This window comes from Nitrosomonas sp., assembly GCF_020852615.1.
Lineage (GTDB): Bacteria > Pseudomonadota > Gammaproteobacteria > Burkholderiales > Nitrosomonadaceae > Nitrosomonas.
In genome coordinates this window covers 1-57,671 of record NZ_JADZAJ010000015.1, presented here as the reverse complement: position 1 = coordinate 57,671, position 57,671 = coordinate 1, and the positions used below count along the sequence as shown (strand labels likewise).

General features: G+C 49.7%; 50 protein-coding genes, 1 tRNA gene and 1 CRISPR repeat array. Of the genes, 37 read left to right on the top strand and 14 right to left on the bottom strand.

The features are described 5' to 3' along the window. Positions 1-144 precede the first annotated feature (144 nt). Positions 145-489 (bottom strand): BolA/IbaG family iron-sulfur metabolism protein, encoded by a 345-nt coding sequence (locus tag IT527_RS03010; protein WP_292966408.1) that lies wholly within the window; start codon positions 487-489, stop codon positions 145-147. Positions 490-742: 253 nt separating this feature from the next. On the opposite strand from IT527_RS03010, the gene IT527_RS03005 reads away from it, so the two are divergent. After that, the gene (locus tag IT527_RS03005; protein ID WP_292966406.1) at positions 743-1,519 is read left to right on the top strand and encodes a PEP-CTERM sorting domain-containing protein; all 777 of its coding nucleotides are present in this window, start codon (positions 743-745) and stop codon (positions 1,517-1,519) included. A gap of 222 nt (positions 1,520-1,741) precedes the next feature. On the opposite strand, the gene rimO is transcribed toward IT527_RS03005, so the two are convergent. Together rimO and IT527_RS02995 are read right to left on the bottom strand one after the other, a co-directional pair. Then, positions 1,742-3,097, bottom strand: a complete 1,356-nt coding sequence (rimO, locus tag IT527_RS03000; RefSeq protein ID WP_292966405.1) for a 30S ribosomal protein S12 methylthiotransferase RimO — start codon at positions 3,095-3,097, stop codon at positions 1,742-1,744. A 159-nt stretch (positions 3,098-3,256) separates the two neighbouring features. After that, entirely contained in the window at positions 3,257-3,523 is a 267-nt protein-coding gene (locus tag IT527_RS02995; RefSeq protein ID WP_292966403.1) for a hypothetical protein, read from the bottom strand. 468 nt (positions 3,524-3,991) lie between these two features. Here IT527_RS02995 and IT527_RS02990 point away from each other — a divergent pair, with 468 nt between their 5' ends. Continuing rightward, positions 3,992-5,167, top strand: coding sequence for a type III PLP-dependent enzyme (locus tag IT527_RS02990; RefSeq protein WP_292966401.1), 1,176 nt, complete (start codon positions 3,992-3,994; stop codon positions 5,165-5,167). 142 nt (positions 5,168-5,309) lie between these two features. Here IT527_RS02990 and fghA read toward each other — a convergent pair whose 3' ends face one another. Both fghA and IT527_RS02980 read right to left on the bottom strand, forming a co-directional pair. Further along, positions 5,310-6,164: an S-formylglutathione hydrolase gene (fghA, locus tag IT527_RS02985; protein WP_292966398.1), complete on the bottom strand. Its 855-nt coding sequence runs from the start codon at positions 6,162-6,164 to the stop codon at positions 5,310-5,312. 5 nt (positions 6,165-6,169) lie between these two features. Beyond that, on the bottom strand, positions 6,170-7,276 hold the full coding sequence (locus IT527_RS02980) for an S-(hydroxymethyl)glutathione dehydrogenase/class III alcohol dehydrogenase (protein ID WP_292966359.1): 1,107 nt from the start codon (positions 7,274-7,276) through the stop codon (positions 6,170-6,172). Between the two features lie 215 nt (positions 7,277-7,491). On the opposite strand from IT527_RS02980, the gene ftsH reads away from it, so the two are divergent. Further along, the gene (gene ftsH, locus IT527_RS02975; protein WP_292966357.1) at positions 7,492-9,345 is read left to right on the top strand and encodes an ATP-dependent zinc metalloprotease FtsH; all 1,854 of its coding nucleotides are present in this window, start codon (positions 7,492-7,494) and stop codon (positions 9,343-9,345) included. Here ftsH and IT527_RS02970 read toward each other — a convergent pair. Further along, positions 9,334-9,849: a DUF3293 domain-containing protein gene (locus IT527_RS02970; RefSeq protein WP_292966354.1), complete on the bottom strand. Its 516-nt coding sequence runs from the start codon at positions 9,847-9,849 to the stop codon at positions 9,334-9,336. The genes ftsH and IT527_RS02970 overlap by 12 nt on opposite strands. Positions 9,850-9,862: 13 nt before the next feature. On the opposite strand from IT527_RS02970, the gene IT527_RS02965 reads away from it, so the two are divergent. Together IT527_RS02965 and IT527_RS02960 are read left to right on the top strand one after the other, a co-directional pair. Then, positions 9,863-10,582: a cytochrome c4 gene (locus IT527_RS02965; RefSeq protein WP_292966352.1), complete on the top strand. Its 720-nt coding sequence runs from the start codon at positions 9,863-9,865 to the stop codon at positions 10,580-10,582. Further along, the gene (locus tag IT527_RS02960) at positions 10,579-11,856 is read left to right on the top strand and encodes a cytochrome c (RefSeq protein ID WP_292966349.1); all 1,278 of its coding nucleotides are present in this window, start codon (positions 10,579-10,581) and stop codon (positions 11,854-11,856) included. The genes IT527_RS02965 and IT527_RS02960 overlap by 4 nt, the downstream gene beginning before the upstream one ends. A 151-nt stretch (positions 11,857-12,007) precedes the next feature. Here the strand turns inward: IT527_RS02960 and IT527_RS02955 are convergent, their stop codons facing one another. Then, entirely contained in the window at positions 12,008-12,541 is a 534-nt protein-coding gene (locus tag IT527_RS02955; protein WP_292966346.1) for a protein tyrosine phosphatase family protein, read from the bottom strand. A 215-nt stretch (positions 12,542-12,756) separates the two neighbouring features. Between IT527_RS02955 and ribD the strand changes: the two genes are divergently transcribed. From ribD to IT527_RS02935, 4 genes are all read left to right on the top strand, one after another. Further along, entirely contained in the window at positions 12,757-13,818 is a 1,062-nt protein-coding gene (gene ribD, locus IT527_RS02950) for a bifunctional diaminohydroxyphosphoribosylaminopyrimidine deaminase/5-amino-6-(5-phosphoribosylamino)uracil reductase RibD (RefSeq protein ID WP_292966343.1), read from the top strand. 118 nt (positions 13,819-13,936) lie between these two features. Next, positions 13,937-15,163 carry a TIGR04063 family PEP-CTERM/XrtA system glycosyltransferase gene (locus IT527_RS02945; protein WP_292966340.1) on the top strand — a complete coding sequence of 409 codons (1,227 nt, stop codon included), beginning with the start codon at positions 13,937-13,939 and terminating at the stop codon, positions 15,161-15,163. Between the two features lie 67 nt (positions 15,164-15,230). Beyond that, on the top strand, positions 15,231-16,340 hold the full coding sequence (locus IT527_RS02940) for a glycosyltransferase family 4 protein (RefSeq protein WP_292966337.1): 1,110 nt from the start codon (positions 15,231-15,233) through the stop codon (positions 16,338-16,340). Continuing rightward, complete coding sequence (locus IT527_RS02935; protein WP_292966335.1) at positions 16,330-17,721, top strand: phenylacetate--CoA ligase family protein; 1,392 nt, start codon at positions 16,330-16,332, stop codon at positions 17,719-17,721. The genes IT527_RS02940 and IT527_RS02935 overlap by 11 nt, the downstream gene beginning before the upstream one ends. A 1-nt stretch (position 17,722) precedes the next feature. On the opposite strand, the gene IT527_RS02930 is transcribed toward IT527_RS02935, so the two are convergent. Continuing rightward, on the bottom strand, positions 17,723-18,346 hold the full coding sequence (locus IT527_RS02930; protein ID WP_292966333.1) for an exopolysaccharide biosynthesis protein: 624 nt from the start codon (positions 18,344-18,346) through the stop codon (positions 17,723-17,725). 274 nt (positions 18,347-18,620) lie between these two features. Here IT527_RS02930 and IT527_RS02925 point away from each other — a divergent pair, with 274 nt between their 5' ends. From IT527_RS02925 to IT527_RS02885, 9 genes are all read left to right on the top strand, one after another. Beyond that, entirely contained in the window at positions 18,621-19,109 is a 489-nt protein-coding gene (locus IT527_RS02925) for a hypothetical protein (protein WP_292966330.1), read from the top strand. A gap of 91 nt (positions 19,110-19,200) precedes the next feature. Beyond that, on the top strand, positions 19,201-20,352 hold the full coding sequence (locus IT527_RS02920; RefSeq protein WP_292966327.1) for an N-acetyltransferase: 1,152 nt from the start codon (positions 19,201-19,203) through the stop codon (positions 20,350-20,352). A gap of 57 nt (positions 20,353-20,409) precedes the next feature. Then, a complete protein-coding gene (locus IT527_RS02915; protein ID WP_292966324.1) occupies positions 20,410-21,225 on the top strand; it encodes a nucleotidyltransferase family protein in 816 nt (271 codons plus the stop codon). Between the two features lie 18 nt (positions 21,226-21,243). Further along, positions 21,244-22,326, top strand: a complete 1,083-nt coding sequence (gene lptF / locus IT527_RS02910; protein WP_292966321.1) for an LPS export ABC transporter permease LptF — start codon at positions 21,244-21,246, stop codon at positions 22,324-22,326. Continuing rightward, positions 22,323-23,390, top strand: a complete 1,068-nt coding sequence (gene lptG, locus IT527_RS02905) for an LPS export ABC transporter permease LptG (protein WP_292966319.1) — start codon at positions 22,323-22,325, stop codon at positions 23,388-23,390. Before lptF ends, lptG begins: the two co-directional genes overlap by 4 nt. A 7-nt stretch (positions 23,391-23,397) precedes the next feature. Further along, positions 23,398-24,642, top strand: coding sequence for a CDP-alcohol phosphatidyltransferase family protein (locus IT527_RS02900; RefSeq protein WP_292966317.1), 1,245 nt, complete (start codon positions 23,398-23,400; stop codon positions 24,640-24,642). Then, positions 24,639-25,607 carry a diacylglycerol kinase family protein gene (locus tag IT527_RS02895; RefSeq protein WP_292966315.1) on the top strand — a complete coding sequence of 323 codons (969 nt, stop codon included), beginning with the start codon at positions 24,639-24,641 and terminating at the stop codon, positions 25,605-25,607. The genes IT527_RS02900 and IT527_RS02895 overlap by 4 nt, the downstream gene beginning before the upstream one ends. A 10-nt stretch (positions 25,608-25,617) precedes the next feature. Beyond that, entirely contained in the window at positions 25,618-26,583 is a 966-nt protein-coding gene (locus IT527_RS02890; protein WP_292966313.1) for a hypothetical protein, read from the top strand. A gap of 53 nt (positions 26,584-26,636) precedes the next feature. Beyond that, positions 26,637-27,284, top strand: a complete 648-nt coding sequence (locus IT527_RS02885) for a DUF2959 domain-containing protein (RefSeq protein ID WP_292966311.1) — start codon at positions 26,637-26,639, stop codon at positions 27,282-27,284. 9 nt (positions 27,285-27,293) lie between these two features. Here IT527_RS02885 and IT527_RS02880 read toward each other — a convergent pair whose 3' ends face one another. After that, positions 27,294-27,740: a DUF721 domain-containing protein gene (locus tag IT527_RS02880; RefSeq protein WP_292966308.1), complete on the bottom strand. Its 447-nt coding sequence runs from the start codon at positions 27,738-27,740 to the stop codon at positions 27,294-27,296. 435 nt (positions 27,741-28,175) lie between these two features. On the opposite strand from IT527_RS02880, the gene secA reads away from it, so the two are divergent. The 8 genes from secA (at position 28,176) to IT527_RS02840 (ending at position 35,617) form a co-directional block, all read left to right on the top strand. After that, complete coding sequence (gene secA, locus IT527_RS02875) at positions 28,176-30,905, top strand: preprotein translocase subunit SecA (RefSeq protein ID WP_292966305.1); 2,730 nt, start codon at positions 28,176-28,178, stop codon at positions 30,903-30,905. Between the two features lie 169 nt (positions 30,906-31,074). Then, positions 31,075-31,680 carry a ubiquinol-cytochrome c reductase iron-sulfur subunit gene (petA, locus tag IT527_RS02870; protein ID WP_292966302.1) on the top strand — a complete coding sequence of 202 codons (606 nt, stop codon included), beginning with the start codon at positions 31,075-31,077 and terminating at the stop codon, positions 31,678-31,680. A gap of 1 nt (position 31,681) precedes the next feature. Beyond that, positions 31,682-32,929: a cytochrome bc complex cytochrome b subunit gene (locus tag IT527_RS02865; RefSeq protein WP_292966300.1), complete on the top strand. Its 1,248-nt coding sequence runs from the start codon at positions 31,682-31,684 to the stop codon at positions 32,927-32,929. Further along, positions 32,926-33,630 carry a cytochrome c1 gene (locus IT527_RS02860; RefSeq protein WP_292966298.1) on the top strand — a complete coding sequence of 235 codons (705 nt, stop codon included), beginning with the start codon at positions 32,926-32,928 and terminating at the stop codon, positions 33,628-33,630. Before IT527_RS02865 ends, IT527_RS02860 begins: the two co-directional genes overlap by 4 nt. A gap of 48 nt (positions 33,631-33,678) precedes the next feature. Beyond that, the gene (locus IT527_RS02855; protein WP_292966295.1) at positions 33,679-34,278 is read left to right on the top strand and encodes a glutathione S-transferase N-terminal domain-containing protein; all 600 of its coding nucleotides are present in this window, start codon (positions 33,679-33,681) and stop codon (positions 34,276-34,278) included. Next, a complete protein-coding gene (locus IT527_RS02850) occupies positions 34,275-34,715 on the top strand; it encodes a ClpXP protease specificity-enhancing factor SspB (RefSeq protein ID WP_292966293.1) in 441 nt (146 codons plus the stop codon). Before IT527_RS02855 ends, IT527_RS02850 begins: the two co-directional genes overlap by 4 nt. Before the next feature lie 20 nt (positions 34,716-34,735). Beyond that, positions 34,736-34,811, top strand: a tRNA-Thr gene (locus IT527_RS02845). A gap of 281 nt (positions 34,812-35,092) precedes the next feature. Continuing rightward, on the top strand, positions 35,093-35,617 hold the full coding sequence (locus tag IT527_RS02840) for a cytochrome P460 family protein (protein WP_292966290.1): 525 nt from the start codon (positions 35,093-35,095) through the stop codon (positions 35,615-35,617). A 4-nt stretch (positions 35,618-35,621) separates the two neighbouring features. Here the strand turns inward: IT527_RS02840 and IT527_RS02835 are convergent, their stop codons facing one another. The 5 genes from IT527_RS02835 to IT527_RS02815 are packed head-to-tail and all read right to left on the bottom strand — an operon-like array spanning position 35,622 to position 40,441. After that, positions 35,622-36,821, bottom strand: a complete 1,200-nt coding sequence (locus tag IT527_RS02835) for an ABC transporter permease (RefSeq protein ID WP_292966287.1) — start codon at positions 36,819-36,821, stop codon at positions 35,622-35,624. Between the two features lie 8 nt (positions 36,822-36,829). Continuing rightward, positions 36,830-38,032 (bottom strand): ABC transporter permease, encoded by a 1,203-nt coding sequence (locus IT527_RS02830; protein ID WP_292966285.1) that lies wholly within the window; start codon positions 38,030-38,032, stop codon positions 36,830-36,832. After that, positions 38,029-38,709: an ABC transporter ATP-binding protein gene (locus IT527_RS02825; RefSeq protein ID WP_292966282.1), complete on the bottom strand. Its 681-nt coding sequence runs from the start codon at positions 38,707-38,709 to the stop codon at positions 38,029-38,031. The genes IT527_RS02830 and IT527_RS02825 overlap by 4 nt, the downstream gene beginning before the upstream one ends. Next, entirely contained in the window at positions 38,706-39,860 is a 1,155-nt protein-coding gene (locus tag IT527_RS02820; RefSeq protein WP_292966279.1) for an efflux RND transporter periplasmic adaptor subunit, read from the bottom strand. The genes IT527_RS02825 and IT527_RS02820 overlap by 4 nt, the downstream gene beginning before the upstream one ends. A gap of 14 nt (positions 39,861-39,874) precedes the next feature. Next, positions 39,875-40,441 (bottom strand): DUF2062 domain-containing protein, encoded by a 567-nt coding sequence (locus IT527_RS02815; RefSeq protein ID WP_292966276.1) that lies wholly within the window; start codon positions 40,439-40,441, stop codon positions 39,875-39,877. 140 nt (positions 40,442-40,581) lie between these two features. Between IT527_RS02815 and IT527_RS02810 the strand changes: the two genes are divergently transcribed. The 11 genes from IT527_RS02810 (at position 40,582) to cas2 (ending at position 55,959) form a co-directional block, all read left to right on the top strand. Next, the gene (locus tag IT527_RS02810) at positions 40,582-42,249 is read left to right on the top strand and encodes a DNA mismatch repair protein MutS (RefSeq protein WP_292966273.1); all 1,668 of its coding nucleotides are present in this window, start codon (positions 40,582-40,584) and stop codon (positions 42,247-42,249) included. Positions 42,250-42,380: 131 nt separating this feature from the next. Next, the gene (locus IT527_RS02805; RefSeq protein WP_292966270.1) at positions 42,381-43,490 is read left to right on the top strand and encodes a 3-deoxy-7-phosphoheptulonate synthase; all 1,110 of its coding nucleotides are present in this window, start codon (positions 42,381-42,383) and stop codon (positions 43,488-43,490) included. A 26-nt stretch (positions 43,491-43,516) separates the two neighbouring features. Then, positions 43,517-43,996: a hotdog fold thioesterase gene (locus IT527_RS02800; RefSeq protein WP_292966267.1), complete on the top strand. Its 480-nt coding sequence runs from the start codon at positions 43,517-43,519 to the stop codon at positions 43,994-43,996. A gap of 4 nt (positions 43,997-44,000) precedes the next feature. Next, complete coding sequence (hrpA, locus tag IT527_RS02795; protein WP_292966264.1) at positions 44,001-47,744, top strand: ATP-dependent RNA helicase HrpA; 3,744 nt, start codon at positions 44,001-44,003, stop codon at positions 47,742-47,744. Between the two features lie 720 nt (positions 47,745-48,464). Beyond that, positions 48,465-50,708, top strand: a complete 2,244-nt coding sequence (locus IT527_RS02790) for a CRISPR-associated endonuclease Cas3'' (RefSeq protein WP_292966262.1) — start codon at positions 48,465-48,467, stop codon at positions 50,706-50,708. A 13-nt stretch (positions 50,709-50,721) separates the two neighbouring features. Then, complete coding sequence (gene cas5c / locus IT527_RS02785) at positions 50,722-51,387, top strand: type I-C CRISPR-associated protein Cas5c (protein ID WP_363278045.1); 666 nt, start codon at positions 50,722-50,724, stop codon at positions 51,385-51,387. Beyond that, positions 51,384-53,096, top strand: coding sequence for a type I-C CRISPR-associated protein Cas8c/Csd1 (gene cas8c / locus IT527_RS02780; RefSeq protein ID WP_292966256.1), 1,713 nt, complete (start codon positions 51,384-51,386; stop codon positions 53,094-53,096). The genes cas5c and cas8c overlap by 4 nt, the downstream gene beginning before the upstream one ends. Before the next feature lie 2 nt (positions 53,097-53,098). Continuing rightward, positions 53,099-53,980: a type I-C CRISPR-associated protein Cas7/Csd2 gene (gene cas7c, locus IT527_RS02775; RefSeq protein ID WP_292966466.1), complete on the top strand. Its 882-nt coding sequence runs from the start codon at positions 53,099-53,101 to the stop codon at positions 53,978-53,980. A 5-nt stretch (positions 53,981-53,985) separates the two neighbouring features. Further along, on the top strand, positions 53,986-54,615 hold the full coding sequence (gene cas4, locus IT527_RS02770) for a CRISPR-associated protein Cas4 (protein WP_292966254.1): 630 nt from the start codon (positions 53,986-53,988) through the stop codon (positions 54,613-54,615). A 16-nt stretch (positions 54,616-54,631) separates the two neighbouring features. Next, positions 54,632-55,666, top strand: a complete 1,035-nt coding sequence (cas1c, locus tag IT527_RS02765; RefSeq protein WP_292966251.1) for a type I-C CRISPR-associated endonuclease Cas1c — start codon at positions 54,632-54,634, stop codon at positions 55,664-55,666. 2 nt (positions 55,667-55,668) lie between these two features. Continuing rightward, positions 55,669-55,959, top strand: a complete 291-nt coding sequence (gene cas2, locus IT527_RS02760) for a CRISPR-associated endonuclease Cas2 (RefSeq protein WP_292966248.1) — start codon at positions 55,669-55,671, stop codon at positions 55,957-55,959. A 180-nt stretch (positions 55,960-56,139) separates the two neighbouring features. Then, a CRISPR array of direct repeats spans positions 56,140-57,611; the repeat unit is 37 nt; unit sequence GTAGCGCCCGGTCACCAGACCGGGCGAGGATTGAAAC. Positions 57,612-57,671 lie beyond the last annotated feature (60 nt).

Below are 57,671 nucleotides of genomic sequence, written 5' to 3'. Positions count from 1 at the left end.
ACCGCGATATTTCATTTATGGCTTGCAGCAAGGTGGAAACCGTCTGTTTATTTCTGCCGTAAAACCAGCCCGCCGTAAAATCGGGATGCGAAAAAAATCAATAATTTTTGCATAGTGAATGCCCCAGAATTTTCCTGAAAAAAGTCAGCATACTTTTTTTGCACCGGCACGTATCTCGCCGGGGGAGCCACCCAGGCAGGGCGGGGAGGTATGTGCCGTTTCATTACGTTCCCGCCATTCCGCGGGGGTGAGCGTATGCAGCGCCAGCGCGTGAATGGAGCGGACGATTTCATCTGTCAGTGTGGTATTAACCAGCCGGTGACGCGCCACCAGGGGTTTGCCACTAAACACATCCGAGACAATTGTCACTTTGAAATGGGATTCCGATCCTGCCGGCACATTGTGACGGTAGCTCTCGTTGATCACTTCCAGAAACTGCGGTTGCAATGATTGCAGCCTGCTTTCAATCTTGTTTTTCATGTCCGGCATGGTAACGCAACCTCCTGTATCAAGCCTGTAATTCAAGTTGTGTGTTCTGGCTGTGATTTGTACCCGAAGACCAGGCTCAATGCACCTAAAACCTGTTGGGTTTTTTTACACTCCCTTAAGCAAGATTATAAACCTGTTTTTTATCTGTCTGTTTATTAATGATATTTAATCTCTGGCATGTTTAATGCTCAATAGAAGGTGAAGATGCCTGGAATGACCGGGTATCACATAAGAACCAATAAGGAGAAATACGGTGAAGTTATTTTTAGAGCATAAACAATTTGGCTGGGGTATCCGGAAAACGGCTGTTTTAACTGCTGCAATTGCTTCCCTTGGTTTCGCTTCAGCAAGCTGGGCTGTTAATATCGAATTGAATTATCAGGGTTTTGTTAATGGATCCAAATCGGGAAACATAACAACACCGCTTAACGGTGGAGTGGGTGCCGGTGAGTTTAAGTTTAATGTGCTATCTGGAGGAGGGGGTGAGTGGAATAATTCTTTGCAAGCTTTTTGTATTGATATAAACCACTGGCTGGTAACTGGCCGGAACGTGACTTATGACATTGCTCCAGCAAATCTGACCGGTTTACAGCTCTCCCAGGTTAGCTGGCTGTTTGATAATCACTTTAATGATTTGGGTACAAATAAAAATGATGCGGCTTTCCAGCTAACTCTATGGGAAATTTTCTTTGAAGGGGATAATTTACGGAATCTGTCAGACGGGACATTTAAAGCCACAACAGATTTTGATGGTGCCCGGGCTTTAGCGGATACCTGGCTGACTGGTTCAAATGGAAAACCTGGTATAGCTTCAATACCCAACAATTATGTGAGTGATACGTGGGAATTTTACAAGTTGACCCCGGTGAGTCCGATGAATAATCAGGCGTTGTTAACCTGGCGTGAAAAACCTCGTGATCCCCGTGAGGTCAGTGAGCCCGGCACATTGCTGTTGTTATCCCTGGGGCTGGGTGCTGTATTTTTCTGCACCCGTCGTTACAGTAATACACACTTTTCCTCTTTTGCCTGACAGATAACGAGTAAAGAAATCCACAGGGATATTTCAGGTTGCTTTACCCTGAAGTATCCCGGGTTTTTGTCACGGCGTTGTCTTTATCCTTGATTTTGTTGCAGCCCTCTGCGTTTTGTTACTTTTGTTATCGTATCGTAACTGTGAGCATAATAAAGCAGGGGGTAACGGAACGACAGGCAGTACCCCGGTTTCTGTCATGATGTTTCCGCACCGCTCGCGTCAGATTTTTTCCGCCCATAAATCGTGAATATCGGTATCGGTAACACGTACATCCGCCCAATCACCTGTTTTCAGGGCTGAGGCATTGCTGATATAAACAACGCCGTCAATTTCCGGTGCATCAGCGTAGCTTCTGGCAATGGCACCTTCTTCATCAACTGTATCTATCAGTACCCTGAGTTGCCGGCCTTTTTTCGCTGCCAGACGTTTTTCACTGATGGTTTCCTGTCGTTGCATCAGCCTTTCCAGCCGCTCCTGCTGGATTTCAGAGGGGATGTGATCCGGCAGTGCATTGGCAGCCGCACCTTTGACGGGTGAATAGGCAAATGCGCCAACCCGGTCAAGCTGCGCTTCTTCCAGAAAAGCCAGTAATTCCTCAAATTCCTGCTCGGTTTCGCCTGGAAAACCGACGATAAAGGTGCTGCGTAATGCGATATCCGGACAGATACCGCGCCACTGACGGATACGTGCCAGTACATTTTCACTGCTGGCCGGGCGTTTCATCAGCCTGAGTATGCGCTCATTGGCGTGCTGGAAAGGAATGTCCAGATAAGGCAGGAGTTTACCATCTGCCATTAGCGGGATCAGTTCGTCCACATGCGGGTAGGGATAGACGTAATGCAACCGTACCCAGACACCGAATTCTCCCAGTGCTTTTGCCAGTTCGGTAATACGGGTGCGAACCGGCCTGCCCTGCCAGAAGCCGGTGCGGTATTTGATATCCACACCGTAGGCACTGGTGTCCTGGGAGATGATCAGCAGCTCCTTGACCCCGGCTTCAACCAGACTTTGTGCTTCCTGCAGCACGCCTCCCACCGGCCGGCTGACCAGATCGCCGCGCATGCTGGGAATGATGCAGAACGTGCAGCGATGGTTGCAGCCCTCGGAAATCTTGAGATAGGCATAGTGTTTGGGTGTGAGCCTGATTCCCTGTGGTGGTACCAGATCAAGATAGGGATCGTGCGGTTTGGGCAGATGATGGTGGATAGCCGCCATGACTTCTTCAGTGGCTTGCGGGCCGGTTACTGCCAGCACGCTGGGGTGTGCCTGCCGGATGACGTCCTCTTTTGCACCGAGGCAGCCGGTCACGATTACCTTGCCATTTTCAGTCAGTGCTTCACCTATGGTTTCCAGCGATTCCGCCACGGCACTGTCAATAAAACCGCAGGTGTTGACAACGACCAGATCGGCTTCAGCATAGCTGGGCGAAATCAGATAACCCTCTGCCCGCAGACAGGTGAGGATACGTTCGGAATCCACTGTTGCCTTGGGGCAGCCAAGGGAAACAAAACCGACACGCGGAATTGCAGGGTGTTGTGGCTGTTGTGATATCGGAGAAGATGGAGCAGATGTCATTCAGGTTCTCGCAGGATTAATCGTGTGGTTACCGGGGGTACCTGAGGTTTCTCGGGAGGCTGGACAGATAGACAGAGCGGGCAGCCCGGCAGGTGTGATTGTCTGTTCGTATATTCTTTCAGTACCCTTGCCGGGCCGCCGTCCGGTGAAGTTGGTGAATTACTGCATTACCGCATTTTTTTCCGGATCAATTCTGACCTTAACTTTCTGGCCTTTGGCATCGATAATTTTTACTTCGACAATCAGTTTTCCAAGTTTCTGCTCGATTTCAACTTCGTGAATGAGCCCGGGAGTGGCTGCAGTGGCTGTGTTGATGGCAGCAATTACCTGACTGGCAGGCAGGCCTTCGTTACCGGCAAATGCGCTGTTAAAAGAAAAAAGCAGTGCGGCTGCCGTAAAAATGGCGGCTAAGGTAGTTCCTTTCATCACTATCTCCTTCTGTTATTAATGGACATGCATTGATAAACATATCAGCTCATCGGCAGAACTGACCGTTTGGGATATTAGTCTCAGCACTGAGTTATACGCAAATAATTTATTCATTTTCAGAGGTGCTTTTTATTCGAAAAAGGGGAGCAGTCACGGTGTGATAAATAGCAGAATCTGATTTTTCCGGATTAAAAAGATCATTTGCAGAACGGTCGGACGACTTATGTGGTTTTTAGTGGAAACAGACAAGTCATTATCAATATAACAGAATGATTTATAACATGTTTTTTTGATAAAAAAAATACTTGATTATGAGAAAATCAGGTCTATAATGCGTCCCTTTAGAAAATGCCGTAGCCCATAAGGAGGTCATCATGAGAAGCAAGATAAACCTGTTTGTTCTGACTGATTGGGTACATGTTCATATCCCTGAAACGTAGTTGGTAATTGCCAGGAGGCGCTCTCATGAAAAAACAGTCCACTGCAGCACATCAGCCAGTAGAAACCAGCATAATTTTTGATACCCACCCCGAGATCAGCATTGATCTCACTCTGGTGGACACCAGATTAAAACAGGGTTATCAGCAGCCCTTCCTGCTGATCGACACCAGTATCATTCGCAACAAAGCCCGACGATTCAAGGCTGCCATGCCGCGTGTACATCCCCATTACGCTGCCAAAGCCAATCCTGATCCACGTGTGCTGAAAACATTGATTGAGGAGGGGGTGGGGTTTGAAATTGCCTCAATCGCCGAGCTTGATCTGCTGATGGGGCTGGGGGTGCCGGCTGCTGAAATTTTCTACAGCAACCCCATGAAATCACGTGCTTATATTGAGTATGCTGCGGCAAAAGGGGTTGAATGGTATGTACTGGACAGCGTTGAAGAGCTGCGCAAGATCGTCAGCATCAAGCCGGATGCCAAGCTGTATCTGCGTATTGATACTCCCAATATCGGCAGTGACTGGCCGCTGGCAGGGAAGTTCGGGACACATCTGGTGGATGTCAGTGAAATCATTGATGAAGCTGTCAGACTGAAAGCAGATCTGGCCGGTGTGACTTTTCATGTGGGATCTCAATGCCGTAATCCACAAAACTGGCGAGTGGGTATTGAACGTGCCAAAACGGTGTTTGCCGGCATGCGTGAGGCCGGTCTGAAGCCACGCCTGCTGAATCTGGGAGGAGGTTATCCGGTACGCCACGTTAAACCGATTCCTTCCATTGAAATCATAGCCGGGGTTATCAACGAGGCAATTGCTGATTTACCGGAAGATATACACATCATGGCCGAACCCGGGCGTTACCTGGTATCTGATTCAGCGTGTTTTGTGTGCCGCGTGGTTGGTACTGCTACCCGTAACGGCAAACGCTGGATGTACTGGGATGCCGGGATATTCGGCGGCATCATTGAAGTCAGTGAAGGGTTGCGTTATGAAATCCTGACGCAACGCAACGGGCCTCTGGTTCCCTGGTCAGTTGCCGGTCCGACATGTGATTCCGTGGATGTGCTGATGCACGATGAGATGCTGCCTGAAGATGTTCAGGAAGATGATTTCATTTTTATTCCTAATGCCGGCGCCTATACAACATCATATGCCAGTAATTTCAACGGTTTTCCGTTACCGGAAGTCATTGTGATCTGATCTTCCGGAAAGCTGTAAGCGGGGTGGCGGCGGTTCTTGTGATTCCTGTCCTGTAGACTTGCCGCCATATCTGTGCTTGCCTGCTTACTGCACTGTTTCTGCCAGTGTTCCCGGCTTCAAACAATTATCCGTATCCCTGACTTCATTCCGTCAGCTGGCTGTGATGATGTCGCAGGTGATCTTCAATAAAGGTACTGATAAAAAAGTAGCTGTGATCGTATCCGGCATGACGGCGCAAAATAACCGGTTGTTCGGCTTGCTGACAGGCAGCTTCGAAATAGCTGGGATGTAATTGCTCGGTAAGGAAAGGATCATCCAACCCCTGATCAATTAACGGTGTTGGCAATCGATGGCCGGATTCAATCAATGCTGTTGCATCGTGTTTACGCCAGTTTTCCGGTGATTCTCCCAGATAACGGCTAAATGCTTTTTGCCCCCAGAGACAGTGAATGGGAGCGGCTATCGGTGCGAATGCCGAGACGGACTGATAAAGCCCGGGATGACGCAACGCCAGCGTCAGTGCGCCATGCCCTCCCATGGAGTGCCCGAAAATTCCGATCCGTTCAGGATCTGCCGGGAATCTGCTCAGGATAATATCGCGCAATTCTTGGGTTATATAGCTTTCCATACGAAAGTATCTTGACCAGGGCTGTTCAGTCGCATCGAGATAAAACCCTGCTCCTGTTCCAAAATCCCAGTCATCTGCTTCACCTGGAATTCCGGTATTGCGCGGACTGGTATCCATGCTGACCAGTATCAGTCCCAGTTCAGCAGCAAAGCGCTGGGCACTCGCCTTGATCATGAAGGTTTCTTCCGTACAGGTTAGCCCGGCAAGGAAAAAAAGTACCGGAAGCCGCAGTGTTTCAGCTTCTTTTGCCTGGGGAGGCTCATATACCGAAAAACGCATCGGCAGGCCGATAATTTCCGAACGGTGTTCATAATAGCCCTGAATACCGGCAAAACAGCGGTGCTGGCTTCTGATTTCCAGTTTCGTCATACCGGTCAGAAAACGACAACGGATCGAATCGACTCACCCGCTTCCATCAGCCTGAAACCTTCATTAATATCTTCCAGCTTCAGTATGTGGGTGATGAGCGGATCAATGCTGATTTTACCGTCCATATACCAGTCGACAATCCTGGGAACATCGGTACGGCCACGTGCGCCACCAAAAGCGGAGCCTTCCCATTTTCTGCCGGTAACCAGCTGGAACGGGCGCGTACTGATCTCGGCACCGGCCTTAGCCACCCCAATAATGATGCTGCGCCCCCAGCCTTTGTGGGTACACTCCAGCGCCTGTCGCATCACCGTAGTGTTGCCGATACATTCAAAGCTGTAATCAGCCCCCCCATCGGTGAGTTGTATGACCGCATCAACCACATTTTCAACCTCGTTCGGATTGATGAAATGGGTCATACCAAATTGTCGACCCAATGCCTCCCGCTCCGGATTGATGTCAATTCCAATAATCTTGCCTGCACCAATCATGCGTGCACCCTGAATAACATTCAGACCGATTCCTCCCAGTCCGAATACAGCAACATTCGCTCCTGCTTCCACTTTGGCGGTAAACAGTACCGCACCAATTCCGGTAGTCACACCACACCCGATGTAACAGGCCTTGTCAAAAGGCGCATCTTCACGGATCTTCGCCAGAGCAATTTCGGGAACAACAATAAAGTTGGAAAAAGTTGATGTCCCCATGTAATGCATAATGGGTTTACCGTTGAGCGAGAAGCGTGAAGTCCCGTCTGGCATCAGACCGCGCCCTTGTGTGGAACGGATTGCCTGGCACAGATTGGTTTTGCGTGACAGGCAGAATTTGCACTCCCGGCATTCCGGTGTGTACAGAGGGATTACATGATCTCCCGGGCGCAGCGATTTAACATCAGCCCCCACTTCCACTACGACACCGGCACCTTCATGGCCAAGAATGGCGGGAAACAGTCCTTCCGGATCCGCACCGGAAAGTGTGTAGTAATCGGTATGGCAGATGCCTGTGGCTTTGACTTCAACCAGCACTTCTCCTGCACGGGGGCCGGCCAGATCAACTTCTTCGACAGTAAGCGGCTGGCCTGCCTGCCAGGCAACTGCTGCACGTGTTTTCATCGGGACTGATCCTTTATGGGTATGTTGAAGAAAGCGGCCATTGTATGTGACTGGCGCTATCATGCAACCCGGGCCGGCAGGAAAGGGGGCCGGGAAAGTCTGTACGGTTTATTGAAATACGGTTGCCCTGTACAAAGATCTGTTTTATGTTCTCTCTTCGCCCCGCATGATCCATTGGCATGCAGGAAATAAATTCAGACGAACAGAGAGGAATCATGAATAACCAGTCGCCCACAGACAAACGAGCCCAGATCAACTTCTGGTATGTGCTGATTGCGATACTCAGCATTCTTTTTATCCAGAATCTGTACAACCAGTATACAAAAATCGAGCCAATTCCCTATAGCCGCTTCCAGACGCTGCTGGAGCAGGATAAGGTGGCTGAAGTGGCTATTACGGACAAACAGATTTTCGGTAAGCTCAAGGAATCAGCCGGTGAAAAATTCTCCGAATTCGTAACCACCCGGGTTGAGTCTGATCTGGCGGAAATACTGGATAAACACAGTGTCACTTACACCGGTGTTGTTCAGAGCACCTGGTTACGGGATCTGCTTTCCTGGATCGTGCCAATGGCAATTTTTGCCGGTATCTGGCTGTTTATTATCCGGCGGATGAATAAAGGAATAATGGGAAGTGGCCTGATGTCAATTGGTAAAAGCCGCGCCAAGGTTTATGTGGAAAAAGAAACCAAAGTGACCTTCGCCAATGTTGCCGGTGTGGATGAAGCCAAAGAGGAACTGGTCGAGGTGGTTAATTTTCTCAAAAACCCAAAGGAATACAGCCGGCTGGGGGGGCGTGCGCCCAAAGGTATCCTGCTGGTTGGCCCGCCGGGAACCGGTAAAACGCTGCTGGCTCGTGCGGTAGCAGGGGAAGCGGGTGTCCCGTTTTTCTCGATTTCCGGATCAGAATTCGTCGAGATGTTTGTCGGAGTAGGTGCAGCCAGGGTACGTGATCTGTTTGAACAGGCACGCCAGATGGCACCGGCAATCATTTTTATTGATGAGCTGGATTCACTAGGACGGGCTCGTGGTGCAGGCGGATTTGGCGGGCACGATGAAAAAGAGCAGACGTTAAATCAGTTACTGGCCGAGCTGGATGGCTTTGATCCCTCTAGCGGTATTGTTCTCCTTGCTGCCACCAATCGCCCGGAAATTCTTGATGCCGCCTTGTTGCGCGCCGGGCGTTTTGATCGTCAGGTACTGGTTGACCGGCCTGATAAAAAAGGGCGCCAGCAAATCCTTGCGGTACATATCGGTAAAATCACACTGGGTTCTGATGTGGATACCGAACAGATTGCAGCGCTGACTCCCGGTTTTACCGGTGCTGATCTGGCCAATCTGATCAACGAAGCAGCACTGCTGGCCACCCGGCGCGGTGCATCAGCTGTCGCTATGGATGATTTTAACAATGCGATCGAGCGGATTGTGGCAGGTCTGGAAAAGCGCAATCGCCTGCTCAATCCTGATGAAAGGCGGACAGTCGCCTATCATGAACTGGGTCACGCCATGGTGTCACTTGCTCTGCCAGGATCAGATGAAGTCCACAAGGTTTCAATTATTCCACGTGGAATCGGTGCGCTGGGTTATACCATTCAGCGCCCTACTGAAGATCGTTTCCTTATGACACGCAAGGAACTGGAAAACAAGATGGCAGTGTTGCTGGGAGGGCGTGCAGCGGAAGTACTGGTATTCAGCGAAATTTCCACCGGTGCTTCGGATGATCTGGCGCGTGCTACAGATATTGCCCGTGCAATGGTATTACGCTATGGCATGAGTGATGCTATTGGCAATGTAGTGTATGACCGGGAGCAGACAGCTTATTTACAGACTGGATTTCCCATGCCGCAAAGCCGTGATTACAGCGAAGAAACTGCTAACAGGATTGACCTGGCAGTACGTTCGCTGCTTGACCAGGCGCTTGAACGTGCCAGCCGGATTCTGACCAGGAATCGCGCTCTGCTTGATCAGACCGCGCAGCAGTTACTGGAAACAGAAACACTGAACCAACCTGAGTTACAGAAATTGAAGCATAACATCCTAACCGGGGAAGCGACTTCCTCAGTGCAATAGTACTAAACGGGGCATTGCGGCAGAATCAATCCAGACGATTGCATTCTGCCTGAATTCTTTCCCGATCAGTCTGGCAGCAGGCAGGTCAACGTCCAGGGCAAGCAGGCTTTCCTCTGCCGGCCATTTTCCGGTGGGATCAATCCCGGCTCCCTGGTAGATGTGGTTTGAACAGCCGGCAAGTTTTTCATACAATCTGACCATGGCGAGCTGATTCACATCAAGAGGGACGATTCGGCTCCCCGGGTTGCAGGCGGTGACGTATACCGCGTTTCGAGCACTGGTCATTTGCATCAACGCTGCCAGCGGAGCAGATGGACAGCCGATTTTCAGCGTAACCAGGGCAGAATCAATCCAGATCTGGTACCGGGTGGCAAGGTAACTGTCAATCAGTGTTTCCGGCAAATCAGAGAGAATTGAGTCTGCTTCCCGCAAAATATCCGGGTTCCGGTACTGGTGTTTAAGCTGAGACTGATCAGTGTGCTGATGGGTTTGTTTATTTTTCACGGGTTGAGTGTAAATGAAATTTATTGTATTTATTTTGTCAGTAATACTGTCCGGGCCTGCCATGGCGCAGCAACCGGCTCCTTCCGGTATACCTGATACACTGGAGCAGCGTGTAAAACCTTGTACCATCTGTCATGGAGATGAAGATCGGGCAGGGCGTGATGCCTATTACCCGCGAATTGCCGGCAAACCTGCCGGTTATCTGTTTAACCAGCTGCGTAATTTCCGGGATGGGAAACGCTATTACCAGGCTATGGCAATTCTTCTGGAAAATTTGTCGGATGAATATCTGCTCGAAATAGCGCAGTATTTTGCTTCCCTGAAATATCCTTATCCGGAACCGGCTGTGAATACACTTTCATCTGCCGAAATACAATCGATGGAAACATTGATCCATTCCGGCGATCCCGGACGAGATATTCCCGCATGCAGTGCCTGTCACGGAAAAGCACTGATGGGCGTAAAGCCGTATATTCCCAGCCTGCTTGGCTTGCCTCATGCCTATGTGGCTGCTCAGTTTGGCGGCTGGCGTAATGGCGGGATTATGCGCGGGCAAACACCGGACTGTATGTCAGAAATTGCTAAAAAACTGTCCCAGGAGGAAGTGAATGCGCTGGCGATGTGGCTGCCTGCTCAACCGGTAACAGGTGAATCTGCAGAAATGGAGGTGTTGTCTCCGGAACTTGTGCAGCGTTGTCAGACTATTTTTTCCCGTGAGGGTTTTCCCCAATGAAACAGCTAAACGAATCCGGATTTGTGCCAATAAAACAGCAGATTACAGTTTTATTATCGAGCCTGGTACTGCCTTTGTCCGTAATGGCCGCTTCACCGGCAAACAAGGCTGATACAGAACAGATTCAGCGCGGGGAATACCTTGCCCGTGCCGGTAACTGCATGGGATGCCATACTACGCGGGGGGGAAAGCCTTATGCGGGCGGACGCCAGCTGAATACACCTTTTGGCCTGTTTACCGCACCCAACATCACGCCGGACAATGAAACCGGTATTGGCAGCTGGAACGGAGAAGATTTCTGGCAGGCGCTCCATTATGGCAAAGGTAAGGATGGCAGTTATCTCTATCCTGTTTTTCCCTATACCGAATATACGAAAATTACACGCCAGGATGCTGATGCAATTTTTGCCTATCTGCGTTCACTGTCTCCGGTAGCACAGACTAATCCGCCACATAAAATCACCTCGCCTTACGATAACCAGTTTCTGCTGTTTCTCTGGCGTACCTGGTACTTCAAAGAGGGCGTGTATGAACCGGATCATTCCAGGAGTGAAGACTGGAATCGCGGTAATTATCTGGTGCAGGGACTGGGACACTGTAACGCCTGCCATACTCCCCGTAACGTATGGGGAGCAAGTAAAGAAGACAAACTGGCAGGGGGGGAAATTATGGGTACTTACTGGTATGCACCTTCCCTGATATCCCCAAAGGAAGCCGGAGTAGGGGACTGGTCAACTGATGAAATCGTCAGACTGCTTTCCACCGGGGTATCGGCGCATGCGGTAACTTCAGGCCCTATGGCAACAATTGTCAGGCAAAGCCTGCAATATCTGTCAGATGATGATTTACGTGCAGTGGCTGTTTATCTTCAGTCGCTGGGAGAAAAGCGCAGTGATGCAATACCGGGAAAAATACCCCCTATGCCGGAACGTGTACGTAGATATCTGGCGCTGGGAGAAACGGTATATGAGAAACGCTGCCAGGATTGTCATGGCAAGTCAGGAGAAGGTGTGCCGGGAGTTTACCCGTCACTGGCAGGGAATCGCAGCGTAACTATGATTTCGCCGCTCAATACGGTCCGCAGCGTGCTGTACGGCGGATTTCCGCCTGCAACAGCCGGCAATCCCCGCCCTTACGGTATGCCGTCTTTTCAGCACATCATCCGTGATCAGGAAATTGCCTGGGTGGTTTCCTACATTAGAAATGCCTGGGGTAATTTTGGCAGCCTCGTCAGTCCGGAAGATGTTGACAGCAGCCGGGGGAACGAGTTTTGAAGGCAAGTGTCTGCCGGATTAACTGAAGCAATTCCAAAGATTACGGTGACTACCGCCATGATTTTTGGAGGTATTCTGTTGCAAGTAACGTGTCCCGAACTGGAAAGCGTACCAGGTTGTGTCTGGACTGTTGCTACTCCGGGTGGCGCAGTCAACAGCCTTCTTTGGCACCCTTGCACCAAATCTTCCTGATTTTTTCTTCCATGCCGGCATTCATGCCGGCAGTACGCCCTTCTTTAAAAGCAATATCGGGAGCTATTCCTTCATTTAGCCGATAAACAGTCCACATGGCACCAGCACGGTTGCCAGTAGCACAATGAACGAGAATAGGGGGGGATGCCTGTTCCAGTGCCTGTTTGAACGCGGCTAATTGCGATTCATTTACGCCATCGCCTGAGACTGGAATATTGATGTAAGTCATTAGGGCCGCTTCAACTGCTTTTTTTTCTGCCGGCGTACCCTCCGATTCGTTACGCAGATCAATCACAGTCTGAAAACTGTGTTTAGCAAGTTCCTGGATACTATCCTGAGAAAGGGCGCCGGAAGTGGCGATATTGGGTGTGGCCCGATAGTAGCGCATCAGATTGTTAACCTGTGTGGCATAGGGGACCTGGTCTTTTACAGCAAAAACCCAGCCTGATGACAGTAAAACAATAGCAGTAATAAAAAACCTGACAAAAAGCATTTCACCCTCCGGTAGTAATTGGAATGTGTAAAAATCGTAGCATGAATAACCCGCGGGATAAAAGTGCTGAAATGAATCGCTGCCGGGATGGTAACAGGGGATTTCACAGCCGGTCGCACTGGTAATCACGGAGTTATCATGATCTTATATTGCCGACCGGCCATTTTTTATTAAGGGATTAAAGACGGGTGTTTACTGCAGCTGATCATGAATTTATGTCGTACGCGCTGCGACTGGCTGAAAAAGGGTTATTTACTACGAGTCCCAATCCACGGGTAGGTTGTGTGGTTGTTAATAACGGCAGAATTGTCGGAAAAGGCTGGCATATTCGTATGGGGGAGCCCCATGCGGAAATTTATGCGTTACAGGAGGCGGGGGTATCAGCTAAAGGTGCTACTGTTTACGTGACTCTTGAACCCTGCAATCACCATGGCAGAACGCCACCTTGTGTTGATGCCCTGATTCAGGCCCAGGTAAAAAAAGTGATTATGGCTATGGGTGACCCCAATCCGCATGTAAATGGACAGGGGGGGGACAGGTTACGTAAGGCTGGTATTGAGATACAGACAGGGCTGCTTGCCGATGAAGCTCAACAGTTAAATATCGGATTTATTACCCGCATGCACCATGGTTACCCGTGGGTACGGACTAAAATAGCCACCAGCCTTGATGGCAGAATAGCGCTGAAAAATGGCAAAAGTCAGTGGATTACCGATGAACCGGCCCGAAGAGATGGACATAAATGGCGCGCACGCTCTTGTGCAGTGCTGACCGGAATCAGTTCGGTTAAACAGGATGATCCGCAGCTGACAGTACGATATATTGAAACATCCAGACAGCCTGTGCGTATAGTTGCAGATTCCGGGCTGGAAATTCCTTTGCAGGCAAAGTTGCTGCAAAATCCTGAGACAACCTGGATTTTTACCGCGCAGGCTGACAGTGAGAAAATGCGTCAGCTGGAAGGTATGGGTGCCCGTGTTATCAGTCTGCCTGATATGACTGGAAAAGTTGATCTTAAGGCCATGCTGACAGAGCTGGGTAAATCAGGTGTCAATGAGCTGCTGGTGGAGGCTGGCCCGGTGCTGAATGGGGCATTGGCAGCAGCGGGGCTGGTGGATGAGTTTATTTTTTACTTTGCACCAAGTCTGCTGGGTAATTCGGCACAAGCGATGTTGGCTTTGCCTGAACTTGCAGACTTATCTGAAAAATATAATCTGCAGGTAACGGATTTCCGGAAAATTGGATTGGATATCCGTCTGATAGCAAGATTTCAATGAGATCAAACAGCCTGAACTCGTCGAACGGTAAAGAGAAAAAGATTTTTGCCGTTGGAGGAGACATTGATAACGCTACAATCTGGACAATTTCTGGCTGAGGGTTACTGAAAGTTAAATTATGCGGATTTTGCACATTCTGGATCATTCCATACCGTTGCACAGTGGTTATACATTTCGTACGCTGGCAATTCTGAAAGAACAGCGAGCACTGGGCTGGGAGACATTTCACGTTACCAGTGCCAAACATACCGGTTCGACGTTGCCGGAGGAGGATGTAGATGGCTGGCATTTTTACAGAACACCGGCACAGTCTGATTTTGTCAGTCATTTACCGGTTTTGAATCAGCTTTCTGTAATTAGTGGTCTGGTGCACCGGTTATCGGAAATTATACAGATTATCAGGCCGGATCTGCTGCACGCCCACTCCCCTGCACTCAACGCCATTCCAGCTCTGATGGCAGCCCGTAAGGCGGGTATACCCGTTGTTTATGAAGTTCGCGCCTTTTGGGAAGATGCGGCAGTAGATCACGGTACCAGCAGCGAATGGGGTGTGCGCTACCGTTTGACTCGTGAGCTTGAAAATTACGCACTTCGGCGTGTGGATGCAATTACCACGATATGTGAAGGTTTGCGAAATGACATGATCGGGCGAGGTGTTGTTCCGGAAAAAATTACAGTTATTCCCAATGCGGTTGATATTGAAAAATTTGTATCAAGCCGCCCCGCGAATGAATCACTTAAAGAACAGCTTGGGTTAAAAAATAAGCGTGTCCTGGGATTCATCGGCTCTTTTTATGCTTATGAAGGACTGGATATTTTGCTGCAGGCTTTGCCGATCATGCTGCCGCAGCATCCTGATTTGCGTATATTGCTGGTGGGAGGCGGGCCACAGGATAACCAGCTGCGGCAACTTGCCAGCCGGCTTGGTATTGAGGATAAGGTTATTTTTACCGGGCGTATCCCGCACGACAAAGTGCAGGATTACTATGACCTGATTGATGTACTGGTTTATCCGCGTCTTTCCATGCGTCTTACTGATCTCGTCACGCCTTTGAAACCACTGGAAGCCATGGCACAGGGCAGGGTGCTGGCTGCCTCCGACGTGGGAGGCCATCGGGAACTGATCCGTGACAGCCATAATGGTATTCTGTTCAAGTCCGGTGACCCGGGTTCATTGGCACAAAAAGTCGGGGAACTTATAAACACACCCGGTCAATGGGAAAACCTGCGCAGAGCCGGGCGAGAATTTGTTGAAACCGAACGGAATTGGCGAAAAAGTGTGGCAAGGTATCAGCCTGTTTATAACAGGCTGTCTGTGAAAAGGGAAAATGGATCTTGCAGATAAATTTATGTAATGACTTGTTTCCGGCCCGCTGCCTGGTGATTACAATGGTTATTTCCGAGAACTCAAATTGGAAGCATCCGAACTGCATATCGGCCTGATCGGGCCCTTGCCTCCGCCGTCTGGCGGTATGGCCAATCAAACCAGGCAGCTGGCCGGGCTGTTACAGCAGGAAGGGGTTGCCGTAACACTGGTACAGACCAATGCACCTTATTACCCGGCATGGACAGGAAGGGTAAAAGGGATGCGGGCAATATGCCGGTTAATTCCCTACCTGGTGCGTATCTGGCTGTCTGCAAAGAATGTCCGGCTGTTTCATGTCATGGCCAACTCCGGCTGGTCCTGGCATCTTTATGCTGCCCCCGTTATCTGGATTGCCTGGTTGCGGCAGAAGCCTGTAATCATTAATTATCGTGGTGGGGAGGCAGAAAAGTTTTTCAGCCAGTCTTTTTTCTGGGTGAGACCCAGTCTCAGGCGAGTCACGACAATTCTGGTTCCGTCCGGTTTTTTGCAGGGGGTTTTTAAAAAATTCGGATTTGATACGATAATCATTCCCAATATTATTAATCTTGAACGTTTTTTTACACAAATTGAGGTAAATACCAAAAAAAAGAGTGACCCGCATATTATCGTTACCCGTAATCTTGAGCCCATTTACGACATTATGTCTGCGATACATGCCTTTGCCATTGTCAGAGCAAACCTGCCGGCAGCCAGATTGACTATTGCCGGATCCGGTCCTGAACGCTCTGCACTGGAACATTTGGTGACGGATCTTGGGTTAAGTGGAAGTGTCCGGTTTACAGGGCGTTTGGATAATGAAATGATTTCGGCGCTTTATCAGGATGCGGATGTGATGATTAACCCGAGCCTGGTCGATAATATGCCAATTTCAATTCTGGAAGCGCTGGCAAGTGGCGTACCTGTAGTTAGTACTGATGTTGGAGGGATCCCGTTTCTGGTCACGCATGAAAAAAATGCGCTGCTGGTACCGCCTGCCAGACCAGGTGTTATGGCGGAAGCCGTATTGAGGGTGCTTAATGATCCGATTCTGGCGAACCATCTGGTTGAGGAAGGGGTGAAGCTGATACAAGAGTACGCCTGGCCCAATGTACGTGTGCGGTTGCTGGCAGCTTACCAGCAGGTATTGAATAATCACCGGCATAGAAATGAAGCTTGAAACAAGATCGGATTCCCGGGAAAAAAGTCCTGTTTTTTATACCGGATGCGTGTCGAACGTATTATTTCCGATACATGAGTATCTCAAGAAACACACCAGTGTCAGGGTGCGGAAATCCATGGAGCAGACCCAGTGGTTTTCTCCCGAAAAACTCGCACAGCTACAGCTGGAAAAGCTGCGTCAGCTGCTTATCTCTGCCAATGCGCATGTTCCGTATTATCAGAAGCTGTTTGCCGGGTTGAATTTCCATCCGGAGCAATTCAATGTACTGACTGACCTGCAGCGCCTGCCTTTTCTCGATAAGCCAACGATACGTTCACATCTGGAAGATCTTAAATCGGATCGGGCACAAGGACTGGCCCGTTTCAATACAGGGGGGTCAAGCGGGGAGCCTCTGGTATTTTTTATCGGCAGGGAACGTGTCAGTCATGACATTGCCGCAAAATGGCGAGCGACACGCTGGTGGGGCGTAGATATCGGTGATCCTGAAATTGTAGTCTGGGGATCTCCGATCGAGCTGGGAGCGCAGGATATGTTGCGCGTGTGGCGTGACCGCCTGTTTCGCAGTAAATTATTGCCGGCATTCGAGATGTCCGATCAAAAGCTTACCGATTTTCTCGCTACGATTCGTAAATTTCGCCCGAAGATGCTGTTTGGTTATCCTTCCGCTTTGTCGCACATGGCGAAATATGCTGATAAATCAGATATAACAATGCGCGGGACAGGAATCAAAGTGGCTTTTGTAACTTCCGAGCGGTTGTACGACGATCAGCGCAAGCAGATTGGCGATACGTTTGGCTGTCCGGTTGCAAACGGCTACGGAGGGCGTGATGCAGGGTTTATTGCTCATGAATGCCCGGCGGGGGGCATGCATATCACCGCTGAGGATATTATTGTTGAAATTATTGATTCTCAAGGTCACTCCCTTCCTTGTGGAGAATCCGGCGAGATTGTTGTCACTCATCTGGCAAGCGGAGATTTTCCTTTCATTCGTTATCGGACGGGTGATGTTGGTATGCTCGATGACAGGGTATGTGACTGTGGGCGGGGGTTGCCGCTGATCAGGGAAATACAGGGTCGCAGTACTGATTTTGTGGTTGCCAGCGATGGTACAGTCATGCATGGTCTGGCATTGATCTATATTTTGCGGGATAGACCGGAGATTAAGGTATTCAAAATTACCCAGGAAAATCCTGGTCTGACGCGTGTTCAGATTGTTACAGAGACTGGCTTGAGTCCGTCGCAGACCGGTCAGATCATTGACGCGTTTCAAGCCAGGCTGGGGCGGGATGTAAAGATCGAGGTGGAACAGGTATCTGAAATTCCGGCAGAGAAATCAGGTAAATTTCGCTATGTGGTCAGCAGAGTGGCGGGTATCTGAATCAGTTAGCCGGCGGCTGTACAAAGGGCATGGGCACGCCCATCCATAACAGTGCGACCACTATCAGGGCTATTCCTACTCCGGTTGTTCCCACGATCATGCCGGCGATAATGGTCAGGCCATCTTTGCCGAGTAATCCCAGTGCCATAATGAGAATTCCCAGACCGGGAAGAAAGTTGATCAGGGGGATCGGCAGTGCAATGGAAATTGAAAATATAAACGAGAAAAGCCCGATAATGCGCTCCCAGGCATGTACGCTAATGTAGGTCAGCCGCGGGTGCAGGTGGCTTTCTATTTTGCGCAGCCAGGGTGCGGCTTTTGTAATCAGTTTATCCAGTGTTCCTCTTTTTATGGCTTTTTTTGTCAGCCATTCGGGAACCCACGGCGCTTTCATGCCACACATCATTTGTACCGAGAAGATAAACAGCGGGATAGCAAAAACAGTGGTATATCCCGGTGGTGCAGGAATTGGCAGGCAGATTGGCAGGGTGGCAATGGCGAGCAGTACAGCAAAGCCACGTTCATGCAGTGAATTTTTAATCTCCCCCACACTGATCACTGCATTGGTATTCTGTACAACGATCAGTTGCAATAGCTCTGATGTATTCTTTTCCTTGTTCTCCACAACATCTCCTCAGCCGTGTTGATATAAAACCGGAAATTTCCCAGGTAACCACTATGGTTTTGACAGATTTGCAGCTCTGATTCTGAAATTGTTTGCAATTTACCATGTATTTGGCTGTTTTTACGAACCAATTTCCTGAAAATAGATGAATATGAGACATGATGCCGTTAAACATTGCGACAGTGAATGAGCTGTGGCAATATCAGTCAGTTGTGGCGAAAAACTTGATTATTTTGAACGTTGACTCTTATAAAGAGGAAAGTAGAGGGAAATTTTGGAAAATTACATTCAACCCTGGGAACAGGTATCACTTTATTTTGAGGATGTTCCTATATGGCCTATTTCATTATTGTTATTTGTTTTGTTAATCGGGGTGGGCGTCGATGTTATTAATCGGCGGCGGCGTGACGGTGCGGTAGAGTATTTTGAAGAAGCTTTTCAGGAAGAACTGGCTGGTTTATACCCTGCAGTTACCCGCTGGCCGGATGATCTGGCTGCCTACGTACAGCCGCGTTTACCTGTTTTGCGTGATGCCTTTGAAGTCCTGAGAGTCTTTCTTCCACAAAATCAGCTGCGTGAATATAACGCAGCGTGGAACAGATTTTATGAATTTGTACGCACAAATGGAATCGAGCAGGCTGCTTCCTCAGTAGCTGTTTCGCAAGAGGCTGCCGTTAGTCAGCCGGATTTACACCAGCGGCAGCAGGATTTTCATAATCTGGTTGCAGATTTGCTGGCATTTACCAAACAATTCAAAAAATAACCGGATTGCCAGGATAATTATGTACGCTGGCACTTAAAGCTCGGGAAAGTTGCTTGAATTGTTTTTTATTTGCCAGACTTAAGTAAACAGGATGTCTTCAAATTTCCAGGCAGGCAGAAAGATAGAAATTATTCCGGTTTCAGGTTTTCGTGGAATCGGGAAATTTATTGATGTTCCCTGGCAGCTGTTTGCAGATGACCCAGTTTGGGTTCCACCTCTTCGACTGGAAAGGCGGCTGCATCTCTCGCGATTTAACCCTTATTTCAAACATGCACAGTGGCAGGGATGGATTGCCTGTCAGGATAATCAGCCTGTTGGACGAATCAGTGCGCAAATCGATGAGCTGCATCGGGAGCGATACGGGACAGATACCGGGCATTTTGGCATGCTGGAATCTATTCGTGATGAAGCGGTTTTCAGTCATTTGATACAGGTTGCTGAAAGCTGGCTGATTGACCACGGTGCATATCAGATTACCGGGCCATTCAATTTTTCCATCAATCAGGAATGTGGATTGCTGGTTCAGGGCTTTGATACGCCTCCCGTTTTCATGATGCCCTATTCACCTGAATGGTATGCCGGGTTGCTGGAACAGAATGGCTACCGCCCTTGCAGAGATTTGCTGGCCTACTGGCTTAAAACAGATTTTGAGCCGCCTTCCGCCATGCAGGCGATTGATCGTAAATATCAGCATCAGATCCGGGTGAGGCCACTGCAACGCAGTCGATTCAATGAAGAAATCGAAATCATGCGAGATATTTTTAATGATGCCTGGTCGGATAACTGGGGATTCGTGCCATTTACAAAAGAGGAATTTGCTGAACTGGGCAGTTCATTGCGCTGGCTGGTGCCGGACGAGTTTATTCAGATAGCGGAAATGGATGGAGTGCCTGTGGCTTTTATGGCGGTATTGCCTAATCTGAACGAAGTACTGCCGGCATTGAATGGAAAGCTTTTTCCCTTCGGTCTGTTCAGATTAATCAGTAAACTGAAATCCGGTTTAATTACTACCGGGCGTGTTCCCCTGATGGGGGTACGCAGGCAGTTTCACAATACACTTCCTGGAATCGCACTGGCTTTCAAGGTAATTGATGCTCCCAGGAAATTTATAAAATCGCGAGGTATCGGACACGTTGAACTCTCATGGATACTGGAAGACAACCAGTCCATGCGCACGATTCTGGAAAAAATTGGTGGCAGGGAATACAAGCGCTATCGTATTTACGAAAAGACGCTGGCATGATCAGGATGCCGCTGTTGACCGGATTCATTTCAAAATTCAAGTATGGTTTTGCCTGTAATGAGCAATGATAATCAGTTTGTTGCTCTGGTACTGGCAGCCGATCGGGGGGAGCGGGATGCAGTAGCAGGGTATGCCGGTACGGTATGCAAGGCTTATGCACCTGTTGCCGGTAAGCCCATGGTTATCCGGGTACTGGATGCACTGAAAAAATCTCACAAGATAGCATCTGTTCTTTTGTGCGGTCCGCCACAATCACTGCTTTCATCTTGTGAAGCGCTCAGGCACCGTATCGATAATAAACAGGTTAAATGGGTGGAAAACAGGGATTCGCCTGCGCGCAGTGCAGCTTATGGTGCTGCACAAATTAACCCGCAACAGAAAATTTTACTGACTACGGCTGATCATGCCCTGCTGACAGCGGAAATCGTAGATTATTTTTTACAGGCTTCCAGTAACCTGGTATGTGACGTGACTGTTGGGGTTGTCCGGCATGAAGTTGTGCAAAACCGGTACGGCAGCGCCAAACGTACTGTAATACGACTGCAGGATGGTAACTACTGTGGCTGTAATTTATTTACATTCAATACGCAAGGGCGCGTACTGGTAGATTTTTGGCAGCAGGCGGAAACACTGCGTAAACGCCCCTGGAAGTTAATCAGCCGGATATTGGGCTGGCGGGCAGTATGGTCTTATTTGCTTGGGTGTTTGACGCTTGAACAGGCATTGCAGCAAATTTCCATGAAAACGGGTGTTCGGGTACGCCCGGTAATTTTGCCTTTTCCAGATGCCGGTATCGATGTTGATAAGGTGGAAGATTTGCTGCTGGTGGAATCCATCCTGGCGCAACCCGGCGCAGCCGGTCACCAGGTATAGCCTTTCCGGCCGTATTCCATGAAGATTATTGAAAGATATATCACTCGGGAATTGCTGCTCCCTTTTATCGTGGTGACGATTATTCTGATCGGGCTGTTTGTCAGTTTTAGCGTTGCGCGATTTCTCACTGGCGCTGTGTCTGAGACGCTTGGCACTATCGCCATGTTCAAGCTGGTCGGGTTAAAAACCATTATTGCACTGGAGGTGCTGGTTCCAATCGCTTTCTATGTGGCAGTCATTTATGGATTGAACCGGATGAACCGGGATCAGGAAATCAATGTATTACGTACGGCCGGATATGGAGACAACCGGATTCTCGGTACCGTTTTTGTAATTGCCCTGCCGATTGCCATTCTCAGTGGCATGCTTTCGGTTTATGCCCGCCCGTGGGCTTATGCAGAAAGCTACATCATGGATGCGCAAGCTGAAGCTGAGCTGAATACCAATCGTTTTCAGCCCGGTCGTTTTTACGGGAGTGAAAAAAGTGGCCGGGTAATCTTTATTCGAGGCAAGGATGATTCCGAAAAACGCATGGAAGGTGTTTTCCACTACATCAGAACTGCAAAAGGCAGGGAAATCATTATTTCCAGAGAAGGTTACCAGCGGTCGATGACAGCAGAACAGTGGCCGCATATCGAGCTGCGGGAAGGGCAGATCTACCGCCTCGGTTTTGATGCTGTCAGAGACAGCACAGCTCATTTTGTGAAGATGATCTATTTCAATGAAAGTGATCAGGCTCAAAATTATCGGCGTAAAGCGGCTTCTACCCGATCTTTATGGGATTCGGAGGAACCGCGTGAAACAGCCGAGTTGCAGTGGCGGCTTTCCCGGCCAGCTGCTACCATTTTGCTGGCTTTGATTGCCGTTTCTTTTACCCGCACAACACCGCGCAAGGATAAATCTGACCGAACCTTCCTGGTTGCTGCACTGATTTTTGCGGCTTACTACAACCTTAGCGGATTGGCAAAAACCTGGGTGGAGCAGGGTGTGGTTGCTGCTATGCCCGGGGTTTGGTGGGTATATATATTGTTGCTCCTGATTGTTGTGTTACGTCTGCCGGAATTAAGGCTAAGATCCTTGCTGTCTGCGGGAAAACAGTGAAGGTTTGTCATCGTTACATCGCCTTGCAGGTTTTGACAGGAATGATCATTGCTGCAGCTATCCTGTTGCCGCTGTTCAGCTTTTTTGATTTACTGGATCAGCTCGATGATGTGGGGAAGGGAACCTATGCAACCCGGGATGCTTTCCTGTATACCGCCCTGCTGATGCCCCGCAGGTTTATCCAGATTGCACCGTTTATTGCCCTGCTGGGGACAGTGGGCGCGCTTGGTGCGCTGGCAGTGAATCTGGAGCTGGTGGCAATGCGGGTGGCAGGACTTTCTCCTCTGATGATCAGTCTTGCTCCAGTCGGGATCGGGGGATTACTCATTACTGCGACAGTGGCACTGGAGTACTTTGTTGCTCCTCAACTTCAGCAGCAGGCAGCTGTATTGCGGGCAATTGCACTGGAGCAGGGCGTTGAACTGGGCAAGGGACTCGGTACCTGGACACGCAATGAGCAGAATATATTACGCATTGGCGAGATATTGCACAAAGGGCGTGCTATGGATATCGAAATCATCCATTTTGATAAGGAAGGCGTGATGACTGCTCACGCCCAGGCACAATATGCGGATATTTTTGATGATAGTGCATGGGTGCTGCATAGCGCCACCGTGCGTACATTTTCACCGGACAGTATTACCTTCAAACGGTTGCGCACACTTCAATGGCATTCATTTCTCGGTCCGAACGATATTGCGACTCTGACTAAACCGCCGGAAAGCCTGACTCCGCTGGAACTGGTAAACCATGCTGAATTCCTGAAAGCAACCGGCCAGAAGGCGGATGCTTATCTTATGGCACTCTGGCGCAAGGCGGGCGGGGCCGTTATGACGATTGCAATGATCCTGATTGCAATTCCCTTTATCTTTGGTTCTGTGCGTGAGGGACTGGGTGGAAAACTGATTCTTGCTGCGCTCCTGGGGATCAGCATTTATCTGCTTGACCAGATTATTGCCAATATCGGACTGGTATTTCAGTTGAATCCAATGGCTGTTTCAATTGCTCCCGGAATATTTCTGATTGTTGTTGCAACATATTGGCTGTTACGCCGCACTTTTTGAGACGGATATGACAAATACTTTCTTTGTTCACATTATCGGCAACAGCAAAGCCAGTTTGTGGGGAATAAGCGGGCGTGCCCGCCTTGAGCGTATGCTGGCAGCAAGCAAGGCAGCTGTGCTGGTGGAAAATGTTTCTCAAGTGGCAGAAACGGATACTGTGTTACTGCTGCGTGCGGACTACCTGTTTGACACCAGGGTGATTAATGCAATGATCACTCTGAATGAGCATAAGGTTCTGGTTACGCCTGTGGATGAGACTCCGGTTGCTATTCTGACTGATGGAAAAAATGCAGGTGTGATGTGTGAGGTGTTAAGTGAAAAACAACCTGTTCCGGATGATCTTCCACGCGGCACATTAAAAGATCTTCCTGTTCAGGTGCAGCAAAATCTGAAAAAAAAGGATCCTCCCTATGTTTTACCTATCCGGCGCTGCAATCAGGCTGAGCTGGAATCCGAATTGTTTGCCGCATCCTATAAGGGTGTAACTGATCTGGTTACCAAATGGCTGTGGCCCTGGCCAGCATTCATGGCAACACGTTTATGTGTTCGGCTGGGCCTGAAACCGAATCATGTGACACTGCTCAGCCTGGTTTTTGCTGTACTGGCAGGCGTGGCATTCTGGTATGGCGCATTTGGTGCCGGCCTGATAATGGCATGGCTGATGACTTTTCTGGATACGGTTGATGGCAAGCTGGCGCGTGTCACGCTGACATCCAGCAAGATGGGTGATGTGCTGGATCACGGGCTGGATATTATTCATCCTCCATTATGGTATCTCGCCTGGGGTGTGGGGCTGATGACAACAGACACACCGCTGAATAATCCTGAACTGCTGATCTGGCTGATGTTTATCGGCTATGTGGGTGGTCGTTTTTGTGAAGGCGCTTTCCAGTTCTGGCTGGCATCTTTCGATATTTTTATCTGGCATCAGATCGATTCATTCCATCGCCTGATTACAGCACGCCGCAACCCGAACCTGATCCTGCTGACTGCCGGCTGGATGGCAGGCAGACCGGATATTGGGTTTATTCTGGTCGTGCTATGGCATTTACTGTCGACGCTGTTTCTGCTTTACAGGCTGTTTAATGCCTGGCAAAACCGATTACGGGATGGAGAGCTTCATTCCTGGATGGAAGGGATTGATCCTGTTCAGGACAGGCAGCAGTTAGCAGTCAGGATATTTACCCGGTTGCCGCTTTCGCAGCGATATGACAAGCCTGTCCCGGAGGAGAAGGAAAGGATAATCCGGTGATAGCGTTTGTTCCGGCCAGGATTGGTTTGATCTATAACCCGCTGGGGGGCGGATTTCGCAAGCAGGCGGTACAGATACGCAATCTGCTGGCCACCTTGCCTGAAATCACGCAGATTGAAGCGACCAGTCAGACTGAGTTTGAACAGGCAGTAAGTATCGTTGTTGAGGCGAAGGTCGAATGGCTGATTGTTGTGGGCGGAGATGGCACACTGCAGGGCATAATCAGCTGTTTATTCGATCATCTGGTGCCGGAAAGCTGGCCGGAAATTACTATCATTCCGGCTGGCACAACCAATATGACAGCACTCGATCTGGGGATGAACGGCCGGATAAAGTGGTTCCTGGAAAGAATCAGGCAGTATCTGCATCAGCCCGGCAACCTGAAACGGATAGACAGGCCGGTGTTGCGTATTGAACAAACGGGCAGAAAAAATGTGTACGGGATGATGCTCGGTCTCGGCCTGATTGCGCGCGGCGTCAGGTTTTCACGCAGCCAAATCAAGCAGCTGGGAATTACCGGTAATATTTTTACCATTCTGATCGTGTTACGCTCGCTGATGGGTACATTTCTGGGGCGTCCGCAAGCTGAATGGTCTCCTGTACGGATTATTCAGAAAGATGAAACAGGTACGTTGCGTGAGAAAGTATATCTGTTTGCACTCGTCAGTGCGCTGGACAGGCTGTTACTCAACATCCATCCCTATTGGGGGCGGGAATCGGCACCATTGCATGCCACTTTTATCGAACAGCACAGCAAACGGTTCTGGCGCGCTATCTGGCCATTGGTGATGGGACGAGGGCATCATTTGAAGCAGCAGGACGGTTATACCAGCTATAACACAGCTTCAGTTGAACTGTGGCTGGATGACGAATATATCGTGGATGGTGAGCTGTATCATGCATCCAGTCAGTATGGGCCGGTAAGAATTACAGCTGATGGTCCAATCCGTTTTCGTGTTTTATGAAAAAAATTGAATGAGCAGTTCTGCTGGTTTACAAAATATCCCTGATCTTTTGGTACAGGAAATCGCCATTCAGGATGCGCAGCCTGTTCATCCGGAATTTCAGATTTTTGTTGATACATTGAAACAGCGTTTCGGAAAAGCGCTGGATGCCGTTATTTTGTATGGTTCCAGTCTGCAGGCTTCCGATCTGACCGAAGGCATAGCTGATTTTTATGTGCTGGTCAGCGATTATCAGTCTGCTTATTCTGATTGTCTGCTGGCCTGTCTGAATGCCTGGCTGCCCCCAAATGTGTTTTATCTGGAAATTCCTGCTGTAACCGGCGTAATGCGATCCAAGTATGCGGTTATTTCGACAGCAGATTTTGAACGTGGCGCCCAGTGGTTTCACCCTTATATCTGGGCACGTTTTGCACAGCCGGCCAGGTTGCTTTATGTGCGTGATGATCAGGCCGGGAAGCGTATTCATATTGCGCAGGCTGGCGCTGTGCTCAAATTTATCAGCTCGACGTTGCCAATGCTCAAACCGGGTCCCGGTAATCCGGAAATGATCTGGGCTTCCGGGTTAATGCTGACTTACGCTGCCGAGCTGCGTGCCGAGCGTGAGGCACGTGCCCGCTATCTGGCAGGGCTTAACCCGGGAATCTATAATCGGCTGACGGCAGCAGCCCTCCCTGCTCTGGGCTCGCTGCTGAGTTTGCAGGCTGACGGGCAATATCACATTAATTCAATATCACCCTATCAGAGATTACGGGCGCGAATCCATTGGTGGCTGCGGCGCTGGCAGGGGCGAGTATTGTCGATACTGCGGCTGAGTAAGGCGACGATGACGTTCCGCGACTGCCTGGATTATGCCGCCTGGAAAATTGCTCGCCATACCGGTATCAAAGTCGAGATTACGCCCATGTTGAGGCGTCATCCGATACTGTGGGGGTATAAAGTTATGTGGCAACTGCTGCGGCGTGGTGTATTGCGCTGAAGCTGATTAATAACAGCAGGATATTCTGGAAAATTTATTGGGGAATGACAGTGATGAACTATGCAGTCCGATTATTTGTGGTGATTTTTGCGGTTTCCCTGACCGCCTGTTCCACCATGTATTACAGTGGACTTGAAAAGATCGGTATTCCAAAACGGGATGTTCTGGTCCATCGGGTTGAGAAAGCAAGAGATACGCAGGAAGAAGCCAGAGAACAGTTCAAGTCCGCACTGGAACAGTTTTCTGCTGCAACCAGCTTCAAAGGGGGCGATCTTGAAGTCATTTATAAAAAATTGAACCGGGAATATGAGGCAAGTGCGGACAAGGCAAACGAAATCAGAAGCCGTATTGAAGATGTTGAGAGTGTTTCGGCAGCGCTATTCAGGGAGTGGGAGCAAGAGATTACGCAGTATTCCAATCCGGCGCTGAAGCGCAGCAGTCAGGAAAAGCTGAGTACAACCCGGTCGTATTACAGGCAGCTCATTGCTGCCATGAGAAATGCGGAATCAAGAATTCAGCCTGTATTAACAGTTTTTAATGACCAGGTGATGTATCTTAAACATAATCTTAATGCCCGGGCGATTGCCTCACTGAAAGGTGAACTGAAAACATTGCAGTTGAATGTTTCGACTTTGGTTGCGGCGATGGAGCAGTCCATCAGTGAAGCCAATGCATTTATCAGTAATATGGAGAAAAAATAGGGGACAGCTTCACTGGTTGGCAAGCAGCGCCCTGATGGATGACTGGAGCGGGGACCCTGCCGGCAACGAGCCGGATAGTTTGCTCAGATGCTCGACCGCAACCTTGCTGAGGGTACGGGAAACCTCTCCGGTATTTTTCGATTCCGGAAAATTTAACCGGGGTTGAATGGAAACCCTGACAGATTCCACTTTGATTCCGGCTTTGTTCATTTTCTGCTGAATGATTGGGGTAAGGTGGCGCAGCCGTGTGGCAATGGCGCCGCTGTCTGTATAAATAATCAGATTTCCTTCGGCAGTATGCTGTCCTGCGACACACCGGTTGCTTAACGGCGGGGGTATCATACTCAATAGCTGTTCCTGGATTCTCACCAGGTATTTGGCTCTGGAAAACAACTGGCCATACTCAGGAGATTTGTCGAGGCCAGATAAAAAATTATTCAGATTAAGGATGGACATACTGCCTTGCCTGATGTCATTAAATAAACCCTAAACAGCTGTAACCGGTTTGTGTATGGCTTCTGTCTGTTCTGTCTACTTCTGCTTACGATTTTGATTATGGTAGTATGGCCGGGTTTTGGCATCCCGGCAATCAGGTGTGTTGTCATAAACAGTCAGCTCAATTACGGAGGTGTTTGCCAATCAACAGAAAGTGCAGGCCATTGCTGTTCACTGGCGCATGTGCTCTGAACCCAAAGGCATCATGTTGTACACTCGCTTCATTACCTTATCTTCATATACACACCGGCTCGTGCCGTTAATCGCAATTTTCCGGCCAGATCATAAATTTATTTACAGGCGACTTCCAGTAATCTTCTGTTATGAAACAGATTCAACCTGGCAGATGGTTTGTAAACCATACTTTTTCATCAATAGACAAATAACTAATTTCCCATGCTGAGCAATTTACTGAAGAGTATTTTTGGTAGCCGTAATGATCGACTGGTAAAACAGTACTCGAAGATTGTCCGCGCCATCAATGAGCTGGAAGCTGTCATCTCACCCCTGTCGGATGAAGCATTACGCAATAAAACAGGTGAATTTAAACAACGTGTTGTAAATGGCGAGAAGCTGGATCAGCTGCTGCCTGAAGCTTTTGCTGTGGTTAGAGAGGCAGCGAAGCGTGTACTGGGAATGCGTCACTTCGATGTACAGCTGATTGGCGGCATGGTTCTGCATGAAGGAAAAATTGCCGAGATGCGCACAGGTGAAGGAAAGACGCTGATGGGAACCTTGCCGACCTACCTGAATGCGCTATCAGGTAAAGGGGTTCATATTGTTACGGTAAACGATTATCTGGCAAAGCGTGATGCGGAATGGATGGGACAGGTCTACCGTTTTCTGGGATTAACCGTCGGGGTCGTGCTGTCACAAATGCCCCACGAAGAAAAACAGGCTGCTTACGCTGCGGATATAACCTACGGCACGAACAATGAATATGGTTTTGATTACCTGCGTGACAATATGGTGGGGCACAGTGCCGAGCGTGTCCAGCGAGAACTCAATTTTGCCATTGTGGATGAAGTTGATTCAATCCTGATTGATGAAGCCCGGACACCGCTGATTATTTCCGGTATGGCTGAGGGTGATACTGAAATTTACAAGCGCATAGACGTGCTGATACCCAAACTGACGCGGCAGGCGGATGAAAACAGTCCTGGTGATTACAGTGTGGATGAAAAAACTCAACAGGTTCTGCTGAGCGAAGAAGGGTTCGAGCACGCTGAAAGATTACTGAGTGAGGCTGGCCTGTTGCCTGTCGGATCCAGTTTGTATGATCCGATAAATATCAGCCTGATTCATCATTTTAATGCTGGGTTACGTGCACATGTGTTGTTCAATCGTGATCAGCACTATGTGGTACAGAATGATGAGGTCATTATTGTCGATGAATTTACGGGTCGTCTCATGCCGGGGAGACGGTGGTCGGAAGGGTTGCACCAGGCTGTTGAAGCCAAAGAAAACGTCTCGATCCAGAAAGAAAACCAGACGCTGGCATCTATTACTTTCCAGAATTATTTCCGGATGTACGAAAAGCTTGCGGGTATGACCGGTACCGCTGATACAGAGGCATTTGAGTTCCAGCAAATCTATGGATTGGAAACGGTTGTGATACCGACGCATCGCCCCATGGCGCGGGATGATCGCATGGATCAGGTTTTTCGTACAACACAGGAAAAATATCAGGCAATTATTGTGGATATCAGGGACTGTTACGAGCGCGGGCAGCCTGTCCTGGTGGGCACTACTTCGATCGAAAATAATGAATTGCTTTCATCCCTCCTGACAAAGGAGAAACTGCCTCATCAGGTTCTCAATGCCAAGCAGCATGCCAGAGAAGCAGAAATTATCGTGCAGGCAGGGCGCCCTAAAATGGTAACCATCGCGACTAACATGGCGGGTAGGGGAACGGATATTGTTCTGGGAGGAAATCCCGAGCAAGAGATCAATCAGATCAGGATGGATGAAACACTTGATGAAGCAGCCCGAAATAAAAAAATTGAGGAAATTCGCCGGGCATGGCAGATCAGACATGACGAGGTAATCAGGCTGGGCGGGTTACATATTATTGGTACAGAGCGACATGAGTCACGCCGGATTGATAATCAGTTGCGCGGGCGTTCCGGACGGCAAGGAGACCCCGGTTCCAGTCGTTTTTATCTTTCGCTGGAAGATTCTCTTTTGCGTATTTTTTCTTCAGACAGGGTTGCGAATATTATGACGCGCCTCAAAATGCCGGAGGGAGAAGCAATCGAGCATCCTTGGGTTACGCGTGCAATAGAAAATGCACAAAGAAAGGTAGAAGCCCGAAATTTTGATATTCGCAAGCAACTGCTGGAATACGACGATGTGGCCAATGATCAGCGTAAGGTAATTTACCAGCAGCGCAATGAATTGCTGGATGCTGAACAGGGGGTTACAGATACAATAAGTGCTATTCGCGGAAGTGTAGTTAGCCAGCTTGTCAGTACTTATATTCCGGAACAGAGTATTGAAGAGCAATGGGATGTTGCCGGGCTGGAGAAGGCCCTGGCCAGTGAATACCACTTACAGATTCCAGTCCGGAAATGGCTGGAGGAAGATAGCGAGCTACACGAAGAAAATCTCCGTGACCGTATCATAGAATCAGTGAATACGCATTACCAGAGTAAGGTTGAGCAGATCAGCGCCCCCATTATGCACCAGTATGAGCGTATGGTGATGTTGCACAGTATAGATACTCACTGGCGGGAACATCTGGCTGCATTAGATCATTTACGCCAGGGAATCCATTTGCGTGGCTATGCCCAGGTAAATCCCAAGCAGGAATATAAAAGAGAAGCTTTTGAGCTATTCACCGCAATGCTTGAAGCAATTAAATCAGATGTGACAAAAATTCTCATGGCGGTACAGATACGAAACGAGCAACAGGTTGAATCTGTTGCAGAGACACCTGCTCCTAAAAATCTGGAATATCATCATGATGCCTATAATGAAGTAGCGGAAGAGCAGCAATCTGTTGCGGAGAATCAGGAGAATAAGCTGCAGCCTTTTGTTCGGAAGAATGAAAAAATTGGACGGAATGACCCTTGTCCTTGTGGATCGGGCAAAAAATTCAAGCAATGTCATGGCAGGTTGAACTAAAGAGATAGCTCAAGTTTGGCAATCGGGCTATCTAAGCGGATGCGGACTATGCTAAAATTCCCCCACTTGTAACGTGTGAGGTTATCGTCCCAAGAGTCAGTACTCTTGGGTGTCGTTTTTTAGTTTGTTGCTGATTGACAGGAATTTAATGAAATGGAATTGTTAGAAAATGACAGATAGTGGTGATAATGGAAAGATGAGTGGGCGACGTCGCTTTTTGCTGGCAGCAACCTCAGTCGCTGGTGTTGTTGCAGGCGCTGGTGTGGCAACACCATTCTTGCGCAGTATGATGCCAAGCGAGCGTGCCAAGGCTGCGGGAGCTCCTATAGATATAGATATCAGCAAGCTGGAGCCGGGTATGTTATTAACGGCAGAGTGGCGTGGAAAACCGGTCTGGATACTCAAGCGGACTTCAGAAATGCTCGATGATCTGAAAAAGCTGAATGACAAACTGGCCGATCCGGATTCACAGCGGGACCAACAGCCATCGTATGCACAAAACCCGACAAGATCAATTAAACCTGAGATCCTGGTCGTGCTGGGAGTCTGTACACATTTGGGATGTTCTCCGGTATATCGAAAAGACATTGCACCAGCCGATCTGGGTCCTGATTGGCTTGGTGGGTTTTTTTGTCCTTGTCACGGTTCCAAGTTTGATTTGGCCGGGCGTGTTTATAAAAATGTTCCAGCACCTTCTAATCTGGTAGTACCTCCTTATACCTATTTAAGTGATAGCCGGCTTTTGGTCGGCTCAGACAGTAAAGAGTCCGCCTAAGATGAGTAAACAGCAAAATTCAATGATGGAATGGATAGACAAACGCTTTCCTTTAACAGCGACCTGGAAGGCACACTTGTCTGAGTATTATGCGCCAAAGAATTTCAATTTTTGGTATTACTTCGGATCGCTGGCACTGCTGGTACTCGTTAATCAGTTGCTGACAGGTATTTTTCTGACCATGAGCTATAAGCCTGATGCAAGTATGGCGTTTGCATCAGTTGAATACATTATGCGTGATGTGGATCTTGGTTGGCTGATCCGGTATATGCATTCAACAGGGGCTTCCATGTTTTTTGTGGTGGTCTACCTGCATATGTTCCGTGGAATGTTATATGGGTCTTATCGCAAGCCGCGTGAGTTATTGTGGTTGATCGGTATGGCAATATTTTTTGTTTTAATGAGTTTGGCCTTTACCGGTTATATTCTTCCATGGGGGCAGATGTCTTACTGGGGGGCACAGGTGATTGTCAGTATGTTTGGTGCAATACCAGTTATAGGTGATACGCTGTCCAACTGGATTCTTGGTGATTTTATGTTGTCAGATGCAGCATTAAATCGCTTCTTTGCATATCATGTGGTGACGTTGCCGTGGTTAATTGTTGTGCTGGTATTTGTTCACATTATTGCTTTACATGAAACCGGTTCCAACAACCCGGATGGTATTGAGATCAAAGCCAATAAAAATCCTGATACAGGTATACCTGTTGATGGGATACCGTTTCATCCGTATTACACGGTTAAAGATATTTTTGGGGTGATAGGGTTCCTGATTGTATTCTGTGGAATTATTTTCTTTGCTCCTGAAATGGGCGGATATTTTCTGGAAGATAATAATTTTATTCCGGCAAACCCTTTACATACTCCTGATCATATTGCACCGGTATGGTATTTCACCCCATATTACTCAATGTTACGTGCAGTAACCGTGAACTTCCTTGGTGTAGATGCCAAATTATGGGGTGTGATATTAATGGCTGCCGCGGTAGTTATATTCTGTTTCCTGCCTTGGCTGGATCGCAGTCCGGTTAAATCAATCCGCTACAAAGGGCCATATTTTAAATTTGCCTTGACTTTATTTGTTATTAGCTTTTTCGTACTCGGCTGGTTAGGTACTAAATCTCCTACCCCTCTGTATACGTTGCTGGCACAAATCTTTACTGTAATTTATTTTGCTTTTTTCCTGCTGATGCCTTGGTACAGCAAAATAGATAAAACTAAACCAGAACCAAAGAATGTAACAAAATGAGAATGATAAAATTTTTACTGCTGGCCATATTACTGGCACCGTTTGTCGCACATTCTTCCGGTCAGGAAGTTAAATTGGACAAGGCTCCTATAGACAGGGGAGATAAGGAATCGCTGCAGCGAGGCGCGAAGAGTTTTGTGGAATATTGCCTTACTTGTCATGGCGCTAATTTCATGCGTTACAACCGCCATCGCGATATTGGATTGAGCGAGGAGGATATTCGCGCTGATCTTATTCGTACCGGACAAAAAACAGGTGACCTTATGGAAGCCGCGATGCGAAAAAAAGAAGCTGAAGGGTGGTTCGGTGTAACACCTCCTGATCTGTCTGTAATAGCACGGGCTCGTGGGGCTGATTGGTTGTATACCTATTTGCGTACTTTCTATCAGGATACTTCAACCTATAGTGGCTGGAATAACCTGATTTTTGATAAAGTTGCAATGCCTCACGTTTTACACCATTTGCAAGGATGGCAAACTCTTGATGCCGGGACTAGGAACTTGATTCTGACCAGGCCGGGTACCATGACCAAGGAAGAGTACGACAGATTTGTCGCAGATTTGGTAAATTACATGGTCTACTTGGGGGAGCCGCATGCATCTTATCGTAAAGAGCTCGGGATAACAGTGTTGTTGTTTCTGTTCGGTATGCTGGGTTTAACCTACTTACTTAAGAAAGAGTATTGGAGAGATATACATTGAGTTCTCCAAAATCAGTTTCTGTGTAATCGGTTTTATCTGACAGAAGTTATGATGACATTGTATTCAACAGCAACCTGTCCTTTCAGCCATCGTTGCAGAATTGTATTGCATGAAAAGGATATGGATTTTCAGGTAATTGATGTTGATCCCAACAACATGCCTGAAGATATTGCTGTAATTAATTCTTATAGTAAAATTCCTATTCTGATTGAAAGGGATCTCATATTGTATGAGGCAAATATTATCAATGAGTATATTGATGACCGTTTTCCTCACCCACAGTTGATGCCGGCAGAACCGGTGATGCGAGCTCGTGCAAGGCTGTTGCTTCATCGGTTTGAAAAAGAGCTTTTTTGTCATATAGAATCTCTGGAACAAGGTGATCAGAAGGCGGCAGACAAGATACGTACTGAAATTGCAAATGGGCTGACAATGATTGCTCCCATTTTCGATAAGCAGAAGTATATGCTGGGGGATGATTATTCTATGCTGGATGTTGCTATTGCTCCCTTGCTATGGCGATTGGACCACTATGGGATTAAGTTACCAAAGCAGGCGGCGCCGTTGCTGAAATATGCTGAGAGGCTTTTTAGTAGACCTTTGTTTGTTGAAGCATTAACACCATCTGAGAAATTAATGCGCAAATGAGTGGTGATATTTTAATCAAACCTTATTTGGTACGGGCAATCCATGGATGGTGTACCGATAACGGCTACAGTCCTTATGTTTCAGCACTGGAAGGTGGATGTTCAGGAATTCCTTCAGAATTCTTTCAGAATGGAAAAGTAATTCTCAATATAAGTTACCAGGCAACAACCAACTTGCTGGTTAATAATGAAGAAATTTGTTTTATCACTCGTTTTAATGGTACCTCAACCAGAGTTGAAATTGGGATTGGAGCAGTAGATGCCATATTTTCCAAGGAATCTGGTCAGGGTCTTACATTTACACCTGAGATCAATAAAACAGTAGTTGCCGGGGAGTTAGGAAGCAGTAAAGAGCACCCTGTTCTGCATGATGAACAAGCGGCTCCACCTGTTAACAGTAACCGGGATAAGTCTTCATTCTTAAGAATCGTAAAATAAGGTTCTTGTTTCCAGTTTGTGCCGGCATAGCTCAGTTGGTAGAGCAGCTGATTTGTAATCAGAAGGTCGCGAGTTCAATTCTTGCTGCCGGCACCATAAAACTGTTTAAAACAGTTGGAGTAGCATCTGTCCTTCTGTCAGAACAAATAAAGTAGACAGCTTATTCATTCCAACTGGCAATTCCAGAATACTTAAAATTCTGGCTGATATGTCTACGATCAGATTGCCGGTTCCATGATTCATAGTAGCAGTATATCTATGATACCCAACGGGGTTTGCATGTTTTCTGTGCGGATTCTGTTCTCTATACGAGAGATAAGACAACTCATATTTACTGGTAATTTGCTTGCCTGGCAATTTTAAAAAGGAGAGAAAAAATGAAATTAAGCTTCGGATTATCTGCTCTGATCGGTTTGACGTTGTCATTCCACGCTTATGGTGGCGGCAACCCGGAATTCGTCAAGTTCCCGGAAAAATATGAACAGATTTTTACAAAATACGATGTGGCTAATCGTGCCAATCAGACACAGCTGGCGAAATTCTATGCAAATAAGATTGCAGTAGAGAGTTACAAGAAAGGTGAAGAGGCTGCACCCGGTTCAGTAGTGGTAATGGAAATCTATGTACCCAAAAAAGATGCTGAAGATAAAATCCTGTCTGGTGCGGATGGTCTGTTTATCATCGATAAACTGGCTGCAGTAGCAGTTATGGAAAAGAGGAATGACTGGGACAGTGCTTACAATGCAGATGATCGCTCAGGTGGCTGGGGATTTGCCTTGTATGATCCCGCTGGTGTTGCAAAAACTAATGATTTGAATTGTGCTCAGTGCCACACTCCGCTGCAGAAACAGGACAATCTGTTTTCTTTCCAGAAACTGGTGGATTACGTAAAGAGCCACTGAAATTCTATTCAGCACGCAGCGCATCTACCGGGTTGAGTCGGGCTGCACGCATGGCAGGAATCACGCCTGCTGCCAGCCCGATACCTCCTGATAGCATGAGTGCGGTGATGACGTAGCGCCATGGGATACTGACGGGCAGTTCGCTGATCAATCCTCCCAGAAGTCCTGCAATACACGAGCCTGTCAACAGCCCGATTATTCCGCCCAGTGTGGAGAGTACTGTTGATTCCAACAGAAACAGGATACGGATACGCATGGGGCTTGCTCCCAGTGCGTTGAGCAGTCCGATCTCCGCCATTCGTTCGTTGACTGCGATATGCATCAGCGTGATCATTCCCACTGCACCGACCAGTAATGAGATACCACCCAGTACTGCGACAGCGAAAGTCAGTACATTCAGGACGGTGGACAGAGTACTAAGCATCTGCTGCTGCGGTGTGATTGTAAAATCCTCACGCCCATGCCGCTCGACCATGATGCGCCTGATATCATTCATCACTTCATCCAGTTGGGCAGCTGGCGGATAGACCACCTGAATTTCCATTACACCTTCCCGGTTAAAAATTTCCAGTGCCCGGGCCGTAGGAATGTAAACCGTGTCATCCAGATCAAAACCCAGCACCTGACCTTTAGCCGCCATTACTCCGATGATGCGGAAACGTGAGCCACCTACCTGCAATACCAAACCAAGCGGATTAGCATCACCATACAGTTCCTTTTGCACTTTAGCACCAAGCACCGCAAAAGCACGTGGGTTGCGCGGATCATCCGCTGGCAGAAACTGGCCGATAGCGGTGTGCATATTGAATGCCCGATCAAAATCCGGTCCCTGGCCGGATACAGTGACACGCCGGCTGCGGCCGCCGCCACGTACTTCCGCATTACCGGTAACAGTAGCATTGGTATATGTCGCGTGATGAGATGACTTAAGAGCAAGTGAGTCCTCAATCGTCAGCAGACGCATACTGCCGATTGAGCCTGTTGAAGCACCGCGTGTACGGATCTTGCCAGGAGTGATATTCAGAATGTTGGTTCCAAACTGGGTAAACTCGGATAGAACAAAACGCTGTATTCCCGTACCGATCGCAGTCAGCAGAATGACAGCGGCTATCCCGATGGCAATGCCGGATGCAGACAGGAATGTACGTTTCGGGTTGGCGGTTAGTGCCTGTAGAACAAATTTCAGGGATTCAATAAAATTCATTACAAGGCTTAACGTTTACTAAGTGCCGTGACCGGATCCAGCTTTGCTGCACGGATCGCCGGCAGTAATCCGGCAAGAATACCGGACAGTACGGCAACGGCAATCCCGGCAAAATTGGCCCAGAGTGGCGGCCAGGCGGGCAGCAGCGGGTAGATCAGGCGCAACAGCCAGCTTCCTGCCTGGCCCAGCACAAACCCGGCTAAAGCACCGGTAAGTGAAAGCCAGACTGCCTCAGCCAGAAAAATCTGACGAATGATTGCTGCCGGAGTACCAATTGCCTTAAGCAGACCGATTTCTGTTGTGCGCTGGCTGACGGACACCAGCATGACATTCATGACCAGAATGCCGGCAACGGCAAGGCTGATGACGGCAATGCCGGCAACACCCAGTGTCAGTGCACGCAGGATTCGTTCAAATGTGGCCAGCACGGCATCATGAGCGATCACAGTCACGTCATCTTCGCCATCATGGCGCCGGATAAGGGTTTGATGTATTGCCTCCCTGACACTGTCAATTTCGTCGTGATGACGGGTTTCGACCAGCAGGCGAAACAGTGAAGTGGTATTGAGCAGTGTTTGGGCGTGCTGGATCGGGATAATGACCAGTTCATCCGAATTATATCCCATGGATTCGCCTTGAACGGCCATGACACCGGTAACCAGAAAACGCCGGTCGCCCAGGCGGACACGCTGCCCCAGTGCATTGCCATCCGGGAAAAATTCCTGTGCAATTTTAGCGCCCAGCACAATCTGAGCACTGTTATCGCCCGTTTTCGAAAGAAAATTACCCTGGGCCAGCTTCATGTGCCGAATCGGGAAAATTTCAACTGTAGTTCCCATCAGTGTAACTTCGCGCAGTTTTCCGGCAGAGGAAAGTTCGGCTACTCCAACATTCAGGGGGGCATAACGGCTGACTTGCGGCAATCTTCCCACCCAGTGAGCATCATCCAGTGTCAAATCTCTCGGGGTTTGCCCCATGACAGCACCGGGGAAGCTGCCGGCAGTTTCGGCACGGCCCGGCAGGACAATAATCAGATTGGTACCGATTGAAGAAAATTCATTAACGACGTACTGGCGCGCACCATCTCCCAGCGCCGTCAGGATGATGACTGCGGCCACACCCAAAGCCATGGCCAGCATGATCAGGAGTGAACGGACAGAGTGGCTGGTGAGGGTTTTGAGGGAAAAAAGCAGGATATCCTGTAGTTTCATGCCGGTTCTAGTTCGTCAGCCTCAATTTGACCATCTCGCATGGCGATTCGGCGCCGGGCACGTAACCCCAGCTCCCGATCATGCGTCACTACAATGAGTGTGGTTCCTGTCTGATTCAGCGCTTCCAGCAGGGTAATGACTTCCGAACCGATGCGATGGTCCAGGTTGCCGGTAGGTTCATCAGCCAGCAAAGCGGTTGGACGCAAAATAGTGGCGCGGGCAATGGCTACGCGCTGACGTTGTCCGCCGGACAGTTCGGCCGGACGATGATGTGCACGATCACTCAGATTGAATGCCTGCAGCGTTTCCGTAATGCGTGCTTTACGCTCTGCAGGCGATATGCCGGTCAGTATCAGAGGAAGTTCAATGTTTTCTGCTGCTGTCAGCCTGGGAATCAGATGGAAGGACTGAAATACAAAACCGATCTTTTCTCTGCGTACCTGTGCCTGCTCAGTTTCTGACAGATCGGTGACATCCCTGCCATCCAGCAGGTAATGCCCGCTATCAGGCCGATCGAGCAATCCGATTACATTCAGTAAGGTCGATTTACCCGATCCGGATGGTCCCATGATAGAAACGTATTCACCGGATTCGACTATCAGATCAATGTGATTAAGTGCATGAATAGCCTGATCCCCCATGTGAAAAATACGGGTGATGCCGGAGAGCTGGATCATGGCTGATGTGGTTTGGGTATGACGCGAGTACCTGCTGTAATTTCCCCGTCATTACCGGACAGAAAAACCTGATCGCCTTCTGATAATCCCTCAAGCACCTCGGAATATACCCAATTGGCCAGTCCTGTTTTCAGGGTTCGTTCTTCAAGTCTGTCATCCTGGCCCAGTACCCATACTTTATTGTTCTGACGGATAACCTGAGTGGGGACACGCAGCACATTTTCCCGGTGATCCGTGATTACTTCGACATCTGCACTGTAACCGACCAGCAGGGCGGCCTGTTCGGGGTTGGTAAATTCTGCTTCCACATCTACAGTACGTGCCTGTTTCTCAACCTCGGTCACATAAGGCGCAATCCGGCGTATTTTTCCATCGAAAACCCGGCCGGGGAGTGCATCCAGAGTAATGCGTGCAGTTTGTCCCACCCGGATTTTAGGGGTATCAACCTCATCCATTGGTGCGCTCACATAAAGACAGGAGTCATCAATCAGATCCACAGCCGGTGGAGTGGGAATTCCCGGTGGGGAAGGTGTGACATATTCACCCAGTTCACCGGTAATCTGTGCAACAACACCGTCAAAAGGAGCAATAAGTCGCGTTCGATCAAGATTGGCCTGACTGACTGCAATCTGTGCACGTGCCCGTTTTACTTCGGCTGCAGTAGCGGCACAGGCAGCCCGCTGGGCACTTGCCGTGGCCTCGGCATCATCAGCTCGTTGTGAACTGACGAATCCTCTGGTAACCAGCTGCTGGGTACGAATGGATTCACGCTGCGCGTTTCCCGCCAGGATGCAGGTTTCACGCTGCCGGCTTTCAGCAGTAGCCAGTTGTTGTCTGGAGAGATCGTGCTGCGCCTGCAGATCAGCATTCCATAATTCCAGCAAGACCTGACCTGCCTTGACTCGATCGCCTTCTCTGATTTTCAGGTTGACGATCTGGCCCCCGGCTTGAGGGGAGAGTTTGGCGCGCCGGCATGCCTTGATCGTACCGGCACGGGTATTCACTACGGTAGCCTCAACGATGCCACGACTGACCGCTGCCAGCTCAACTTCCCGGGGCTTGCTTCGGGTCAGGTGCCAAATGATAAATCCGGCTGCGGCAACTACCAGTGTAATACCCGCTATACGAAGCAATAGTTGTGATCTGGGCATGAGGGAGAAAAAGATTATTGGTTGGAATGATTACGTCTGGCACGTTTTTGCCATGCGTGAATCACGTAATAACGCCAGAGGATTCGTACTGTGAAATAACCGATGACGGATAACAATGTCGCCAGCAGGAACAATCCGATAATCAGTGGCTTGCCAAAAGTAGTCAGGTAATCTGTCAGTACAGGCAGCCATTCTGAAAATTTCTTATCCAGCAGGCTTAATTCCAGTGGCGGCAGATCATCGAAGCTGCCCGCTCTGCTGCCTGTTGCCCAGCTGCCCAGCGTGTAAGCTGCAAGATAAAGCGGCACGATGGTAAAAGGATTGGAGTATAGCGTTACGAAAACAGCAATGGGCAGATTGACTTTGAAAATCACGGAAAACAGGGTGGCAAAAAAGAACTGTACCGGATTACTCCCCGGAATAAGGCCGGCAAACAGACCGGCTGCTACACCGCCCGCGACTGATCGGCGATGTAAATGCCAAAGATTGTGATGATACAGCAGCGTGCCAAAAAAATTCACAAAACGGTTCTGCTGAATACTCTCGTGGGAAGGCAGATATTTTTTAAAAAATTTACGCATCGTAATGAAATTGCCATCTGCAAAATCTGATTGCCCGTATTTGATAATAAGGCGCAATGATAGTTTCTATCGTGATCAATCCAGCATAAAGTGACAAAATCGGCTAAAGTTGGGCATGCTGAATTTAACTGTAAACCGTTATGAGTCAAACTATGGATGATACAACACAGGATATGGCGACTATGATCTGGCGCGGGAGTTTTATTTTGTCATCTGGTAAAAATCCTTCCGGAGTACGTGATACCAGACCCACGGCTGATAATTACGGCGTGCTGGATGCTAAAACTTTTGCTGCCGTGGAGGCTGATGCACTGTTTGATGAAATTAATCAGGCACAGACACTGACAGGCCAGTCGGTACTTTATCGATCATTGGCCCATCCTGTAACGGATACAACTTTGCTGCAAAGCAAACAGGAAGCGCTGCGCGAGCTGGAATCCGATCCGGAGCTGCTGGGTGCGCTTGAGAAATTCATTAAGGGTATGGCAAAAGATGAGGCCTTGCTTCATCATTTTTTGTATGGAGAATTTGCCGGCGGGCTAACAACCGATGATCCCAGAGAGAAAACCGGTAAGGACCGGATGGAATTTGGGGGTTACGGCTATCGCCAGTTTATTGACGGTACCGGCTTTGTCGTGGATCTGGTAGAACAGGCTGAAGCACTTCCCGCACCCAAAAGCAGCTATCTGCGCACATTGGTACATACCTTGCGTGATTTTGCACAGACACGTATTTATGCGCTGATGCACGGGCCTATTTATGTTTCGGAAGGAAAATTTCTGACCAAAGAGGAAAAACCGCGGCTGCCCATGTTGCGTTTCCGTCCTTCCATGTTCAAATGGCCGTTTATCAGTTTGTTTCTGGCATTTATGGCCGGCCTGCTGTTCTTTTTCCAGAGTACACTGACCGAACTCGGTGCCAGTTATGTTGGTTACGGGATTCTGATACTGGTGATACCGATCATCCCCATTATTCTGCAGGCAGTGAGTGCATCGGATCGTGACTCGGTAATCTACCCGCTGCAAAGACTGTTCCGGCAAAGCCCGGAGCTGGCCAGGGCAATTGAAGCCATGGGGATGATTGATGAACTGCTGGCACTGTACCGCCATGCGCGTTCGATCCCCGGAGATGCCACCCTGCCGGAAATAGCTGCAGATACGCGCCATACGCTGGTGGTGGCCGGTGCCAGAAATCCCCTGCTGATAAAAGCTCGCCCGGACTATGTGCCAAATGACATCATGCTGGATAATCATAAGCGCCTGCTGATCGTAACAGGGCCGAACAGCGGCGGGAAAACCGCCTATTGCAAAACAATCGTGCAGATTCAGTTACTGGCCCAGGCTGGTGCTTATATTCCCGCTGCCCGGGCGCGAGTTGTTCCTGCTGAACATATTTTCTATCAGGTGCCGGATCCCGGTCAGCTGGAAGAGGGAATGGGGCGTTTTGCACATGAATTGAAACAGACACGCGAAATCTTCTTCAATTCCACGCCACGTTCTCTGGTGGTACTGGATGAACTGGCAGAAGGCACCACATTCGAAGAAAAAATGACATTGTCGGAATATGTACTGAAAGGATTTCATCAGCTTGGCGCCACCACTATCCTGGTTACCCATAATCATGAGCTGTGCGAACGTTTACAGCAGGAAAATATCGGAGATTATCTGCAGGTTGAATTCCTTTCCGAAAAGCCGACTCATCGCCTGATTCCTGGCGTATCCCGTATCAGTCATGCTGATCGTATTGCCAGCGCCATCGGTTTCAGCAAGGAAGATGTGGCCAGTCATCTGGCCTCGCTGCAAGAATAATGGCAGCTACCGGGACATCGCAGTAAAATACGGCCCTTAAAAAGACCGGGTTGCGTAACACGAAACCGGGTAATCCGTATTTCCGGCACGACCCGGAAAAGTAAAAAGAAATAATCATCAAGGAATTATCTGTGAAACATCAAACCGACGATCTGCGCATTATCGGCGTGCGCGAGCTGACTGCGCCGGTAGAGCTGCGTCGTGAACTTTCCCTGACTGAGAAGGCGGCAGAAACCGTATTTGCCGCCCGGCAGGAATGTCACAATATTGTGCGAGGTGAGGATGACAGGCTGCTGGTTATATGCGGCCCATGCTCGATTCATGATGTGGATGCAGCGCTGGAATATGCATCCCGCCTGAATCATCTGCGCAGGGAGCTTAAAAACCAGTTGCACATCATCATGCGGGTTTATTTTGAAAAACCGCGCACGACAGTGGGCTGGAAGGGCCTGATCAATGATCCGGATCTGGATGACAGCTTCCGCATCAATAAAGGATTACGGCTGGCACGTGGTTTGCTGCTGGAGCTGGGTAACCAGGGTGTGCCTGCTGCTACCGAATTTCTCGATCTGATCAGTCCGCAATATGTGGCTGATCTCATTAGCTGGGCGGCTATCGGAGCTCGCACAACAGAAAGCCAGGGGCACCGCGAGCTGGCATCCGGGGTTTCCTGCCCGGTGGGTTTCAAAAATGGCACATATGGCAATCTGAATATTGCAATCGACGCGATTGGCGCAGCATCACGCCCGCATAATTTTCTGTCTGTGACCAAAGAGGGACGTACTGCCATTTTCTCAACCAAAGGGAATGAGGATTGCCACATCATCCTGCGCGGTGGAAGATCACCGAACTACGATGCAGAAAGTGTAGCCTCAGCGGTTGATGCCCTGTTAAAAGCAAAGTTACCTCCCTACCTGATGATTGATTGCAGCCACGCCAACAGCCACAAGGATTATCGGCGCCAGCCGGAAGTGGCAGCCAATGTGGCACAGCAGATAGCAGCAGGAAACCGTTCAATCTGTGGTGTGATGCTTGAAAGTCATCTGGTGGCGGGCAGGCAGAATGTGGATGGAAAGCAGCTCAAAGATCTGGTTTACGGGCAGAGTATTACGGATGGCTGCATCGACTTTGAGACTACCCGGCAGGTGTTGTCTGAGCTGGCTGAAGCCGTGGATAAACGCAGAAACCTGCATGGGGATGAACCGGCACTGGCTGTCGACCGTTCTACAGCGCTTTCCTGAATATCTGTCGAATACGCGGAGATAACATGATTTCTCATCAAGCAATCTGGTTCAAGAATTACACCATTGATTATCTGGAAGGGCTGCGTAACGCTAATATGGGTGTACATATCGGTATCCGTTTTATGGAAATCGGCCCTGATTTTCTCAAAGCCGGCATGCCGGTCGATCATCGCACCACCCAGCCTTTTGGCATACTGCATGGAGGCGCCAGTTGCGTGCTGTCAGAAACACTGGGCAGCGTATCTGCCTGGATGACAATTGATCCCGAGCAGTATCGGGCTGTTGGTATCGAAATCAATGCCAATCATATCCGGGCAGTTACCAGAGGAAATGTCATCGGTGTATGTACGCCGCTGCATGTCGGTAAACGCACCCAGGTCTGGCAGACGGACATTACTGAAGAAGCTACCGGCAAGCGTGTGGCTGTTTCCAGACTGACGGTTGCCATTATTGAACAGGGAACGCTCAGCACCCAGAAAGAAAAGGTCATCGTCAGCAAATAGTTTTTTGGCACATCACCCCCAACCCATTCCTCGCATCACCTACCCGGAAGAATTACCGGTTGTCGCGCGGCGTGAAGAAATCGCGCATGCGGTCCGGCAACACCAAACGGTCATTATCTGTGGTGAGACCGGTTCCGGAAAGACAACACAGTTACCTAAAATCTGCCTGGAATTAGGGCTGGGAACCAAAAAACTGATTGGTCACACCCAGCCCCGGCGCATTGCCGCCCGAACCGTTGCTGCACGCATTGCTACTGAACTGAACAGCTCCATCGGGCAGCTGGTGGGCTATAAGGTACGGTTTTCCGATCAGACTCACCCTGATACCCGCATTAAACTGATGACCGATGGCATCCTGCTGGCGGAAACGCAGCAGGATCCACTGCTGCGTGCCTATCGAACCATCATTATTGATGAAGCACATGAGCGCAGCCTGAATATCGATTTCCTGCTCGGCTACCTCAAGCAGCTGCTGCCGCGCCGCCCGGACCTGAAGCTGATCATCACTTCTGCCACCATTGACGCTCAACGATTTGCCTCTCATTTCAATGATGCCCCTGTCATTGAGGTATCCGGCAGGCTGTATCCGGTAGAGATTCATTACCGGCCGTTCAGTGAGCAGGATAGGGGAGAGGATCGCGATTTATCCCAGGCTATTCTTGGCGCAGTTGATGAAGCCATGTGCATGGGCGAGGGCGATATGCTGGTGTTCCTGCCGGGTGAGCGGGAAATACGGGAAACTGCCGAAATCTTGCGCAAACACACTTTTTCCGGTCCGGACGGTAAAGCTGGCATGGAAATTCTGCCTTTATTTGCCCGGCTGTCTCATACCGAACAGGCGCGTATCTTCAGTCCCGGTCAGCAGAGAAGAATTGTGCTGGCAACCAATGTGGCCGAGACTTCGCTGACGGTTCCCGGTATCCGCTATGTGATTGATACCGGGCTGGCCCGTATCAATCGTTACAGCTATCGCAACAAAGTGGAACAGCTGCTGATTGAAAAAATTTCCCAGGCTTCAGCTAATCAGCGAGCCGGGCGCTGTGGTCGGGTAATGAACGGAATTTGTTTCCGTTTGTACTCGGCAGAGGATTTTTCTGCCCGCTCGGAATATACCGATCCGGAAATCCTGCGTTCCTCACTGGCTGCTGTCATCCTGCGCATGAAATCACTGAAGATCGGAGATGTGGAACAGTTTCCGTTCATCCAGCCACCTGCGCCGCGCATGATTGCTGATGGTTATCAGCTGCTATCAGAGCTGGGTGCACTCGATGAACAGAAAGGATTGACACAAATTGGCTTTCAACTGGCCAGATTTCCAACTGATCCCAAGATTGCGCGCATGATTATTGCCGCCAAACAGGAAAACTGCCTGAGTGAAGTGCTGATTATCGCCTCTGCGCTTACCCTGCAGGATCCGCGTGACCGGCCGTTTGAACATCAGCAGGCCGCTGACCAGGCGCACCAGCTGTTCCGCGATGATCGCTCCGATTTCATCAGCTATCTCAAACTGTGGGACTTTTATAATGAGCTGCTCAAACATAAAAAATCCAATAAAAAACTGATCGAACAATGCCAGAAAAATTTTATTTCCCATCGCAGAATGCGGGAATGGCGCGAGATCCACGGCCAGTTACATACACTGATCAGTGAAATGGGGTTACGCCCCAATCAGGTTGCTGCCGGTTATGATGAAATTCATCGTGCATTGTTGTCCGGTCTGCTGGGCAATATCGGTTTTAAATCGGATGAAAAGGGCACGTACGAGGGTGCGCGTGCGATCAGGTTCTCTATTTTCCCGGGCTCATCCCTGAGAAAAAAACAGCCAAAATGGATTGTTGCGGCGGAACTTACCGAAACCACCAGGCTGTATGCGCGTTGCGCAGCGGCCATTGATCCTGCCTGGCTGGAAAGGACCGCCGGTAAATTGTGCAAAAAGCACTATTTTGATCCGCACTGGGAAAAACAGCGTGCCCAGGCTGTTGTGTTTGAACGGGTTACCCTGTATGGCCTGACTATTGTTCCTAAACGGCGTGTCGCGTATGGCCCGATTGACCCTGTTCATGCGCATGAGATTTTTATTCGTGAAGCGCTAGTGGCAGGGGAGTACGAGAGTGATGCGCCTTTTCTGCGGCATAACCGGCAACTGGTCGATGAAATCCGCGAACTGGAAAGCAAGATCCGGCGGCAGGATATTCTGGTAGACGAGCAGCAGATTTTCGAGTTTTACGCAGCACGTATTCCTGCAAATATCTACAGCGGCGCTGCATTTGAGAAATGGCGCAAACAGGCGGAGCAAACTGAGCCGAAACTTTTATATCTGACTCGGGAAATGCTGATGCGTCAGGCAGCGGATATGGCAGCGATTGAGCAGTTTCCCGAAACATTAACAATCGCGGACCATGTTTTGCCCCTGAGCTACCGTTTTGATCCCGGCCATCCGCTGGATGGTGTCACTGTTACCATACCGCTGCCGCTGCTTAACCAGATCATACCGTTTCACTTCGACCGGCTGGTGCCGGGGCTTGTTCGTGAAAAAATCACCTGGCTGGTAAAAATGCTGCCCAAGCCGGTACGTCGTCACGCTATTCCAGTTCCTCAGTTTATTACCCGGTTTCTGGAATGGCTGGATACCTGCCCGGATCAGACAGCGTTACTTACTGAATCCCTTGCCGCATTTATTCGCCATGAAACCGGGATCAGGGTCCCGCTGGATACCTGGGACAGCAGGCTGCTGCCGGCACATCTGCAAATAAATATGAAAGTGGTTGATGATGCCGGAGCGATACTGGGCATGGGGCATGATCTGGCTGAACTGAAAGCACAGTTCGGCCAGACAGCGCAGCAGGTATTCACTCATGGTGCAGGTGCAGAATCTGATTCAATCGAGCGTGATGGCATTACACAATGGGATTTTGATGAATTACCGCTGAAAACTGATTTCAATCGTGCAGGCAAGCAGCTCACCGGTTACCCGGCGCTGGTCAATCAGGAACAAAGTGTCGCTATTCGCATATTTGATACGCAGGAAGGCGCACAGCGCAGTATGCGGGAGGGTGTGCGGCGATTGCTATGCTTTGCACTCAAGGATCAGATCAAACAGCTGGAGAAGAGTCTGCCGATCGATCAGAAAGCGATCCTGCTGATGAACAGCCTGATTGAAAAAGACAGGTTGAGGGAAGACATACGCTCGGCCATCATTGATCTGGTGCTGATTGGCGATGATCCGCTGCCGCGTAATGAGGCGGCATTTACCACCCAGATAACTCGAGCGCGAAACCGCCTGGGAACTGTTTCACAGGAAATGGCCGGACTGATTCACGCCATTGCTCAATCCTGGCAGGAACTGAATAAACGATTATCGGTTATGGATAAATCAGCCGTATCCCTGAAAAAAGATCTGGAAGAACAGTTGCACCACCTGATTTATCCGGGGTTCCTGAATACAACCCGCTGGCAATATCTGCAACATATTCCGCGTTACCTCAAAGGCATGTTGTTGCGCCTCGATAAATACAGCAAGAATCCGGCACGCGATCAGGAACAGGCAAAGATTGTCACCACACTGTGGAAACAGTACGAACAGCGCCTGCACAAACACCGCCAGGCAGGAATAACCGACCCCAATCTGGAAACATTCCGCTGGCAAATCGAAGAACTGCGCATCTCCCTGTTCAGCCAGGAACTGAAAACCCCCATGCCCGTATCAGAAAAACGCCTGCAAAAACTGTGGGAAAGCGTGCGGGAGTAGGTACGCAATACCAGAAACAGAAAACTCACCACTGAGACAGATCGGGTTGCTGGATTAGATCAGAATGGCCGCATGGGCATAGTACATCGTTTTGCAGTTATCGTAACAGGGCTTCAGCTCGCTGGTTTTGTTGTTTTTTCCAGCTTCCTGCTCTGGATCGGGCGAGACATGGTGAAGGTGCTCTAGCGTTTCTTTATTGATATCTTTTTACCCACTGGCGTGGGGAAGACTTACTTTTGCAGATACTTTACCATTGGCGGTGATCTTTATTTTTACTTCTGTACTGGCTATGGAGACACCATGTCAAGGTTGTTGCTGATTCTGTTTATCTGGCTGGTCTGCCTGGCAATCATCCCTGACTTGACCACAGTCATTACCATTCTGCTTATGTGCTGGGTTGGAATCTGGACTTTAATCAAAATTGTTTTCAAAGTCTGAAAACCTTAAAACGGCTTAAGCCAATTCCTCTCATAGGCCATGCCGATACGCACTACAGTTGCCTATGTTTTCAGGTTATCAGCCCCAATCTTTCTGATGATTTCTGAATGGACTCAGATCTGTGAATGTATTGTGGGAAAAGTGAGTCAATCTGACTACATTCAAAAAGCTATTCATTATAGAAAGCCAGTAATTCTCCTCTTATTTCCTGATCAAGTTAGGTAGGGCTTGCGGCAAAATACCGAAAACCCTATTTCTAGGAAATTTCGGAGGCCTGGTGAAGTGACCACTGAAAACAATATCGCTTATCTGGCACATGTACGGCAATTGCCGGATGGGAGATGGATCGAGCATTTTCTGGAAGAGCATCTGCTCGCTGTTGCTGCATTGGCGGCTGAATTTGCGTCTGTTTTCAATAGTCAGGACTGGGCGCACTTGTCCGGGTTGTGGCACGACCTTGGCAAATTCCGCGAGAAATTCCAGCAATACATCAAATCTGTCAGCGGCTACGATGCTGAAGCTCACATTGAAGGCGCACCCGGGCGCGTTGATCATTCCACCGCTGGTGCTATCCATGCCATTGAAAAACTGGGGCTACAGGGGCGCATCCTCGCTTATCTGATCGCCGGTCATCATGCGGGATTGCCAGACTGGAATGGAGAAGCCGCTTCACTTTTTCAGCGATTGGAAAACGGCAAAGCGAGAGGCTATCTGCAAGAAATACTGCTTGCTAAGCTGGGTATATCTTTGCTTGAACAGCCTTGCCCTACATCTTTTCCATCGCAAGATGGTTCGTTCGCGCTCTGGATTAGGATGTTGTTTTCCTGTCTGGTGGATGCTGACTTTCTGGATACGGAAGCCTTTATGGACGAGAGCAGGAAAGATTTGCGCGTGGGCTATCCGGCGTTGAATGAATTGCTGTCCGCATTTGACCAGCACATGAATGACAAAACAGCGAATGCAACGGATTCCCCGGTCAACCGCATCCGTGCCAAAGTGCTGCACCAGTGCCGAGAAAAAGCCGAACTGCCTTCCGGCCTGTTCTCGCTCACCGTGCCGACCGGTGGCGGCAAGACGCTATCCAGCATGACTTTTGCACTGAATCATGCCGTGCATCACGGCAAACAGCGCATGATTTATGTCATTCCCTACACCAGCATTCTCGAACAGACCGCAGAAATTTTCCGCAAGATTTTCAGGGATGAGAATGTCATCGAACACCACAGCAATCTCGATCCTGACAAAGAAGATTCGCGCTCTCGACTTGCCACGGAAAACTGGGATGCCCCCATCATCGTCACCACCAACGTACAATTCTTCGAATCACTGTTTGCTGCCCGTACCAGCCGCTGTCGCAAGCTGCACAACATCGTGAACAGCGTAGTTGTGCTGGACGAAGCGCAACTGCTGCCGCCGGAATTTCTTGCACCTATTTTGCATGTTATGCAAGATTTGTCACAAAGCTATAAGGTGAGTTTCGTACTTTCCACAGCGACGCAGCCCGCCTTCTCGCCGCGCCCCAGGTTTTCCGGTCTCAGGGGTGTGCAAGAACTGATGGATGATCCGAATGGGTTATATGTTGATTTGAAACGCGTCGAAGCCGAACTGCCACGGGATTTCAACGCATCGCGTACTTGGGAATCCATTGCAGAAGAATTGCAGCGATACGACTCCATACTATGCATCGTCAATTCCCGTGCCGATTGCCGTGCGCTGCATGCACTGATGCCCAGGGACACCATTCACCTTTCCGCCCTGATGTGCGGCCAGCATCGCAGCGAGGTGATCGCGGATATCAAACAACGCCTTAAAAGCGGTATTTCCACTCGTGTTATCAGTACTCAGCTGGTGGAAGCCGGGGTAGATATGGATTTCCCCGTGGTTTATCGCGCACTGGCCGGGCTGGATGCTGTGGCCCAAGCTGCCGGACGTTGTAACCGCGAAGGTATCCTGCCGGGCATGGGCAAAGTCGTCGTGTTCGTGCCACCCAAGCCAGCTGCCCCCGGCCTGCTGCGCAAAGCTCAACAGAGCGGGCAGGAAATCATGCGGCTGACCGAAGGCGACCCACTCACGCGCGAGCGTTTCGAAGCCTACTTTCGCCACTACTATGCCAGCCTCAATAGCCTGGATGAAGAAAACATCATTGGCCTGCTGGACATGCACAACCGGGCTGAAGCGCGTCGTGCCGAGTTCAACTTCCGCACCGCTGCGGACAAATTCCAGCTTATCAAAGAAGAAGGCCAAACCGCCGTCATTGTGCGCTATGGCGAGAGTGAAAAGCTCATCGCCTCGCTTGAAGCCAGCCAGAATATGGAGCCGCACCAGAGGCGTGGTATTTTGCGCCGCTTGCAGCGCTATACCGTCAATATCCGCGAGCAGGAATGCAGAAAGCTAATGACCAGCGGGGATATCCGGGAAATTTTTGAGGGGTGCCATATCCAGCAAACAGATACGCTTTATCACCCGCAGTTGGGGCTGCTATTGAGCAAAGAAGTCGTATTTGAACCGGCGCAAGGCGTCGTTTAAACAAGGGGAAGAAATGAGAACCTACTGTCTTGAAGTCAGCGGCGATTTCGCCTGCTTCACCCGCCCGGAAATGAAAGTTGAGCGGGTGAGCTACGATGTGATAACGCCGTCCTCTGCCCGTGCGGTGTTCGAGTCCATCCTGTGGAAACCGGCCATCCGCTGGTACGTCGAAAAGATTGAGGTGCTCAAACCGATACGCTGGGTTTCCATCCGGCGTAACGAAGTTGGCGCGGTCGTTTCGGTGCGCAATGCACAGGAAGCCATGAACAAAGGCTCGGGCAAGCTTGCGCTGAGCATCGAGGACGAACGTCAGCAACGTGCGGGGCTGTTTCTGCGCGACGCAGCTTATCGCATTCATGCATATTTCGAGCTGCTGCCCAATGCGGGCGAGAACAACACCATGGGCAAGTTCCTGGATATGTTCGAGCGCCGCGCCGCAAAGGGACAGTGCATCAATCAGCCCTATCTCGGCTGCCGCGAGTTCGCCTGCGATTTTCGGCTGGTGGATATGACGCAGCCGCAACCCGTACCCATCGCTGAAACCCGCGATCTCGGCTTCATGCTCTACGACATGGACTACACCAAGGTCGCCGACCCGCAACCACGCTTCTTCCGCGCACAGTTGGAAAATGGTGTACTGAACGTCCCCACCTGGAACAGTGAGGAGATACGAGGATGATTCTGCAAGTACTCAACGAGTATTACCAGCGCAAGAGCCGCATGCTCGACAGCGACCTTGCACCGCCGGGATTCGAGCATAAGGCGATTCCTTTTCTGGTTGTGTTGTCGACTGACGGGGGATTCGTCGGTTTTGACGACACATGTGAGGGCGAAGGCAAGAAGAAGGTTGCCAAGACGTATCTTGTACCACAGACCATCAAACGTTCTTCTGGTGTGGCAGCAAATCTGCTGTGGGATCACTCCGGCTATGTGTTCGGCATCGACAACAAGGGTAAACCGAAGCGCGCCCGCGAACAGTATCTCGCCTTCGTCGAAGCCATCCGAACACGTTTCTCCGAATGCAACGATGCTGGCATCCGTGCCGTACTCGCCTTTCTGGAGCGCGCCGATTTTTCCAAGGTGCAGGAGCATCCACTATGGACGGAGATTCTGGAAAGCGGCGCAAATCTGACCTTCCGGCTGGAAGGAGAGGCCATTCCTGTTTGCGAACGTGAGGTGGTAATTGATGCCTTGTCCACTGCCAATGAAAAAGACTTGGGCGAACAGTCCTTGTGCCTGGTGTCCGGTGAAGCGGATGCCATCGAAAGATTGCATCCATCAGTCAAAGGGGTATGGGGTGCACAAAGCTCCGGTGCGAACATCGTTTCGTTCAATCTCGATGCCTTCAATTCCTACGGCAAATCGCAAGGCGGCAATGCGCCGATAGGCAAGCGTGCTGTCTTCGCTTACACCACGGCGCTCAACCACCTGCTGGCAAAAGGCTCGAAGCAGCGCATTCAGGTGGGTGACGCCTCAACCGTGTTCTGGTGCGCCACACCGGGGCACCCGATGGAAGAATTGTTCCCCGGTTTCTTCGGCGAGCAGGACAAGGACAATCCCGATCAGGGAACCAGCGCAGTTTCTACCTTGCTGAATGCACCCAAGTCCGGCGTGGGGAGCTTCGAGGACGACGGCACGCGCTTCTACGTGCTGGGCCTCGCGCCCAACGCAGCCCGCATTGCCGTGCGCTTCTGGCATGTAAAAACCGTGGCCGAGCTGGCTGTCAATATCCGTAAATATTTCAACGATTTTCGTATCGTTCATGCGCCGCATGAACCCGAAACGTTCTCGCTATTTCGCTTACTGGTGGCAACTGCCACATTGGGCAAGGCTGAAAACATCCCACCCAATCTCGGCGGAGATGTAATGCGCAGCATCATCGAAAACCTGCCGTATCCGCAAACTTTGCTGGCTGGTGCGATTCGCCGCATCCGCGCCGAGCAGGAAGTCACTTACCCGCGCGCCGCCATCATCAAGGCGTGCATCAACCGTTACTCTGAGAAGGAGGAGCTCACCGTGTCACTGGATGCAAACAACATGAATACTGCCTATCGGCTGGGTCGGCTGTTCGCGGTGCTGGAACGCATACAGGAGCGCGCCAGCCCGGGCATCAATGCCACGATCCGCGATCGCTATTATGGCGCAGCGTCGAGTACGCCTGTCACAGTCTTTTCGACCTTACTCAAACTGAAGAACCACCACCTCGCCAAACTGGATAACAAAGGTGAGGCGGTCAACTATGAAAAGCTACTTGGGCAAATCATGAATGAAATCACCGATTTTCCGGCACATCTCGACCTGCAAAGCCAGGGCCGCTTTGCCATCGGCTATTACCATCAGCGGCAAGCCTTCTTCACCAAATCCGAATCTACCAATAAAGGAGAGTAATCATCATGGCACTGAATAACCGTTACGACTTTGTTCTGCTGTTCGACGTGAAGGACGGCAATCCCAATGGTGACCCGGATGCAGGTAATCTGCCGCGCATGGATGCGGAAACCGGGCGCGGCCTAGTGACGGACGTCAGCCTCAAGCGCAAGGTTCGCAATTTTGTCGGTATCGTCAAAGGTGAACAACCGCCATTCGAGATTTATGTGAAAGAAAAGGCCATCCTCAACAAACAGCACGAGCGGGCGTATCAAGGTATTGGTGCTGCCGATTTATTGGGTGGTGAGGACAAGAAGCGCAAAGGTGGTGACAAGGTAGCCGAGGCGCGTGATTGGATGTGCAAGAATTTCTACGATGTACGTACTTTTGGTGCGGTAATGTCCACTGGAGTGAATTGCGGCCAAGTACGTGGCCCTGTACAACTCACCTTTGCCCGTTCTGCCGATCCCGTAGTAGCACAGGAGCATTCCATTACTCGAATGGCAGTTGCCACCGAAGCAGAGGCTGAAAAGCAGAGCGGCGATAATCGCACCATGGGTCGCAAATTTACCATCCCCTACGGCCTCTACGTTGCTCATGGCTTTGTTTCTGCCTATCTTGCCAATCAAACCGGTTTCGGTGAGGAAGATCTGAAATTGCTGTGGCAAGCTTTTATCAATATGTTTGAGCATGACCGTTCTGCTGCACGCGGTGAAATGGCTGCCCGGGGGCTGTATGTATTCAAACACGACAGTGAATTGGGTAATGCGCCTGCCTATCAATTGTTTGAACGAATAAAAATACAGAAAAACAGCGAAATACCTGCACGCGCTTTCAGTGATTATAAAGTCACGGTCGATGATACAGGTTTGCAGGGAGTAACATTGCAGCGTCTTGTCGGATGAATTTCATGGCTGCTGAAACTGATAACGATCCCATCATGCTTTCTGCACTGCAGCACTGGAGTTACTGTCCGCGCCAGTGCGCATTGATCCACCTTGAGCAGGCCTTTGATGAAAATGTTCACACTATGCGCGGCAATGCGGTACACAAGCGAGTGGATGATCCTGGTTTTGAAACATTTGAAGGTGTGCGCAGTGAGCGTGCTTTGCCGGTATGGTCCGATCAGTTGGGACTGATCGGTAAGTGCGACATGGTCGAATTCTATCCCGATGGACAAATTCATCCGGTGGAATATAAACATGGGAAAAAGCGGGTTAAGTTGCATGACGATCTGCAGCTCGCTGCTCAGGCAATGTGTCTCGAGGAAATGACTGGCAAGCTTATTACCCATGGCTCCATTTACCACCATTCATCCCGCCGACGAAGGGAAGTCGCCATCACAGCGGAATTGCGTGTGCAAGTGGAAGAAGCAGTCACAGCCATTCGCTTATTACTGGCGTCTGGTACTTTACCACCGCCTGTAAATGATGCGCGCTGCAAGGAGTGTTCGTTGAAGGATATCTGTCAGCCGGAAGTATTGGCACAGAAATCGAATTACCGGACAGCACAAATGGAATTGTTCACCATCGACGATTAACCGATTGAGGCAGATCATGCGCCAGATCCTCAATACACTTTATATCCTGACACCCAATGCTTATGCACATCTGGAAAACGATACCCTGCGCATTGATGTAGAGCGGCAAAAGAAGCTGCAGGTGCCATTACACCATCTGGGGTCAGTCGTATGCTTCGGAAACATATTGGTTTCCCCAGCTTTGATGCACCGTTGTGCTGATAGTGGCATCAGCCTGGTATTAGTGGATGCCAATGGTCGCTTCAAGGCAAGGCTGGAAGGTGCAGTCAGCGGTAATGTTTTATTGCGCCAGGCGCAGCATCGCAAGGCAACCGATGAAAATTTCGTTCTGACAACTGCACGGGCGATCATTGCCGGCAAATTGCGTAATGCACGGCAGGTACTATTGCGTGGAGCACGTGAAAGCAGTGATGAAACTGATCAGAAAATATTGAGCAACGCTGCAGAATCCCTTGCATTCTCGATCAGAAATTTGCTCTATTCGAAAGATCTTGATCATGTACGCGGAATAGAGGGAGATGCGGCCAAAACCTATTTTTCCGCTCTGCCATGTCTGGTACGCAAAGATATACGTGGATTTTTTACGATGGACGGGCGAACACGCCGCCCACCACGTGATCGCTTCAATGCTATGCTTTCATTCATTTATTCTCTGGTGATGAATGACTGTCGTTCTGCTCTGGAAAGTATCGGGCTGGATCCGCAGATAGGCTTTCTGCATGCAGTACGGCCAGGTAGAGCTGCCCTTGCGCTGGATCTGATGGAAGAATTCCGCTCATTCATGGCTGATCGGCTGGCGCTGACCCTGATTAACCGTGGACAGATCACCGCTCAGGATTTACTGGTACGGGAAGGGGGAGCTGTTCATCTTGAGGATAAAGCCAGAAGAACCGTAGTCATTGCCTATCAGGAACGCAAACAGGAAGAAATTACTCATCCTTTGCTTGAAACCAAAGTGCCAATTGGCCTATTGCCGCAACTGCAGGCAAGGTTTATGGCTCGCGTCATACGCGGTGAAATGGACGGTTATCTTCCTTTCCTGGTTAGATAATCATGCTGATTATTGTTACGTACGATGTTTCAACAGAAACCAAGGCAGGCCGCAAGCGATTGCGTCGCGTTGCAAAATTATGTGAAAGTATCGGGCAGCGTGTGCAAAAATCTGTATTTGAATGTCGTATCAATTTAATGCAATATGAGGAACTGGAACGTCGTCTACTATCCGAAATAGATGAACGGGAAGATAATCTGCGGTTATATCGCCTCACTGAACCAGCGGAGCTCCATGTAAAAGAGTATGGCAATTTTAAGGCAATTGATTTTGAAGGGCCTCTCACCATCTGATAAACGCGAACCTGTAGCACCGGCTCAATACTGGCTAGTTCGCGCTACATCTAACTGTATGGTAACAAACAGGAAAATAGTTTCCTTTTTCTACTGTTTATTACCGGCAGCTGAAAAAATCTTCATATTCGCGCAAGTTGTCCGAATCTTGAAGGTGTATCAAGTAGTTATAGTTGTACTGTAGCGCCCGGTCACCAGACCGGGCGAGGATTGAAACTCGTCGTTTTGTGCTGATTCGCGTCCGGCCGGGCGTAGCGCCCGGTCACCAGACCGGGCGAGGATTGAAACATCTCAACCATGGAAGTAATGATACTGCCGATGGCGTAGCGCCCGGTCACCAGACCGGGCGAGGATTGAAACTCCAGACGCTGCTTGTAGCTATCGTGGCAAAGCTGGTAGCGCCCGGTCACCAGACCGGGCGAGGATTGAAACAACTACATAGGCCACACGGAATCTACGAAACCCATCTGGTAGCGCCCGGTCACCAGACCGGGCGAGGATTGAAACGCTTTCTGCCCCAGTCCCGCGGGTGCGCGTCTCTTGTAGCGCCCGGTCACCAGACCGGGCGAGGATTGAAACCTGTTTGATTGACTCCAGCATCTCGATGAGATGGTGTAGCGCCCGGTCACCAGACCGGGCGAGGATTGAAACGATTTATTGCCTGTTTTGCCGTGCATCTCTGGCATGTAGCGCCCGGTCACCAGACCGGGCGAGGATTGAAACTCCCCGGGAGCAGGAATCGGCACAAGGTGAACTCGTAGCGCCCGGTCACCAGACCGGGCGAGGATTGAAACGTAATATGGCGGCATGAAGTGGTTTAGCCAACCTGTAGCGCCCGGTCACCAGACCGGGCGAGGATTGAAACAGTTGAGGGTGCATCAAAAAGATTGAAAGCAAAAGTAGCGCCCGGTCACCAGACCGGGCGAGGATTGAAACAGCCTTCTGGACCGCTCATAAGCCGCGCGCCGGGGTAGCGCCCGGTCACCAGACCGGGCGAGGATTGAAACAAACGCCGCTGCGTTGCGCTACTGGCTAAGAGAGCACGTAGCGCCCGGTCACCAGACCGGGCGAGGATTGAAACAGATTATTCTGATCCGGCTTACAGCTCGCAGCCGGTAGCGCCCGGTCACCAGACCGGGCGAGGATTGAAACCTTTCATGCCTTTGTTCCAGGGGATCATTCCTTTTGTAGCGCCCGGTCACCAGACCGGGCGAGGATTGAAACTTTCTGAATGTTCTACGTCTATTAAATTTAACATGTAGCGCCCGGTCACCAGACCGGGCGAGGATTGAAACCCTTCTGCCCCCAGAAAATCATGGCGGATCCTAGAGTAGCGCCCGGTCACCAGACCGGGCGAGGATTGAAACTGAAAAAAGGCACTTTTCCGAAATTTATTACCTTGTAGCGCCCGGTCACCAGACCGGGCGAGGATTGAAACCAGCCGCAAGAATAGCACTTAGCGCTATACCCCCGGTAGCGCCCGGTCACCAGACCGGGCGAGGATTGAAACCGCTTACGAGTAGAGCGTCCTATCTCGCGCTGCTGTAGCGCCCGGTCACCAGACCGGGCGAGGATTGAAACCGGATGATGATCGGCCAACTAGACTCGTCAACATGTAGCGCCCGGTCACCAGACCGGGCGAGGATTGAAACACGGCGATTGCATGTGAGGAGACTTAAATGGCGAGTAGCGCCCGGTCACCAGACCGGGGG

Coding starts and splice junctions, on each gene's coding strand:
- IT527_RS03010 (WP_292966408.1), bottom strand. CDS start 489: ATGCCGGACATGAAAAACAAGATTGAAAGCAGGCTGCAATCATTGCAA.
- rimO (WP_292966405.1), bottom strand. CDS start 3,097: ATGACATCTGCTCCATCTTCTCCGATATCACAACAGCCACAACACCCT.
- IT527_RS02995 (WP_292966403.1), bottom strand. CDS start 3,523: ATGAAAGGAACTACCTTAGCCGCCATTTTTACGGCAGCCGCACTGCTT.
- IT527_RS02990 (WP_292966401.1), top strand. CDS start 3,992: ATGAAAAAACAGTCCACTGCAGCACATCAGCCAGTAGAAACCAGCATA.
- fghA (WP_292966398.1), bottom strand. CDS start 6,164: ATGACGAAACTGGAAATCAGAAGCCAGCACCGCTGTTTTGCCGGTATT.
- IT527_RS02980 (WP_292966359.1), bottom strand. CDS start 7,276: ATGAAAACACGTGCAGCAGTTGCCTGGCAGGCAGGCCAGCCGCTTACT.
- ftsH (WP_292966357.1), top strand. CDS start 7,492: ATGAATAACCAGTCGCCCACAGACAAACGAGCCCAGATCAACTTCTGG.
- IT527_RS02965 (WP_292966352.1), top strand. CDS start 9,863: ATGAAATTTATTGTATTTATTTTGTCAGTAATACTGTCCGGGCCTGCC.
- IT527_RS02960 (WP_292966349.1), top strand. CDS start 10,579: ATGAAACAGCTAAACGAATCCGGATTTGTGCCAATAAAACAGCAGATT.
- IT527_RS02955 (WP_292966346.1), bottom strand. CDS start 12,541: ATGCTTTTTGTCAGGTTTTTTATTACTGCTATTGTTTTACTGTCATCA.
- ribD (WP_292966343.1), top strand. CDS start 12,757: ATGTCGTACGCGCTGCGACTGGCTGAAAAAGGGTTATTTACTACGAGT.
- IT527_RS02945 (WP_292966340.1), top strand. CDS start 13,937: ATGCGGATTTTGCACATTCTGGATCATTCCATACCGTTGCACAGTGGT.
- IT527_RS02935 (WP_292966335.1), top strand. CDS start 16,330: ATGAAGCTTGAAACAAGATCGGATTCCCGGGAAAAAAGTCCTGTTTTT.
- IT527_RS02920 (WP_292966327.1), top strand. CDS start 19,201: ATGTCTTCAAATTTCCAGGCAGGCAGAAAGATAGAAATTATTCCGGTT.
- IT527_RS02915 (WP_292966324.1), top strand. CDS start 20,410: ATGAGCAATGATAATCAGTTTGTTGCTCTGGTACTGGCAGCCGATCGG.
- lptF (WP_292966321.1), top strand. CDS start 21,244: ATGAAGATTATTGAAAGATATATCACTCGGGAATTGCTGCTCCCTTTT.
- IT527_RS02900 (WP_292966317.1), top strand. CDS start 23,398: ATGACAAATACTTTCTTTGTTCACATTATCGGCAACAGCAAAGCCAGT.
- IT527_RS02890 (WP_292966313.1), top strand. CDS start 25,618: ATGAGCAGTTCTGCTGGTTTACAAAATATCCCTGATCTTTTGGTACAG.
- IT527_RS02885 (WP_292966311.1), top strand. CDS start 26,637: ATGAACTATGCAGTCCGATTATTTGTGGTGATTTTTGCGGTTTCCCTG.
- IT527_RS02880 (WP_292966308.1), bottom strand. CDS start 27,740: ATGTCCATCCTTAATCTGAATAATTTTTTATCTGGCCTCGACAAATCT.
- secA (WP_292966305.1), top strand. CDS start 28,176: ATGCTGAGCAATTTACTGAAGAGTATTTTTGGTAGCCGTAATGATCGA.
- petA (WP_292966302.1), top strand. CDS start 31,075: ATGACAGATAGTGGTGATAATGGAAAGATGAGTGGGCGACGTCGCTTT.
- IT527_RS02865 (WP_292966300.1), top strand. CDS start 31,682: ATGAGTAAACAGCAAAATTCAATGATGGAATGGATAGACAAACGCTTT.
- IT527_RS02860 (WP_292966298.1), top strand. CDS start 32,926: ATGAGAATGATAAAATTTTTACTGCTGGCCATATTACTGGCACCGTTT.
- IT527_RS02855 (WP_292966295.1), top strand. CDS start 33,679: ATGATGACATTGTATTCAACAGCAACCTGTCCTTTCAGCCATCGTTGC.
- IT527_RS02850 (WP_292966293.1), top strand. CDS start 34,275: ATGAGTGGTGATATTTTAATCAAACCTTATTTGGTACGGGCAATCCAT.
- IT527_RS02840 (WP_292966290.1), top strand. CDS start 35,093: ATGAAATTAAGCTTCGGATTATCTGCTCTGATCGGTTTGACGTTGTCA.
- IT527_RS02835 (WP_292966287.1), bottom strand. CDS start 36,821: ATGAATTTTATTGAATCCCTGAAATTTGTTCTACAGGCACTAACCGCC.
- IT527_RS02830 (WP_292966285.1), bottom strand. CDS start 38,032: ATGAAACTACAGGATATCCTGCTTTTTTCCCTCAAAACCCTCACCAGC.
- IT527_RS02825 (WP_292966282.1), bottom strand. CDS start 38,709: ATGATCCAGCTCTCCGGCATCACCCGTATTTTTCACATGGGGGATCAG.
- IT527_RS02820 (WP_292966279.1), bottom strand. CDS start 39,860: ATGCCCAGATCACAACTATTGCTTCGTATAGCGGGTATTACACTGGTA.
- IT527_RS02815 (WP_292966276.1), bottom strand. CDS start 40,441: ATGCGTAAATTTTTTAAAAAATATCTGCCTTCCCACGAGAGTATTCAG.
- IT527_RS02810 (WP_292966273.1), top strand. CDS start 40,582: ATGAGTCAAACTATGGATGATACAACACAGGATATGGCGACTATGATC.
- IT527_RS02800 (WP_292966267.1), top strand. CDS start 43,517: ATGATTTCTCATCAAGCAATCTGGTTCAAGAATTACACCATTGATTAT.
- cas5c (WP_363278045.1), top strand. CDS start 50,722: ATGAGAACCTACTGTCTTGAAGTCAGCGGCGATTTCGCCTGCTTCACC.
- cas8c (WP_292966256.1), top strand. CDS start 51,384: ATGATTCTGCAAGTACTCAACGAGTATTACCAGCGCAAGAGCCGCATG.
- cas4 (WP_292966254.1), top strand. CDS start 53,986: ATGGCTGCTGAAACTGATAACGATCCCATCATGCTTTCTGCACTGCAG.
- cas1c (WP_292966251.1), top strand. CDS start 54,632: ATGCGCCAGATCCTCAATACACTTTATATCCTGACACCCAATGCTTAT.
- cas2 (WP_292966248.1), top strand. CDS start 55,669: ATGCTGATTATTGTTACGTACGATGTTTCAACAGAAACCAAGGCAGGC.